Origin of the sequence: Flavobacterium sp. 270, from assembly GCF_004368785.1 — a bacterium.
Lineage (GTDB): Bacteria > Bacteroidota > Bacteroidia > Flavobacteriales > Flavobacteriaceae > Flavobacterium.
Window position 1 is genome coordinate 115,344 of the sequence record NZ_SODM01000007.1, and the last position, 57,671, is coordinate 173,014.

Genomic DNA, 57,671 nt, shown 5'->3' on the forward strand with positions numbered 1-57,671 from the left:
TTTAGAAATAATCAGTTCATCGCGCTTAATGACGGTTCTACCATTAATAATATACAATGTGTTGTTGATTTTGAAAATACACCTGAAGAAACTTTAAAAAGAATCACTACGGGAGCTGCGGTTTCTGTAATTGGAACTTTGGTTGAAAGTAAAGGTGCGGGTCAGAAATACGAAATTCAGGTTTCTAAAATTGAAATTCTTGGAGATTCTGATGCGGAGAAATTCCCAATGCAGCCTAAAAAACACTCTTTAGAATTTTTACGTGAAAATGCTCACTTACGTGTTCGTACAAATGCTTTTGGTGCAATTATGCGTGTGCGTTCGGTATTGTCTTTTGCGGTTCATAAATATTTTCAGGATAAAGGTTTTGTGTATGTAAACACACCAATCATTACCGGAGCTGATGCTGAAGGTGCCGGAGAAATGTTTCAGGTAACTTCTTTACCGCTTGACAATTTGCCAAAAAATGAAGAAGGAAACATCGATTTCAAAAAAGATTTCTTCGGAAAACACACGAACTTAACCGTTTCTGGACAATTAGAAGGTGAAACTTTTGCAATGGCTTTGGGTCAGATTTATACTTTTGGACCAACGTTTAGAGCAGAAAATTCAAATACTTCACGTCACTTGGCAGAATTCTGGATGATTGAGCCAGAAGTTGCTTTTAATGACTTGGACGACAACATGGATTTGGCTGAAGATTTTATTCAGTACGTAATTAAATATGCTTTAGAAAACTGTAAGGATGATTTGAAATTCTTAGAAGGAAGACTTCTTGAAGAAGAAAAATCAAAACCACAGGCTGACAGAAGCGAAATGAGTTTGTTAGAAAAACTAAACTTTGTTTTAGAGAATAACTTCAAACGTGTTTCTTATACAGAAGCTATTGATATTTTAAGAGATTCAACTCCAAATAAAAAGAAAAAATTCAGCTACCTGATCAACGAATGGGGAGCAGATTTACAATCGGAACACGAACGTTATTTAGTGGAGAAACACTTTAAATGTCCAGTAATTTTATACGATTACCCAGCAAACATCAAAGCGTTTTACATGCGTTTGAACGATAACACTGAACCAGGAAGAGAAACAGTTCGTGCAATGGATATCCTTTTCCCTGGAATCGGAGAAATCGTTGGTGGTTCTGAAAGAGAAGAGCGTTACGATGTTTTGGTTGAAAAAATGAAAGCTTTAGAAATCGATGAAGAAGAATTATACTGGTATTTAGATACCAGAAGATTTGGTTCTGCAACACATGCAGGTTTCGGTTTAGGATTTGAGCGTCTGGTATTGTTTGTTACTGGTATGACGAATATTAGAGACGTAATTCCTTTCCCAAGAACTCCTGGTAGTGCGGAGTTCTAAGAAGTTAGAAAGTTTCACGTTTCGAGTTTCAGGTTATGGAACTTGAACTAAAAATTATAAAATTTGTTTCAAGTTTCAGGTTTTAGGTCTGCCGGTTCAGTTTGGCAACTTGAAACTTGAAACTTGAAACTTTTAACAAAAACAAATGCTCAAGCAATTTTTAAATTTAAAATTATCACAAAAATTATCTCCACAGCAAATCCAGCTGATGAAGTTAATTCAATTGCCTACGCAAGCTTTTGAACAGCGTTTATTAGAAGAAATGAACGAAAACCCGGCGCTTGAAGCTGGAAAAGAAGACGAATACGAAGCCGACGAATTTGCTAATGAAGACTACGACGATTATGACGATGCAGAATCAGACAGAATCGAAGCAGACGACATTAACATCGACGAATATCTAAGCGACGACGACACACCGGATTACAAAACTCAGGTGAATAATTACGGTGACGAAGAAGAGCGCGAAACGCCTTTTGCTTCTCCGATTAGTTTTCATCAGGATTTGATCAATCAGCTGAATACTTTTATTTTGAACGATCAGGAACGCGAAATCGCTGAATTCCTGGTTGGAAGTATTGACGATATGGGATATATCCGCAGAAGCGTTCCGGACATTGTAGACGACATGGCTTTTACTCAGGGAATTTATACTGATGAAGCAATGGTCGAAAAAATGCTGCACGTAATCCATGAACTTGAACCTTCGGGAGTTGGAGCGCGCGATTTGCAGGAATGTTTATTATTGCAATTAAAGCACAAAACGCCAACCGAATATGTTGATTTAGCAATTGATATTATCGAAAATCAGTTTGATGCTTTTACCAAAAAACATTACGACAAATTATTGCAGAAATACAGCGTTTCCAACGAACAGCTTAAAAAAGCGATTCACGAAATAGAAAGATTAAACCCAAAACCGGGCGGATCTTTTACCGGAAATAATAAAGTCACAGAAAATGTAGTTCCAGATTTTGCTATCAGAATTGTTGACGGCGAATTGGAATTGACTTTAAACGGAAGAAATGCCCCTTCCCTGCACGTTTCTAAGGATTATCAGGAAATGATGCAGACGTATAAAGATTCTCGTGATAAATCGACTGCGCAAAAAGATGCAGTTCAATTTATCAAACAGAAACTGGATTCGGCTAAATGGTTTATTGATGCGATTAGACAACGTCAGGAGACTTTATTTGTAACAATGAATGCAATTATGCATTATCAGGAAGAATATTTCTTAGACGGCGACGAAACCAAACTAAAACCAATGATCTTAAAAGACATTGCCGATATGGTTGGTTTGGATATTTCGACAATTTCGCGTGTAGCAAATAGTAAATACGTTGAAACGCCATACGGAACAAAACTGATCAAAGAGTTTTTCTCTGAAGCTATGAAAAATGATCAGGGAGAAGATGTTTCGACTTTAGAAATCAAAAAGATTCTTAAGAATACAATTGAAGAAGAAGACAAAAGAAAACCGCTTCCAGACGATCAATTGGCAGATATCTTAAAAGAAAAAGGATATCCGATTGCGAGAAGAACTATTGCAAAATACCGCGAACAACTTGATATTCCGGTTGCAAGAATGAGGAAGAAAATTTAGATTTTCTTTTTTACCATTAAGAAATTAAGAAAAATTAAGTTCTCAAAACAAATATCAAACCCGACAGGCTTTTGAAACCTGTCGGGTTTATTTATGTCAGGCTGAGCGGAGTCGAAGCCCGATTCCAATTGGAGCGCCCTTCGACTCCGCTCAGGGTGACATTTATATTTATAAAAAACAAACCCGACAAATTTCGAATTTGTCGGGTTTGTTTTTTAATAGCATTTTGATTTATTTATATTGATCTGGCTGCGCTTTTACATCAAACATAAAAACCTTGTTTTTGTCACTATATTTGTAAATCAAAGTATAATCATTGTCTCTAAAAACTTCGAGACCCGGATTTGCTTTTGCTGTATTTATTATGCTTTTTCCAATTTCTTTTGCAATTAAATTCAGTTCTGCAGTCTTTTTTTCTACATTAATTAATGTCAAATTATATTGAACGACATTTTTTTCAGGTAGATTTACACTATCTAAACGCATGCCTGGCTGAATTGTTAAAGGACAGTTTTTATTGTATTTACCAACTAACTGTGCTACTTCAATGTTTACATCTTCTGTACTTTTATAAAAATAAAACTGAACAGAACCCGCTAAAACCAATGCAAGACCTATTGCAATCAATAACCAAATATTTTGTTTTCTTTTAGTGTTTTTTTCCTGCATTGTAGATTTCAATTTAAAGATTTTAAAAAATTAGAGTGAAATTTATTTTTCCTGATTCTTTTTCATGGCATTATAATACGCTGCACGGCTCAACGGCTCATACTCTTCTGTTTCGCCAAGCATAACCAATTTATCGTTATCTGTTTTTCTAAAACTATAGTTGGCCAAATTTCCGGTTCTGGTGCAGACAGCGTGAACTTTGGTAACATATTCGGCAGTTGCCATAAGTGCCGGCATTGGTCCGAAAGGATTTCCTTTAAAATCCATATCGAGTCCGGCAACGATTACGCGGATTCCCTGATTGGCCAAATCATTACAAACCGTAACAATTTCGTCATCAAAAAACTGCGCTTCATCAATACCTATAACATCGCACCCTTGAGCCAAAATTGCAATATTTGCAGCGGCAGGAACTGGTGTTGAACGGATTTCGTTGGCGTCGTGTGATACTACCATTTCGTCATGATAGCGGGTATCAATAGCAGGTTTAAAGATTTCGACTCTTTGTTTGGCAAATTGGGCACGTTTTAATCTGCGGATTAACTCCTCGGTTTTACCCGAAAACATTGATCCACAAATAACTTCAATCCAACCAAATTGTTCTTTGTGATTTACTGTATTTTCGAGAAACATTTTGTATTTTTCTACCTTTAAAGATGAATAGTTTTTATTACTTTGTACTGGTAATAATTTTACGCAAAAAATTGCTGTTTTTACGTTTTTTCAAAAGTAGAAAAATTTTATCAAATCGAAGATTCGCAAACGCTTATTAACAGAAATAAAAAAAGAATTAGGCGAATTTACTTCAACAATTAAAATTCAAAAGTTACAAAATATACTAAAGTACCGTATTCACTATAATTTCAACAGTTATGAAAAAAAAATTGGAAGCAGATTTAATCAGCATTGCTCATCGAATTTTAAAACTTAAAAATAAATCCGATATCAATCAATTGTATCTTGAAACACAGAAATTATATGAAAAACTTACTGTTTTAAAATTTATTGATGAAAATTTCGACAATCTAAAACCTACAATCGGGCGCCACGAAATAGAAACGGAAGTAGAAAGTATTTTCGAGAAAGAAGATTTGGCATCAGTTCCAGTTCAAACAGAAGAAAAAACTCCAGTTGTTGCTGAAGAAATTGTAGAAACTAAAATTGAAACACCTGCATCGCCAGAAATAACTCAAGAAGCCGAGATAGAACCGGAACCTGTAATTGAAATTCCCGAAGAGATTATTGCAGCGCCAACAGAACCAATTGTATCTGAGCCGGCAGCAATTGTTGAAGAATCGATTGAAGATAAAATCAAAAAAATTGAAGAAACTAATTTTGAGGAAAAGAAAGAAGTTGAAGCAAAAGATGAATTTTCTTTTACCACAAAAAGCAATTTAAATCCAATTCCGGATTTTATTCCTGCTTTTGAATTAACAGAAGAACCAAAGGAGGAAGTAAAAGAAGAAATTGAAGCAAAACCAAGTCCGATTCAAATTATGTTTGAAGATTTAGGCCTTAATTATGCCGATGCTCAATTTGTAAAAGTTGATAGTTTTGAAGCTGTTTCACCAACCTCATCAATTCCTGAATTTAAAGAAACTAAAACTGTTGAAACTGCTATTGCACAAAAAACAGAACCAAAAGCCACAACTTTAAACGAAAAATTGGCAAAAGGCTTTCATATTGATTTGAATGACCGAATTGCTTTCACCAAAAATCTTTTCGCCAACAGCACCGAAGATTACAGCCGTGTTTTAAACCAATTGCTAACTTTTGATTCTTATAGTGAAGCTTTCGATTTTATCGAAAATATGGTAAAACCAGATTACAACAATTGGGAAGGAAAAGAAGATTATGCAGAGCGTTTTCTGGGAATTATTGAGAAGAAATTTTCTTAAAACAAACACAGATTTCACGAATTATCACGAATTCTTGCTTTGTGAAATTTTTTAAAAGCACTTACAATCTGTGTAAATTTGTGAAATTCGTGTTATAATATAAAAACTATGTCTAAATTATATATCGTTCCAACGCCAATCGGCAATCTTGAAGACATGACTTTTCGTGCCATCAGGATTCTCAAAGAAGTCGATTTGATTTTGGCCGAAGACACCCGAACGAGTGGTAAACTCTTGAAGCATTTTGAAATTGGCACGCACATGCACAGCCATCATATGCACAACGAGCACAAAACAACCGAAAATCTTATCGCGAGATTAAAAGCCGGCGAAACGATTGCTTTAATTTCTGATGCAGGAACTCCGGCAATCTCAGATCCTGGTTTTCTTTTGACTCGCGCCTGCGTAGAAAATAAAATCGAAGTTGAATGTCTGCCCGGCGCAACAGCTTTTGTTCCCGCATTAGTAAACAGCGCACTTCCAAATGATCGTTTTATTTTTGAAGGTTTCCTTCCGGAGAAAAAAGGACGACAAACCCGATTTTTGGCTTTAGCCGAAGAAACCCGAACGATGATCTTATATGTTTCTCCACATAAATTGGTTAAAACTTTAGCTGAATTTATTCAATATTTCGGCGAAGACAGACAAGTTTGCGTTTCGCGTGAATTATCAAAATTGCACGAGGAAAATGTACGCGGAACTGCAAAAGAGGTTTTAGCACATTTTGAGAAAACAGCTCCACGCGGTGAAATTGTCGTTGTTGTTGCTGGAAAAACAATAGAAAAAGAAGCTAAGAAAAGTAAATATTCGAAAGACGAAGAAGAATAAAATTAAAAATATTTAGCCACGAATTGCACAAATTAGCACGAATCCAAATTAGTGGAAATTCGTGCAATTCGTGGCTAAAAAACAATTAAAAAATCATGAGCATTCAAGCCTTTTTAGAAAAACTAAGACAAAACCCAACCCAAAATACTTTCCCAGAAACTATTGCAGTAATCGAAGAAAACTACAATTTTACTCCTACTGCTTTTCAAAACGGAACACAACATAATGCAACCGGAGAAAATTCTGGTTCTTGTAAACTTTTTTCTTTTGCAAAACTGCAAAACCTTTCTAAAGAAGAAACTTTAGCTTGTTTTGGTGCATTTTATTTTGAAGAAGTTTTGGGCGATTCAAACGGAACGAATCATCAAAATATTAGAAATTTCATCAACTTAGGCTGGGACGGAATTCAGTTTGAGGGAAATGCTTTAGAAGCAAAAAAATAATTTTAGATTTCAGATTGTAGATTTTAGATTTCTGCATTCTGGAAACTTATCGCAAAATATTCAGTCATGAATTACTCAAATTAAATTAGTGAAATTTGTGTAATTCGTGGCAAAAAAGACACAGATTAGAAAATCATTTTAATCCCAATAATCTGTGGCAAAAAAAAAATTACATTCCTGATTAAACGATTTCAGAAATCTGAGATCTAAAATCAAAAATCTACAATTAAAAAATGCGTTGGACATTAAAACCAAAACCTTCTGAAGATAAAGTCAAACATTTGGCACAAGCTTTAAATGTAGAAGATTTTGTAGCAACACTTTTGATTCAGCGCGGCATTGAAACTTTTGACGATGCCAAAAATTTCTTTCGCCCTTCGCTGGAGCATCTTTATGATCCTTTTTTAATGAAGGACATGGACAAAGCCGTTGCCAGAATTGAATTGGCAATAGAAAACGAAGAAAACATAATGGTTTTTGGTGATTACGATGTCGACGGAACAACTGCGGTTTCATTGGTTTCTTCGTATCTTAAATCGTATTATTCAAACATTGCGACTTACATTCCAGATCGTTATGACGAAGGTTATGGAATTTCATACAAAGGAATTGATTACGCAGATGATAATGGAATTTCATTAATTATAGCACTCGACTGTGGAATAAAATCGATTGACCATATCGCCTACGCGAAAGAAAAAAACATTGACTTTATTATCTGCGATCACCACAGGCCGGGAGAATTTCTTCCCGATGCTGTTGCCATTTTAGATCCAAAAAGAGAAGATTGTTCGTATCCGTATGATGAATTATGCGGTTGTGGCGTGGGTTTTAAACTGATTCAGGCTTTAGGAAAAAACCGAAATGAAACGACAGAAGATCTAATTTCTTATCTGGATTTGGTTGCTACGGCAATCGCTGCAGATATTGTACCGATTACAGGCGAAAACAGAGTTTTAGCTTATTTTGGATTGCAGGTTATTAATTCTGATCCAAGACCCGGAATTAAAGCTTTGGTGCATCAGGTAAAGAAAAAAGTTTTAGATATTACTGATGTAGTTTTTATTATTTCGCCAAGAATAAATGCAGCCGGAAGAATCAAACACGGCAATCACGCTGTCGAATTATTGACTGAATTTGATTTTGATCAGGCACAGCAATTTGCATCAGAAATTGAGCAATATAATGCCGATCGTAAAGATTTAGATAAAAAAATTACGAAAGAAGCTTTTCAGCAAATTCTGGAAAATAACGAAGAAGAACGTTTTTCGACCGTCGTTTTTCAGGAAGACTGGCACAAAGGTGTTATCGGAATTGTGGCTTCAAGATTAATAGAAACGTATTATCGTCCGACTTTGGTTTTTACCAAAAGCGGTGACAAATATGCAGCTTCGGCAAGATCGGTAAAAGGTTTTGACGTTTATAATGCGCTTGATGCCTGCGCCGAACATTTGGAACAATTTGGTGGTCACATGTATGCGGCAGGAATGACTTTAAAAGCAGAAAATTACGAAGCTTTTAAAAACGCTTTTGAAAAATGTGTCGAAAAAACCATTTTGCCAGAAATGCGAACTCCCGAAATTGAAATTGATGCCGAAATAAATTTTGCCGATATAACACCAAAACTGATCCGCATTTTAAAACAATTCGAACCTTTTGGTCCACAAAATATGACGCCGGTTTTTATGACTTCAGACGTAAAAGACACTGGTTATGCAAAAACTTTAGGCGTCGACGATGAACATTTAAGGCTTTTTGCAAAACAATCTAATTCTGATGGAATCGCCGCAATTGGCTTTGGATTAGGAAAAAAAATAGATATTACTAAAAATCAAAATTCTTTTCAGCTTGCGTATTGCATCGCTGAAAACGAGTGGAACAATACCGTTTCGACTCAACTTATGCTAAAAGATATTAGAACTAATGACAGATAAAGTAAAAAAAGCCGATCCTTATCAGGCGTTGCGTTACAGAGAATTTAATGTGTTTTTATTATTGCGTTTTTGCATGGTTTTTGCCTGGGCCATGCAGTTTATCGTAATAGAATGGGAAGTTTACAGTTTAACTAAAAACCCTCTTTCGCTTGGGATTATTGGTTTAATGGAAGTTATTCCAGCCGTTTCGATGGCATTGTTTGCAGGACATATTGTCGACCAAAAAGAAAAGAAAGGATTATTGGTAAAGTGTATTCTGGGATTTTCGGTAATAAGTTTTGGATTGTTTTTATTAACATGGCCAAAAGTTGTTGGTGATTTATCTCCAACTGTTATTTTGTATTCCATTTATGCTTTGGTCTTTTTGGGCGGATTGGTTAGAGCCTTTCTTGGCCCGACTATTTTCTCTCTTCTATCGCTGATTATTCCTAAAAAAGCGTATCCAAATGCCGCGACATGGAGCAGTTCTGTCTGGCAGATTGGCGCTGTTATGGGACCGGCGCTGGCTGGGTTCTCCATTAACTGGATTGGCGTTCACTGGTCAATGTGTATGGTTTTCGGATTCTCGCTTCTTTCATTAGCTGCTTTATCACAAATCAGTGCTAAACCGATCATAAATCCAAAGATTGGAGAATCAATAAAAGACAGTCTTACAGAAGGTTTAACTTTTGTATTTAAAAACCAAATTGTTTTAGGCGCTTTATCCCTTGACATGATTGCTGTACTTTTTGGAGGTGCAGTAGCCTTATTACCTGTTTTTGCTCAGGACATCCTAAAAGTGGGAGCCGAAGGTTTTGGAATATTAAGAGCTGCTCCTGCAGTAGGCGCTTTCATTACAATGCTTGTTTCTGCTTATGTGCCTTTATATAAAGATGCAGGAAAGAAACTTTTAGTCGCCATATTTGTTTTTGGATTATCTATCATCTTATTTGGACTTTCTACCTCTTTCTGGCTTTCTGTTTTCGCCTTATTTTTAAGTGGACTTGCTGACGGAATTTCTGTGGTTATCCGCCAAACTATTTTACAGCTTAAAACTCCCGATCATATGCGCGGACGTGTTGGTGCCGTGAATTCAATTTTTGTTGGATCTTCTAATGAATTAGGTGCTTTTGAAAGCGGTGCAACTGCTAAATTGATGGGAACGGTAACCTCTGTTGTTTTTGGAGGAAGTGTTACGCTTTTAACTGTTATTGTCACAGCATTAAAATCACCGACTTTTAGAAAATTAGATCTTAAGAGAGATATGGAAGATCATCAGAATATGGAGTAATGCAAAAGTTAAAAAAGATACTTATAAATATTCACTTCGGGACATTAATTATATTACTGACAAATTTTGTATTCAATACAATTTGTGATATTAGCTTAATTTCAAACTTAAGATTTGTTCTTAAAATTTTGTTTTACGTATCGGCTTGTATGCTTTTCTTTTATTATATAAAACCTTTTAAAAAGAAAGCAATATATTTTTCACTTTATATAATTTCTCCCATTTTTATTTTTGTAAGCTGGCTTATCGATGGAATTATGGGAGCAATTTTATCTTCTTTTTTTCTATTTTTCTTCTTACCAAATGACATACGATTTGAAAATGATCAGATTCAGATAAAAACTAAATTTGAAGGTTTGCTAGGAATGTGCTGCAAATATGAAGTAATCGAAAAAAAGTTTTTCTTATTCGAAACTAAAATAGGTGAATTTCAAAATGAAGAAAGTCTTTATTTTAAACAGAATGATATTGAAATTCAAAAAAATAAACTTGTAATACATTTAAAGCTGAAAGACTACGATGTAAAAGAAGATCATTATATATTGAAAAACAGTACTCTTGAAATTCCTTTGCGAAATTAGTAACTCCTTTATTATCACTTTCAAACTAATCCTATTTTCCAAATGAAGAAACTGTTTTTTCTTTTCTTTCTAACTATTTCTGTCTTCGCAAATGGACAAAATCTTTATATTAAAACCTACGGAAACGAAAAAGACAAAGCCATAATTTTCATTCACGGAGGTCCAAGCGGCAATTCTACTTTATTTGAAAGCACAACTGCTAAAAAATTAGCCAACAAAGGATTTTACGTAATTGTTTATGACCGAAGAGGCGAAGGAAGATCTGCAGACCCAACTGCTAAATTTACTTATGAAGAAGCTTTTCAGGATTTAAATTCAATTTATAAAAAATACGATTTAAAGAAAGCGGTTCTTCTTTGTCATAGTTTTGGTGGTTTGGTTGGAACACTTTATACATACAAATATCCTAAAAATGTAAGCGCTTTGGTTTTGGCTGGCGCTTTATTTTCCCAACAGGAAACTTATGATCATATTTTAAACTCTGTTAAGAAAACACATTATGGTGATTCTAAAACACTTAACAAAATTGCTTATGTAGAAAAATTGGATAAAAATTCTGCTGGATATCGAAAACATTGTTTTGATCTTGCGAGCGACGATAATTATTTTAAAATGCCACATCCGACCAAAGCTTCAAAGAAATTATATGCTGATTACGAAGCTAGTCTTTTTTATAAAACCAATATTCGAAACAAAAATGCTCCGATACTTTTTTATCAAAATGAAAAACAGAATAACATTGACAGCAGACCTTTTTTAAAGAAAATTAAAGCTGATGGTATTCCCATTTTTGCAATTTACGGGAAAGATGATGGTATTTTTTCATCGGCACAAATTACTTCTATAAAAACCTTAGTCGGAAAAAATCATTTTGCCATTATCGAAAATTGTTCTCACTATCTTTTTGTAGATCAGCAAAAACAATTTCTTTCTAAAATAACTGCGTGGATTAAATGAACTTAAATCGCTTAAATGGGCTAAAAAAAATTTAACTTCTTTTATGAGTTTTTTATTTAGAATTAATATAAATAATATTTATATTTGTCTTTATAAAAGCATTTACGATGAGAGAAATCGAGCAGATATACCATAATAATTTTGGCATCGCCTTTTACTGGAAAGACGATACAAAAACCATTTCAGACAAAGTACAATTGGTTTTTAAAGAAACAGGCTTCTATTTGACAGTAGAAGAACTCAATAAGTTCTGTGATTTAATCGAAGACAGTCTTATAGAAAATGCCTGTTGTGAAGCTTGCGAAATGAAATATTCCTGCCATAAATTTTTGCTTAAAACGCCTTGCAATGCTATTGATCTTGCTGTTTCTATGACCGAATTAAAATCGATTAAAGATTTGGTTGAAGGCTCTCTGTTTAGAATTGAACTTGACGAATATGTTTACGGAGCCGGGCTAAACTAGAAACATTCTAAATATTTTAACAGCATTTTTTCATTATTGAAATATATTTTGATTCAATTCAAAAAAAAGTATATTTACAACAATGAAAAAAACTGTACTCCTACTTTTACTTGCGGTATTTTTAACCAACTGCACAAATAAATCTGACGAATATATTGATCCGCGCGGCACCGATTACGCAGGTTCAGAAAGCTGTATTCAATGCCATAAAGCGGAATATGACATGGCTTCAAAAAGTTCTCATTTTAAAGCTACAGCTCCTGCAACTTTAGAAAATATATTAGGCGATTTTGATAGCGGCAATCACACTTTTATCTATGATAAAGACACTAAAATGGTCATGGAAAAACGTGGAGACAGTCTGTATCAGGTTTTGTACAAAAAAGAAAAGGAAGTAGAATCACATTCTTATGATCTTGTTTTTGGAATAAAACATGCTCAAACCAGCGCATATTGGAAAAACTATCATACTTACGAATTACCAATTTCTTACTATAAATCTTTACACAACTGGGCTACAAGTCCTGGATATCCTGCCGACAAACCCAATTTTACCAGAGAAATTCCAAAGGAATGTTACGGCTGCCACAGCTCTAATATTTCAAGTCAGTTTGTAACTACAAGCTCTGACAAAATTAACATGATGAGGATGGATGCAGAAATTTTTGTGGATAAAAGGACTTTAGTATATGGAATTGATTGCGAACGCTGCCACGGTCCATCAAAGGAACATGTGACAAAGCATCTAAAATTTCCAGACTTAAAGAAAGCACAAAATATAATTTCTATTAAAGGATTAACCAGACAGCAAAGACTTGATGAATGCGCTATCTGTCATTCTGGAAATGATCAAATGAAAATGAAATCTCGTTTTCTATATAAACCGGGAGAAAATCTTAACGATTATTTTAGAGCCACACATTCATCAAGTGATAGTCTTCATTTTGATGTTCACGGCAATCAAATGGGATTATTGGCGCAAAGTAAATGTTTTCAGAAAAGTGAAACTATGGATTGCATGACCTGTCATAATCCGCACCAGAATTCGCCATCGAATTTAGCTTATTATTCAAAAATCTGTATGAGTTGTCATCAGGATTTAAAACATAATGCGACAACATTAAAAACAATGTCAGCAAGTTTATTGGCCAATAATTGTGTAGAATGTCATATGCCTAAAAAACAATCTAATGCCATTAGTTTTTATCCTTCAAATAGTAAACAACCGTCAAATTATATCTTAAGAACGCACAAAATTGGAATTTATCCAACGAATAAAAAGTAATATATTATTTTTCGAATTTCTGCAATTCAAAAGTTTCGCCGTCAAAAACCCCATACGTAAAATAGCCGATCCAGTCGCCTAGATTTACATAATTTGAATTTTCTCCAACCGGAATAATCATTGGCAAATGACGATGTCCGAAGATAAAGTAATTATAGTGTTTGGTTTCGAGTTTACGTTTGGCATACAGCACCAGCCATTCGTTTTCTTCGCCTAAGAATTTTACATCTTCGTCGCCAGAAATCAATTTGTTTTTGACTGATAAATATTGGGCTAAACTTACGCCAACATCGGGATGAAGCCAACGGAAAAGCCATTTAGAAAACGGATTCGTAAATACCTTTTTCATTCGTTTATAGCCTTTATCGCCTGGGCCTTTTCCGTCGCCGTGACCGATTAAGAATGTTTTTCCGTTAAAAGTAAATTCTTTGTTATCATGATAAACCGGAATATTTAATTCAGTTTCAAAATAATCTGACATCCATAAATCGTGATTTCCAACAAAGAAATAGATCGGAATACCGCTGTCGCGAATTTCGGCCAATTTGCCTAAAACCCGTACAAAACCTTTTGGTACAACTGTTTTATATTCGAACCAAAAATCAAATAAATCACCTAACAAAAAAATAGCTTCGGCATCTTGTTTTACCTCATCAAGCCAGGCTACAAATTTTTTCTCGCGCGGAAAACTCAACTCAGGACTTGGAGCACCAAAATGTTGATCTGAAGCGAAATATACTTTTTTCATGAGGAATTATTAGAATTTTAGATTGTAGAGTTTAGATTCTAAACGTTACGCAAAACTGCAATTGGAATTTGGAATTTAAAAAATTGAATTTTATTTTTAAATATTATCACTTGCATACCATTCTGCAAACGAAGATTCTGTTTCCTGAAGTTTTAGCGAGAATAAAGAAATTCCATTTGGAAGACGCGCTACAATTCTATTAGCAAAATCAACCACCATATTTTCGCTTGTTGGCTGATAATCAACTAAAATTACGTGATGTCCGCGGTTTTTTAATTCATTTGCCAATTCGATATGCGGTGTAGTTTCGTTAAAAACAGTAGCGTGATCAAACTGATCGACAATTTCTTCTTTTACAATTTTCTTTAGATCCGAAAAATCAATTACCATTCCGAATTTTACATTCGTTCGATCTGTAATTGGCGAACCAATAACCGTTACTGATAATTTATAACTGTGTCCGTGAACATTTTTACATTTTCCGTCGTAACCGTATAATGCATGACCGGTTTCGAAACTAAATTGTTTTGTAATTCTGATATTACTCATCGATTTGAATTTTAGGTTGCAAATTTACAAATTAATAACCGTTATCCCGTTTTTTAATGACTAAAGGTTTTGCCACAGATTAAAATGATTTTTTGGTTTATTATTGGGTAGTACATGCATTCTATTAGATGCACTGCCCCGCGTCTTTACTGCTTCAATCATTGACAAAAACAAATTTGTGCAATTTGTGTAATTCGTGGCAAAAAATTAATCCGAGAAAATCCTTTTAATCCGTAAAATCTGTGTCCAAAAAAATCAACAAGCAGAAAAAATCTACTTCTTGAACTGCGTCAAAGCATTCTTAGCAAAACCAGACAAAACCAATCTTCCCGTAATTGCTGCACGCTCAATCAATAAAGATTCCCAAGTTTCAGTTCCTTCCCAGATTATTTTTTTCATTTCAATCAAGGCTTCAGGATTGTACGAACTTAGTTTTTGAACAAAATTATGAACCGCGCCATCCAATTTATCTGTTTCGTGAATTTCAGCATACAATTTATTAGCCAGCGCCCATTCTGCCGATTTCCATTCCTCAGCAGAAAGGGTCATTTCTGACATTGCTGCTTTACCAATTTTTCTGGAAACTGCAGGTTCAATCACAAACGGACCAATTCCGATTGCCAATTCAGAAAGTTTTATTGCGCTTTCTGGTGTGGCGAAAGCATAATCGCAGGCCGCAATAATTCCGACACCGCCACCAACTGCTTTGCCCTGAACTCTTCCGATAATTATTTTAGAACAATTTCGCATTGCGTTAAGTAAATGTGCAAATCCCGAGAAAAATTCTGTTCCTTGTTCTTCATTTGTTACTGCTAAAAGTTCATCAAACGAAGCGCCGGAACAAAAAGCTCTTGTTCCTTCACTTTTTAAAACAATAACCGTAACTTCTTCGTTTCGACTTAAGGAATTGATTTCTGTTGTAAGACGATCTAATAATTGACGTGGAAAAGAATTACTCGCCGGATGTCCAAATTGTACGGTTGCAACAGTATTTTGAATAGTAGTTTCTAAAGAACCACTTTGATTTTCTAAACTCATAAAAATAGATTTGAATCGTAAAGTTACGGTTTTGGAAAATATTTTCGGTGCAAGCCTTTTGAAATTTGTTTTTTGAGAATTAATTGACTTTATTTGTTAACGCTTTGGGGGATTAGCTCATTTGGCTAGAGTATCCCGATGAAAAATCGGGAGGGTGATAGTTTGAATACGGTATTCTCCACAACAATAAATCTACGGGGGATTAGCTCATTTGGCTAGAGTGCTTGCCTGGCAGGCAAGAGGTGACCGGTTCGAATCCGGTATTCTCCACTAATATTAAAAAAAAATACCCAAACAGATGTTTGGGTATTTTGCGTTTATAAAAGATATGTTTTACGCTTACATTATATATTCAAAAATACTGAACAAGTACTATACAGGCTCCTGCTAAAATATTGAGCAACGTCTTGACGATCATCTCAACAGTAGAAGCAAATTCACAAAATCAGCCAAAGACTGGGAAATTAAATATTTTGAAACCTTTTCATCCAGAAGCGAAGCTTGTAAAAGAGAACTGCAAATCAAAAAAATGAAAAGCAGAAAATATATTGAAAACTTAATAGAAACAAAAGGCTAGAGTATCCCGATGCATCGGGAAGGTGACGGGTTCGAATCCGGTATTCTCCACAAAACAAAAGTCATTGTAAATCTTATTTACAAGGACTTTATATTTATTAGTAATAACTAATTATTTTTCGTTTGCTGCATCTTCAGCATTAACTTCATCTTCGTCAGTTTTTTTAAAATCGTTATTTAATAAATCCGTCAATTTTTCTTTTTCTTTCTGATTTTTTCTAATTGTGATTATAACAATAATTAAAACAATCACAGCTACAACCGCTAATATTACCCAATTGATTTCCATAACTTTAATTTTAAATTAAATATAAAGCTTTCTGACTTTTTACACATTATCAAATAGTTAAGGCTTACATTTTAAATAAAAAACAGAAGAAAGAAAATCATTAATATTTAAGTTGGATTAAAAATTTATGGGCGTTTATGAAAATCTTTCTTACATTTAAATTTTAAAAACATATATCATATAAATAAACTATGAGTATAAAATCACAAACACTATTTGTTGCAATGATGCTTTTAATGCTGGCATGTAATAAAAAGGAATCCGTAAAAAATGATAATCGAACTTTAGCTAACGATAGTATAGTTGAAAATGATACTTTACAAAACGAAAATTTACCCAGAAAAGAAAGTATAAATTTATTTACTCTTACCACAAGAGACAGCAGTGATATTGCGTTTGTTTCGCTTTCGGATATTTATCATTCTAATGAAGAAGGCGCCGACACGCTTATTATGCCGAATATAAAAAAGATGAAAAAAGAAGATGCTGTATATTTTACCTTAGAAAATAAATACCGAAAAAGGTTTCTGTCTCAAACCAATATTTCAGAAACGGATTCTGTATTTGTCTATGATTTTTCTAAAAATAAACTGGCTTCATTTGCTGTTAAAAACCTAAAAACAGCTGCTTTGCTAAACGGTTATACTTCTGAAGAAGAATGGCCTTATGAACCTTACGATTATATGATTGGTTTTGAATTAAGCAAACAATCACTGAAGGGCTTGAGTGATTATTATGCTGACGTATTTGTATATGTAGGCAAAGAAAATCCGTTTACGGGAGAACAATTAACTCCAATTGCCTGGAAAAAAACTACAGCCAACGAATATCCTTCTAAGGCTCTGAAAAAAGAAGATCAAAAAATCTTAAAAAACAAAATCGCCGGAAATGTGTATTCGTTTAAAACAAACGGTTTTGAGTATTTTATTAGGGACTATTTTTCAGACGACAGAAGAGAACCTTTTGCGCACCGTTTGATTGTTCTTGATGCTAAGACAAAAGAGGTAATTATAGAAAAATTATTCAGCGAAAGCGAAGGCACCACTCCTACTCCATTAAACAATGTAAATCCCGACAATATTGTTGAACAATATACGGGCAGGCTTTTTAAAAACAAACCGCCTGTTGTTTTTGGTTTTCTATACGAATCTTTTGGATGTCCGAGCATTGAGCTTATTGATAAATCAAACGAATCTATTTATCTGCAATGTGATAATCGTCATTGATTTTGGTAATTTAAAAAACAAAGCCATTCTAGAACGGAATGGCTTTGTTGTATAATAATAACTTAAAAAGCATTAATAAATAAGTTAAAAAAATCTACTTCAACAAATACCCCAATCGAATAGATCCAAAAAAGTAGCCACTATTCGTATCATGAATTGGATCTTTTAATTCCCTTCCTCGATAAATAAAAGAATAAGATAAATTAAAATTATTGTGTCGGTATTTTAAACCAAATTCGGCATTGAAACGAAGCGGTTCTAAATCAAAAGTTAGCGGACTAGTATCCTTAAACATACTACCTTCTATCGTGGCATCATAAAATTGATAGTTGACACTTGGCATTGCATAAAAGTAAAATTCGCGGACATTAGATTGTGGCTGCGCACTTACCGAAGCGTCATGCAAGTTGGAATCGTAAATTGGCAATAATTTCTTGAAACCTATTCGGGCTAAAAGTCCTGTAGATACGCCTGTAAAAATGGTTCCAAGATTGGCTTCAGACTGAAAGTGAAAATCTATAAAATCATGATGATTGTTTGGAAACAATTTCTTCGAATACATAACATGAGCCTGAACGGCAAATGCGTTATGAATCTGGTTGTCCCAGCCAAAAACTTTTTTATATCCAATTATATGATGGAAACTTTCCTGCGTTTCTCGTCCCAATGCATTTGGGCCAAGAAATCCTAACTGAAAATCAGTTTTTAAAACCGATTCGCTTTGGTAAAAAAAACTTCTGCCGGCTTCGGCAAAAAGATAACCTGCAAAAGGACGGTCGTTTATATCTACAGCCGTTTCGTTTATAAATCTGGGATTGTAAATATATTGTCCGATTCGGAATTCGGTAATTTTTTTGTTGATTTTTTCGTTTTCGTTTTTAGACAAAAACCGATAAAAAAGCTCTAATCCGTTGGTGTAATACATATCGTTTTTAGACGATGTGTATAAATCATTATCAGAAATAAATCCAATTTCTGTGGTTCTTTGTCCAAAAGCAAAAGTCGATATCAAGATCAACACTATTGCAAAGGCGTTTTTATTTTCCTTCATAATTAATTTTTCCAACTGCACGCATTTCACGAACAATTCTTTCTTTGCGTCTGTTGATATAACTTGAAGATCCGGTTGCTTTAAATTTTCTGGGATTTGGCAGAATCGCCGCAATTCCGGCCGCCTGCATTGGGGTTAAACTCGACGCATCTCGCCTGTACCAATGTTGCGTTGCTGCATAAGCGCCGTAAACGCCGTCTCCCATTTCTATGCTGTTTAGGTAAACTTCCATAATTCGTTTTTTACCCCAAATCATTTCGATTAAAACGGTAAAATAAGCTTCTAAACCTTTTCTAAAATAACTTTTTCCCTGCCACAGAAAAACGTTTTTGGCCGTCTGTTGCGAAATTGTACTTCCACCACGAATTCTGCGTCCGCGTTCGTTGCTTTTGTAGGCTTTTTGAAGCGCTTTAAAATCAAAACCATTGTGAGTTAAAAAAGTTCCGTCTTCACTGGCGATAACGGCTTTTTGCAGATTCATCGAAATCTTTTCTATCGGTTCCCAATCGTGATCAAAAAAGACTTCTTTATCACTTGTTTTATTCTCAATGACGCGAATAATCATAAGCGGCGTAAATGGCACCGGAATAAATTTAAAAAGGATTACCGAACCAATCGACAGTCCGAAAAACCATAAAAGACATTTTATTAAAAACCATTTTACTTTTTCTCCAAAAGTTTTATTAGACTTTTTTGGAGCCGTTTTTGGTTTGCTCGCGGCTGGTTTTTTTGGTGCTGGTTTTTTTACTGCCATTATATTAAATCTGCTAATTCTGTTCCTATTAAACTTCCAATTGCTACACCCATTCCGCCCAAACGCACTCCACAAAACACGTTTTCAGACAGTTGAGTTACAACTGGGTTTTTACTATTTCCAACTCCCATAATACCGCTCCAACGATGAGCGATTTGAAATTCTTGGTTTGGTAAAATTACATTTTTAAGTAAATCTTCCAATTTATTTTGCACAATTTTCGTCTGCCCAAATTCTGTTGTAGTTTCGGTTTCAAAATCCAGATTTCGGCCTCCGCCAAGTAAAATTCGGTCGCCTATATTTCTAAAATAATAATAACCGCGATCGAGATGAAAAGTACCTTTTATATCTAAATTTTGGATTGGTTCTGTAATTAAAACCTGCGCTCTTGCAGGCTTTACTGCACCGTTTGTCAAAGTTCCGGCAAATCCGTTTGTCGCAAAGAGTATTTTTTTTGATTTAAAACTAAAATCATTCAAAACAATTTCTACTTCATTTCCTTTATCTAGATAAGAAGTTACGGTTTGCTGGTTCAAAATTAAAATATCTGCGGCAACAGCTTGTTTCAATAATTCCTGCATCATATTTCCGGTATCGATCTGCGCTTCAAACGGATTAAAAATTAAATAATCCTGAATGTTTCCAAAACCAAATCGGTCGGTTTCTTTGGTAAAAACATCGGCTTTAAAAAGTGGTTTTAGAATTTCGTTTATAAATGGAAGTTTAGCCACACATTCGTTAAAACCAAATTCATCTTCTTTCAGAAACAATTCGTAACCGCCGTGAGGTTTAAAATCTATGGCTTGATCGCCCAATCTTTTTCGTAAAAGCTGTAAACCTTTCCAACGTTTTTCTATTAATTGAATTACCTCTTCTTCTGAATGTGTTTTTAGGTCTTCCATAATTTCAGAAATACTTCCGAAACAGGCAAAACCTGCATTTTTGGTACTGGCACCTTGTGGAAGCATTCCCTTTTCTAAAACCAGAATTTTTGCAGCTGGAAATCTTTCGCGTAAGCGTAATCCGGCGTGCAGACCAACAATTCCGCTTCCGACAATGGTATAATCTACATTGCTAAACCAATTTTTGAGTTCCCAGTAACTTAGTTCCATCTTTCGACTTTTTATAAAAATAATGATTTTTTTTAACCATATAAGAAATATAAGTTCATTTAAAAAAAGATTTTTATTCTCTTAAATTTAATATCATGTCGACTCTAATTAAATGAACTTATATTTCTTATATGGTTTAACATTTTGTTGCAAAAATATATTTGTACTTTAGACGCCACAAAAAACAGAATTATAATATGAAAAAAGTAGTAGTAACAACATTAATAATGATGAGTTTAAATGCTATCGGACAGAATCTAATGTCACCCGAATTATTATGGAAATTAGGACGAGTAACGCCACTTGGACTTTCTAAAGATGAAAAAAATGTTGTTTTTAAAGTTTCTACGCCTTCTGTAGCTGAAAACAAATCGAATTCTAAGTTTTATGTTTTGCCGATAACTGGCGGAAATGCAACGGAAGTTAAGGACACTAAAGATTTATTGAAGGACAAAAATGTTTCGCCAGACGGAAAATTTTTAGTTTACAATGAAGAAGTAAAACTTGATAAAGTTTTAGGTAAAGATTTTTACCCAAGTCTTGATAAATCTGACGCACAGATTTATGATGGTTTAGATTACCGTCATTGGGATACTTGGAATGAAGGTAAATTTAACCACGTTTTTTATAAAGAAAACAAAGATGGCGCTGCCGGAATTGATATTTTAAAAGGTGAAATTTTTGATTCTCCGCAGAAACCTTTTGGCGGCGACGAAGATTATATCTGGTCTCCAGACAGCAAAAGTATTTTGTATGTGTGCAAGAAAAAAGCGGGAACGGCTTATGCAGTTTCTACCAACACCAATATTTATGAGTACAATCTTGAGACTCAAAAAACGATAAACAGAACCGAAGATAATTTGGGTTACGATACGGCTCCGCAATTTTCTCCGACAGGAAATCTGACTTGGTTACAAATGAAACGTGACGGTTATGAGGCTGATAAAAACGATCTTATTGTTGAGTTTAAGGGAATGAAAATGAACTTGACTGCAAATTGGGACGGAACTGTAGATCATTTTATCTGGAGTAAAGATGGTAAAAAAGTATATTTTGTAGCCGCAACTGATGGTACAAAACAACTTTTTGAAGTAAATTTTCCGGGATTGACAAAAATCGCGGTTAACGTTCATCAAATAACAAATGGTGATTTTGATGTAAATGATTTGGTTGGTTTTGCTGGTGATGATATTATCGTGACAAGAACAGACATGAACCATGCTGCAGAGATTTTTTCTTATAATTTGAAGAAAAACACTTGGAAACAATTGTCTAATGTAAATACAGAAACTTATAAAACATTAGCATTAGGTAAAATCGAAAAACGTTACGTTACAACTACAGACGGTAAAAAAATGTTGGTTTGGGTAGCTTTACCTCCAAATTTTGATGCTTCAAAAAAATATCCAACTTTATTATTTTGTCAAGGTGGGCCACAAAGTCCACTAACGCAAGCGTATTCTTTCCGTTGGAATTTCTCTTTAATGGCTGCAAAAGGTTATGTAGTTGTTGCGCCAAACCGTCGCGGTATGCCGGGTCATGGTGTTGAATGGAACGAACAAATTAGTAAAGACTGGGGCGGACAAGTTATGGATGACTACCTTTCTGCGATTGATGATGTTGCTAAAGAAAACTACGTTGATAAAAGCCGTTTAGGTTGTGTTGGTGCAAGTTACGGTGGATATTCTGTATTTTATTTAGCTGGAATTCACAAAAACCGTTTCAAAACTTTTATTGCTCACGACGGCGTTTTCAATACAGTAAGTATGTTGGGAACTACAGAAGAAGTTTTCTTTAACAACTGGGATTTTGGTGGCCCTTATTGGGAAAAAGATAATGTTGCGGCTCAAAAAGCATACACCACTTTTAATCCTGCAACTTTGGTTCAGAATTGGAATAAACCAATCTTAATTTTTCAAGGAGGAAAAGATTACCGTGTGCCAATCGGACAAGGACAAGAAGCTTTTCAAGCTGCACAGTTAAGAGGAATCAAAAGCAGATTTGTTTATTTTCCAGATGAAAATCACTGGGTTTTACATCCGCAGAATGCACAAGTTTGGCAAGGTGAATTTTTTAAATGGCTAGACGAAACGTTATAATTTATTTCAGACAAACATAGCAAAACGTAGATTTATTATATAATCTACGGTTTTTTTATGATCTAAAAAGTTGGAATTATGTAAAACTTTGAGTTCTAAATTTGTTAACTAAAGAGATTTTTTAGATAAATTGCGGTTGTTTACAGCAAATAAAAACTTCCAAATTATCACTGCAATTTATGGAAAGCAAAAAAAGTTATACGCCAATTAAAGTACTTATCAGTTATGTTGCCTTACTAGCTTTGGTGGTTACTGTTGGATGGTTTTTATATTCGGAAAATCAGGTTTATAAAAAACTGGAAGATAAGATTGCTTTCGAAAAAACCAAAATTCTTAGAGTAAGTAAATTATTTTCTAATGTTTATAAAACCGAAAGTTTAGCCAGACAAACCATTCAAAATAATTCTGATAAAGATTTCAAGAATTATATTATTGAGTCGGATTCTTTGCGTCTGCGTATTGATACCTTAAAACGAATTGTTACGACACAATATCAGAAGACTTTATTAGACAGTGTTACGTTTTTGCTATCTGAAAAAACCAAAAACATTAAGCAATTAAAAGAAATAAAAAATAAAGCAGATGATGAAGTTTCTGTAAATACGGCGATTGACGAGATTACAAAAATGGAGTTTAATCTGAGAAAATTAGAACTTCAGGATTTTAATAAAAATCCAAATCAACTTGGAGCTTATCAGCGTAATGTTTTACAGAAATATGTAGATTATCTCAACCAAAATATTCCAGATGACAGTACGAATACGTTAAGTAAACGAGCTTCGGATTCTATTTTGGCGAATTCTAAAAAACTGCTGAGTAATGTAAAACTCCGTGCCGAAAAGAAAAAAGAATCGCTGAATTTTGAAGAAAATAAATTACTGCAAAACGAAATGGCAATTTCAGATCAGCTCCGAAAAGTGCTTCGAATAATTGAGCGGGAAATTATCATTAATTCCATCAAAAATAATTCACTTAAAGAAAAATCATTAAAAAGAGTCAACGATATTGTTACTGCATCGGCGATGATTGGCTTATTGCTTACGGTATTTTTCTCTATTTTAATTGTGGTAGATTCTTCCAAATCTCAGTTGTATAAAAAGCAGCTCGAAATTGCGAATTTTAAAACTAAAAATCTGCTAAAAAGCCGTGAACAGTTAATTTCTACAGTCAGTCATGATTTAAAAACGCCGTTGAGCACGATTGTGGGGTATTCTGAACTTTTGGGCAATTCTGATGTTAATACGAAGCAGTCTTATTTTATTAAAAACATCAAAAATTCGTCTGAATATATTACGCAGCTTGTTCAGGATCTATTGGATTTTTCTCAAATAGAAGCCGGGAAAATTTCGATAGAAAAAGTTCCTTTTTTACTTCCCGAAATTATTGAAACTGTTGCTACAAACATTCAAACGGTTTACAAACAAAAAGATATTAAGCTGATTATTAATATTGAAAAAAGACTGAATTCGAGAATTGTTGGCGATCCGTTTCGCTTAAAACAGATTCTTACCAATATTATCGGAAATGCCTATAAATTTACCGAAAGCGGTCATATTAAAATTGAAGCTTTTATTTCTGATGATCCTCGTTTTTTTGCTATAACTATTGAAGATACTGGAATTGGTATTGAAAAAGGAAATCAGAAATTGGTTTTTGAAGAATTTGCGCAAGCGAATGAAAATATAGAAAAACAATATGGTGGCACAGGTTTAGGTTTATCTATCTGCCAGAAAATAATTTCTATTTTAGGTGGTACTTTAAGCCTGGAAAGTACTTTTGGAAAAGGAAGTACTTTTGAGATTGAGCTTCCGTTACTTTTTGACAACAGCAAAAGTGTTGTTGAAGAAGTAAAAAAACCAACTTTTACAAACACCAAAAAACAGACTTTTATTGTTGTTGATGACGACATTAATCTTTTGAATCTGACGAGTGGGGTTTTACGACAAGAAAATCATCAGGTATTGTCTTTTAATAGTGCTCAAAAAGCTTTAGAAGCTGCACAGACTACTCCATTTGATTTTGTTATTACTGATATTCAAATGCCGGAAATAGACGGTTTTCTGTTTTTAGAAAAATTAAAAAATGCACCAAACGGGGTTTATAAAAATCAGCCTGTAATTGCCTTGACGGGGCGTACAGATTTAGATTTTTCTGTTTATTCTAATGCTGGATTTACAACGGTCGTAAAAAAACCATATTCGCCAAAAATATTGTTAGAAACAATTCATCATATTTTAGACAATGATGAAATTCCAAATATTGAAATCAAAGAATTTGAAGACACTAATTCTTCGCAATTGTATTCTTTAGGGACTTTAAATGAGTTTTTAGGAAATGACAACGATGCTGTAAAAGAAGTTTTAAAATCTTTTATTGACAGCAGTATAGAAAGTTTAGGTTTTTTAGAAACCGCTATTGCCGAAAAAAATACGGAAGAAATTAAATCTATTGCACATCGAATTGCGCCAATGTTTAAACAAATTCAGGCGCGCGAAATTGGTGAAATTTTTAAGAAACTTGAAAAAGATGAATATGAAGTTTCTGAAATGCCCAGCGCTTTTTCAACTTTAAAAACCAAAACCGATGCGCTTTTTGCAGCTTTAAAACAGGAATTGGTTTAATCGATATTGTATTGTTTCAATTTATTGTAAAGTGTTTTTCTCGTGATCTTAAGCAATTTTGCCGCTTCTGATTTATTATTCTGTGCTTTAGATAAAGCATGAATAATGGCTTCTTTTTCATTTTCAGATAATGAAAAAGTAGTTCCCGAATTTTGCTGTTTTTGTATCTGGAAAAATTCTGCCGGCAATACATCGCTTTCGATAAAATCTCCTTGCGATAAAAGCGTGGCACGTTTTACGCAGTTTTGTAATTCACGTAAATTTCCCGGCCAATTGTAATTCTGAAAAATAGAAATTACTTCTGGAGAAAATCCGATGATGTCTTTATTTAGTTGCTGATTTGCTTTTTCGAGGAAATAATCGGCAAAAAGCATTAAATCTTCGTCACGATCTTTTAATGACGGAGACTGAATAGAGAATTCGTTGATTCTATGATATAAATCTTCTCTAAAATCGCCGTTTTTTACTGCTTCGCGCAAATCTTCGTTTGTTGCGGTAATGATCCTTATATCGACGTTTATTTCTTTATTGCTTCCTACGGGTTTAATTTTTCGTTCCTGAAGTGCACGCAATAACTGAATTTGGTTTTCGTACGAAAGATTTCCAATTTCATCCAAAAATAAAGTACCGCCGTTTGCAGCTTCAAAATAACCCATTTTGTCGCTGATGGCTCCCGTGAAAGATCCTTTTAAATGTCCAAAAAATTCACTTGCTGCCAATTCTTTTGGAATCGCACCACAATCTACCGCAATGAAATTGTTGTTTTTTCTATTGCTTTGCTGATGAATACTTTTGGCGATAATCTCTTTTCCCGTTCCACTTTCACCAATAATCAAAACTGACATATCGGTTGGGCTAACCAAATGAATGTGATCTAGTAATTTTTTTGAAGCGGTAGAAATTCCTTTTACAAATTCGTTTTCGGCTGTGACTTGTTTTTTCACAGCTTTCTTTTGCTTAACGGGTGCTTCCTCTTCTTCTTTTGGAAGTTGCAACGCATTGGTAATTACCAATAAAACTTCATCTGGATTAAATGGTTTTGAAATGTAATCTGCTGCGCCATTTTTGATTGCTTTTACAGCAGTATTCACATCAGAATATCCAGTCATTAAAACAACAGGGATTTCCGGGTGAGACTCTTTAAATTCAGACATAAGTCCGATACCGTCAGAATCAGGCAAACGAAGATCTGTCAAAATCAAATCAAACGATTCATTTTTGATTGCTGTTCTTGCTTCTGCAGCGGAGAAAGCTATGGTTACTTCGTATGCTTTTTTTATTAGAAATTTCTCTAATAATTTGCAAAACGCAATGTCATCTTCTATCAGTAATATCTTAGGCATCTGCTTTTAGGGTCTTTTTTGCTAAAATAATACTAATAAAATTGTCTTTTCACAAAATTATGCAAAAAAAAAAGGGATTGCTATGAGCAATCCCTTTTTCACCAAAAACATAAATCTAAATTCACCTAATTATATTTTCAACCAGTTTCCATTGACATCTGAGTAAACAGTAGCTTTTTGGTCTTTGACTGATATTTCGAGTTTATACTCTTTTTTTTCGTTTACGTATGCTTTATCTAGTTTTGCTCCAGGATAAGCAGTCTGCAAAGCTGTTTTTACAGCTGCAGGAACAGCATCAGCACTAACTTCTGTGTATTCATTTTGTACAGAAACAGTTACTTCTGTTTTTTCAGGAGTTGTCGTTGTACTTGCGTAAATAGACAAACTTCCCAAAACAATTGCTGTCGATAAGATTAACTTTTTCATAATGCTGATTTTTTATAATTATTTTTTAATGATGTTTCCTGAAGCGTCAGTATATACAACATACTTTTTATCTCCATTAGAAATTTCTAACTTATACTGATTGCTTGCATTTTTATATGCTTTTTCCAACTTTGTATTTGGAAAAGATTTTTCAATTGTTGATTTTACAGCTGCCGGTATAGCATCTGCACCAACTTCAGTAAATTCATCCTGAATAGTTACCGATTGCGTCATCATAGTGACTGCTGGAGTTGTTGCTGCTTGCACTGACAAACCTCCTAAAACAATTGCTGCTGATAAGATTAGCTTTTTCATAATAGTTATAGTTTAATTAGTTAAATTATTTTTTAATAATTTTACCTGAAGCGTCTGTGTATACAATAGATTTCTCTCCACGAACAGTTACTTCAATTTTGTACTCTTTTTTATCGTTTACCCAAGCTTTTTCTAATTTTACACCTGGATATTCATTATCTAGAGATGTTTTAATTGCTGCCGGAACGGCATCAATTTCTTTATATTCGTCTTGTACGTTTACTGATTGAACCGCTTGACTATTTACAACAACATTCTCTGCCTGCATCGACAATGTTCCTAGAACAATTGCTGCCGATAAGATTAACTTTTTCATAATAATAGTTTTTAAGGTTTGTCTTTTTTATTTTTTAATCCAAGTTCCGTCTGCGTTTGCAAAAAGACTTCCTACTTTGTCACCAACAGTCACATCTAATTTGTACTCTGATTTTGCATTTTTGTATGCTTTAGAAAGAACTGCATCCGGGTATGCTTTTTTAAGAGCATCTGTAACTGCTGCAGGAACTTCTTCTACTTTAATTTCAGTGTATTCATCTTGAATTGAAACTGTTTTAACGATTGTATTTGTAATTGGAGAAGTTGAAGCAAATGATGTTAAACCTCCCAAAACGATTGCGGCTGATAGAAATAAATTTTTCATGATAATTATATTTTAATGTAGTTAATTTAATTTTAGTATTCTTTATCTGGATTTTCACAGGAATACTAATTATTATTTTTTAATCCAGGTTCCATCTGCATTAGCAAAAAGATTACCTACTTTGTCACCAACGGTAACGTCTAATTTGTATTCTGATTTCTCGTTTTTATATGCTTTAGTAATTACCGCTTCTGGATATGCTTTTTTCAAAGACTCAGAGATTGCAGCTGGTAATTCTTCGATCTTAATTTCTGTGTATTCGTCTTCAATAGAAATAACTTTTACTACAGTATTTTTAACTGGAGTAGTTGAAGCGAATGAAGTTAAACTTCCTAAAACAATTGCGGCTGATAAAAATAGATTTTTCATAATGTGTATATTTTAATTATTTAATAGTTGTTTTACGCTTTAGGTAATGAAATTATTATGCCGTAATCAAAAACAACTGTGCCAAACTCTCTAAACCCTTATTATAAAAGGCTTAAAGCAAAATACACTGAAAAATCAAAAATGTAGAAAAGTGTTTACTTAAACGAAATAGTGTGTAAAAAGTATACACAAATAGTGTTTACTTGCTAAAAAAATTAGATTTACAAACTCGGTGGTTTTTAAAAACCTGTCGGGTTAACATAAAATATATAAACCAAAAAAGGCTGTCGAAATCGACAGCCTTTATAATTATTCTATTGGATTCATTTTGAAAGTATCCATAAATGCAGTTGTGTAATCTCCTGCAATATATCTTGGATCATCCATTAATTGTCTATGGAAAGGTATTGTAGTTTTTACGCCTTCGATAACAAATTCATCTAAAGCTCTTCGCATTTTGCTGATCGCTTCTTCTCTCGATTGTGCAGTTGTAATTAACTTAGCAATCATCGAATCGTAATTTGGTGGAATTGTATACCCTGAATAAACGTGAGTATCTAAACGTACTCCGTGTCCTCCTGGCATATGAAGCGTAGTAATTTTTCCTGGTGAAGGACGAAAATCATTATATGGATCTTCTGCATTAATACGACATTCTATAGCGTGTAATTCTGGTAAGTAGTTTTTTCCTGAAATCGGAATTCCTGCTGCAACCATAATCTGCTCACGGATCAAGTCATAATCAATAACTTGTTCTGTAATTGGATGCTCTACCTGAATACGTGTATTCATTTCCATGAAATAGAAATTTCTGTGTTTGTCAACCAAAAATTCTACTGTTCCAGCTCCTTCGTATTTAATGAATTCAGCCGCTTTTACAGCCGCTGCTCCCATTGCAGTACGCAATTCGTCTGTCATAAAAGGAGAAGGTGTTTCTTCAGTTAGTTTTTGGTGACGACGTTGTACAGAACAATCTCTTTCAGAAAGGTGACATGCTTTTCCGTAAGAATCTCCAACTACCTGAATTTCGATATGACGTGGTTCTTCAATAAGTTTCTCCATGTACATTCCGTCATTTCCAAAAGCAGCAGCAGCTTCCTGACGTGCACTTTCCCACGCTTTCAAAAGCTCTTCTTCTTTCCAGACAGCACGCATTCCTTTTCCACCACCACCAGCGGTAGCTTTAAGCATAACTGGATAACCAAATTCTTTGGCTAATTTTTGTGTTTGTTCAAAAGATTCTAATAATCCTTCAGAACCTGGTACACAAGGAACTCCTGCAGCTTTCATTGTAGCTTTAGCAGAAGCTTTATCTCCCATTCTATCGATCATTTCAGGAGCAGCACCAATAAATTTGATTCCGTGCTCTTGACAAATTTTTGAGAATTTAGCATTCTCAGAAAGAAAACCGTATCCAGGGTGAATTGCGTCTGCATTTGTAATTTCTGCAGCAGCAATAATATTTGACATTTTCAAATACGATAAGTTACTCGGAGGAGGTCCGATACAAACCGCTTCGTCTGCAAACTTAACATGTAAGCTTTCTGCATCTGCTGTAGAGTAAACTGCTACAGTTTTGATTCCCATTTCTTTACATGTACGAATTACACGAAGTGCAATTTCTCCTCTATTCGCAATTAATATTTTTTTAAACATCTTTTTTTAATTAGATAATTAGACAATTTGATAATTAGATAATTTTAGATGGTTAACAAAACTTAGATGCGAACCATTCTAAAATCTAAAATCTAAAATCTAAATTTATTTATGATGGATCTACTAAGAATAAAGGTTGATCAAATTCTACTGGAGACATATCGTCTACAAGAATTTTTACAATTTTACCTGAAACTTCCGATTCGATTTCGTTGAATAATTTCATTGCTTCAATTACACAAAGAACATCACCTTTTGCAATAGTGCTTCCTACTTCTGTAAATACAGGTTTGTCTGGAGATGGTTTTCTATAAAAAGTTCCAATGATTGGAGATTTTATAGTAATATATTTAGAATCGTTAGCAGCTGGTGCTTCTGGCGTTACATTTACAACTGTTGGAGCAGTAACTTGCGGCACCGCCTGAGGTAATGCTTGCTGAGCAGGCAATTGCTGTACATAAGTTGCTTCTGTTACATTTGTTTCCAAAGTTGTTCTAATCGTGATTTTTACATCATCCATTTCTAACTTAACCTCTGCAACTCCCGAATTTGCAACAAATTTGATTAGGTTTTGAATTTCTTTTAAATCCATAATGATTCGTTTTTAGTTTTAATTTATTTCTTATCGTAAGCCCATTTTAGGTAAATAGATCCCCAAGTGAATCCACCACCAAAAGCGGCAAAAATAACATTATCTCCCTTTTTAAGTAAGTGTTCAAAATCAGCTAATACTAATGGTAAAGTTCCCGAAGTAGTATTACCGTATCTTTCGATATTTACCAATACTTTAGATTCATCAAGATCTAATCTTCCGGCAGTAGCATCAATAATACGTTTGTTTGCCTGATGCGGTACTAACCAGCTTACATCTTCTTTAGTTAAATTATTTCTTTGTAAAATCAATTCGCTTGCATCTGCCATATTGGTAACTGCGTATTTAAATACTGTTTTACCATCTTGCATAATGTTATGCTGTCTGTTTTTTACGGTCTCTTCAGAAACAGGAATTAGAGAACCACCGGCAGGAATTTTAAGAAAATCGCGTCCTACACCATCGCTTCTTAGATATTCATCTTGTAAGCCTAAGCCTTCATAATTTGGTTCGAATAAAACGGCACCCGCTCCATCTCCAAAAATAATACAAGTTGCTCTATCTGTATAATCTACAATTGATGACATTTTATCTGCACCAATTAATAATACTTTTTTATAACGGCCAGACTGCACGTATGCAGCAGCAGTAGACATTCCATACAAGAAACTTGAGCATGCAGCCTGCAAATCGTATGCGAATGCATTTACAGCTCCAATTTCTGTAGCAACGTAAACTCCTGTAGCAGCCACCATCATATCTGGTGTTGCTGTTGCCATTATTACCATATCAATCTCTAAAGGATCAATGTTGGCTTTTGCTATCAAATCTTGTGCAGCTTTTATAGCAAGATAAGATGTTCCTTTATCAGCATCTTTAAGAATTCTTCTTTCTTTAATACCGGTACGAGTGGTAATCCATTCGTCATTGGTATCAACCATTGTTTCTAATACTTTGTTTGAAAGTACGAAGTCAGGAACGTATCCTCCAACAGCGGTAATTGCGGCTGTGATTGTATTCATTATATTCTATTATTTCCTTTCGAATACGGCGTATCCGAAAAATTTTTAAAAGACTTGAAAATTACAAAAAAAAACGAAGCGAATTTGTCTATATTTTCCTAAAAAACAAAAATTATTACCAACAAAAAAAACTCTCACTATGTGAGAGTTCCAGTATAATTTACAAAAACGTATTAAGCAACCGCTTCAGATTTATCGATAACAACTTGCCCTCTGTAATACATTTTACCTTCATGCCAGTAAGCTCTGTGGTATAAATGTGCTTCTCCAGTGATTGGACATGTAGCGATTTGAGCTACAGTAGCTTTATAATGTGTTCTTCTCTTATCTCTTCTTGTTTTCGAGATTTTTCTCTTAGGATGTGCCATTTTACTATATTATTTATCCGTTAATAGTTTCTTTAATTTTTCCCAACGCGGGTCAATATCTTCTTCTTCTTTATTCTCAACTTTCTCTTCTTTGACTCTTAATTCATTTAGCTTTGTTAAAGCTTCTGTCTGCAGAGTCCCATCTTTAACTCCAGGATGAACTCTTTTTTGCGGTACAGAAAGAGCAATCATTTCGTAGATGTATTGTGCTACATCTATCTCAAACTCTCCGTGAGGCAAGATCAGCAGTTCTTCATTATCATTGTTAAATTCGTCTCCAAAACGAACAATCAATTTCATTTTGCCTTTTAACGGAAGATCAAAATCTTCTCCAGTTAGATCACAAGGTACATTTACTGTTCCTTTATGTTTAAAATCTAACTCCAGCATTGTGCTTTTCTTATCTAAAACTAAGTTTACTTTGATATCCGAACTTTGAAATTCGTCATACTCAAAGTTCTCAAAGAACTTATTATTTACCTGATACTCAAAATGGTGTTTTCCTAGTTTTAACCCTACGAAAGGAATTAAAAATTCTTTTGTTTTGCTCATTTCAACATCAATTTGATCCATCCAGATCTGAAAACAGATATCTGAATTGGGGTGCAAAGATATAAAATTATTATAAAACTAATAATCTTATTCACCTTTTTTTGTTTATAACTGTTTTTCTTTTATTTTAAGAGGTTTTTGGCTAATCTCCTCATACTGATTACGCGAACGATAAATATCAATCGCAAGATAAACTGCCTCTGTAAACGAGTTAAAATCCGCCATATCTTTTCCAGCAATATCGTATGCTGTACCATGATCCGGAGAAGTTCTTACTCTATCCAAGCCTGCTGTATAATTAACTCCTTTTCCAAATGACAGGGTCTTAAACGGAATCAATCCTTGATCATGATATGTTGCGACAATAGCATCATATTTTTCGTATTGGCCGCTTCCGAAGAAACCATCTGCAGGAAATGGTCCGAAAACCATAGTTCCACTTTCAAATATCTTTTTTAAAGCCGGTTTTAATATTAAATCTTCTTCTTTACCAATTACGCCTCCATCTCCACTATGCGGATTTAATCCTAAAACAGCAATTTTTGGCTTTACAATACTAAAATCCTGAATTAAAGACTTTCTAATTGTTTCAATTTTTCTACTAATTAATTCTTCTGTCAAATGTGAAGAAACTTCACTTAACGGAACATGATCTGTCAGCAGACCAACTCTCAAATTATCCTGCACCATCATCATAAGTGCATTTCCTTCTAACTCCTGATCTAAATAATCTGTATGTCCGGGAAATTTGAATTCTTCTGACTGAATGTTGTACTTATTAATTGGAGCTGTAACTAAAACATCTATTTCTCCATTCTTTAATGCTTTGGTTGCAGCCACAAATGACTTTATAGCATACTCGCCTATTTTTTCGTCGTTTACTCCAAAATTAATATCAACACCTTCTTTCCAAAGATTCAGTACATTTACTTTTCCAGGTAAAACCTGATCTAATTTATCAACTCCATGAAATTGCACTGTTGATGTAAAACTTTTTTTAACGAATGAAAGTATTTTAGCATTTGCAAAGATAACCGGCGTACACATCTCTAACATACGAGAATCTTCGAATGTTTTAAGTATAACTTCGCTTCCAATACCGTTTAAATCTCCTACTGAAATTCCAACTATTATATTTTCTGCTTTTTTATTCATGACCTGAGGTTATTTATTACTAATTTTGATGTGCAAATTTAGTAAAATAAAACTACAATGTTTACAGGAATTATAGAAACCCTCGGAAGGATTCACGAAATACGAAAAGACCAAAACAATCTTCACATAACTGTTGATGCTTCAATAACTAATGAATTAAAAATAGATCAAAGCGTTTCGCACAACGGAATCTGCCTTACTGTTGTTGCTATAAACGATTCTTTTTATACCGTAACGGCTATTGATGAAACGATTTTAAAAACTAATATTGGAGACTGGAAAACCAATGACATTGTAAATCTGGAACGCGGTATGAAACTTGGTGATCGCCTTGACGGGCATATTGTACAGGGTCACGTAGATCAAATCGGAACTTGTATTGCTATTGAAGAAGCAAACGGAAGCTGGAATTACACTTTTGAATATGATAAAAACCTCAACAATATTACAATCGAAAAAGGTTCTATTACCGTAAACGGAGTTAGTCTTACGGTTGTAAACTCTAAAACAAATCAATTTGGAGTTTCAATTATTCCGTATACTTATGAGCACACTAACTTTAAGGATTTTAAAGTAGGAACCAAAATAAATTTAGAATTTGATGTTGTTGGAAAATATATTTCTCGTTTATATTCGATAAACAAATAAGAACGGAATACTATTTCATAAAAAAAGCTTCAATTTACATTGAAGCTTTTTTTATTTTATTTTTATATAGAACTGTAATTCCTAAAGCTAATCCTGCGACCGCTAGAAAAACAATATTCTGATCAATCGGAAATCCAGGATTAGGTGGAGTACTATTTGTACTTGCTCCTTTTGCTGTTGGCGGAGGCATTGACTGACTCGGTGTTGTTCCTGCTGTTATACTATTCACATTTAACAGAGTCAAAACAAATACGAAAAAAAGAGTTTTTATTGCCTTCATAATTCAATCTGTTAAAAAACAGTATGATATATTATTAGTAATTTTTTCTTCAAATGAAATTTCGCACAAAAACAATATTCGTTATGAAATTCTTTGACAAAAGTATAAGATTTTTGCACAAATCCAACTTTTAAAACAAAAAAGCTTTCTCCAAAAAGTTAGAATTTTATTCAAAAACAAAACGCATATTTTAAGAAATCGATATCGTAAATTACAATTTCAAATCTTTTAAACCCAAATTTAACTTATATAAACTCTATATCTCTATTTTTAGTAAATATTCTAAACTTAGAATCTATTTTCAATCCAATTCAATTTTATGATTAAAAAAATTGAATCGGATATTTCAAAATAAGATTTAAAAGAAACTTCTCACGTTTTCATTTACGTAAAAAATCTCAATTCAGATTTTATAAATATTATGAGGATATAAATTTTTTAAATTAGGAAGCATCAAAACAATGTTTATGAATTAATATATTTGCATAATAAAATGAAATAAGATTTTTTAAGGTTTTAAATTGAGTCTTAAAAATTTATTAGATCAAAAAAAACAAAACAAGTAGATGAAAAATAAATATACAGTAGGAAGTTTATATGCAGGTGTTGGCGGTATTTGTTTGGGTTTTGAAAAAGCTGGTTTTACACTGGAATGGGCTAATGAGTTTGATAAAAATGCTTGTATTACCTATAAAAATAATTTCGAACATAACCTTATCGAAGGCGATGTAATGGCACTAGATGTAAATGCACTTAAGAAAGTTGATATTTTAACTGCTGGATTCCCTTGCCAGCCATTTTCTGTTGCAGGATATAGAAAAGGTTTTGAAGACAGCAGAGGAAACCACTTTTTTAAGATTTTAGATTTTATTGATGAAATGAGACCTAAAGTCGTGTTTCTTGAAAATGTAAAAAATTTAAAAGGGCATGATAAAGGAAATACAATGAAAGTTATAGAAAGTGAAATAAGAAAACGCAACTATACTTTTGACAGTTCTGTATTAAACACAAAAGATTTCGGAAATATTCCGCATAATAGAGAGCGTATCTTTATGATTGCTTTTGATAAAGATTTTATCAAAGATGATAAATTTGAATTTCATTTTCCTGAGAAAGAAAATTTGACCAAATCGATTAAGGATCTTATTACCAAAGAAAAAGTCGACGAGAAGTTTTACTATCACGAAGATAAATACATGTACAACATGCTGAAAGAAGCTGTCGTAAGCAAAGAACGCATTTATCAGTTTAGAAGACAGTATGTAAGAGAAAACAAATCGAGCGTATGTCCTACTCTAACAGCAAATATGGGAACTGGTGGTCATAACGTACCACTTATTACAACCGATTACGGTTTTAGAAAACTAACTCCGAGAGAGTGTTTTAGATTTCAGGGATTTCCTGATAGTTTTAAATTACCTGCAATTTCAAATTCGCATTTGTACAAACAAGCTGGTAATTCAGTAAGTATGCCGGTTATCGAAAGATTGGCTTCTGAAATTGCGAAATACATTGAGATTGTTGAAGCAAAAGACAAAAAGAAAACGAAAGAAAAAGTACAATCGCTATAAGATCAGTTTATATTGAGAATTATTGTCCTCAATATTTTTTTCAATAAAAGCTTCGTATTCATTTAGTTTCGTAAAATCGATATAATATTCTGTATCACTCGATTTTGTGATTTTCACGCTGTCATATCCAACAGCTTTCAATTTATCGTAAGTTAAAAGATCATTTTCCGGAAGCATTAATACTTTTCTCAACATCCAGTCGGCTAATGCTTTATTCGGATTTGTCATTAAAGCTTTGCTTCCGTCCTGACATACTTTTGCAGATAAAATTTCTCCGCTTGGAATTCTCAGATTAAAAACAACATCTTTTTCTGGAAAGAAATCAACCGCAATGTTTCTAACTTTAGATGGAATCGAAATATAAACTTCGCCCGGATCTCTTTTTCGTCCGCTTGCGTTCCATTGATTCAACTGGCTTTTTAACGGAACGATTGGCTCTTTTAACTTCTTTTTTGCTTCTGGAGAATAAAGCGGTAATATTACATAATCCTTAAATGGGATTAATTCTTCCTGAGTAAATAAACCGATTTTATAATCAGCTTCTTTTTTATTGATGACTTTTGAATCTGGTCTTATCAAATTCATCAGTTCATTAATTGGTTCTTCCAGAATTTCAACATTGATTTCCGTATAATCTTCAGGAACCACAAAGCGTTTCATTAAAACACTTTTCGAAAAATTAAAATTATATTCATTCAAAGCATCTTTAAATTTTAAAGAACTTTTACTTTCCTCTATAATTTCAATCGAAGCTTTATCTATTAAATCATAACCTACTTCAAAAACTTTTAGAACAAATTTATCACGACCAATAATATGATAAACTCTTTTATCTATTTTATAAATTCGATCTGCAAATTCAATTCTTTGATTTCTAAAATCGGCTAATTTTTCTGCTAATTCAATACCTTTTAACGTTCTTAATTCGGAACTAAGCGAATTAAACTCGGCTACTTTTTCTATTTTAGAATTTCCAGTTAACACAAAAGTTTTAATACCAATGCCGCATCCGTTTATAACAGCATCATAAGCGACATCTGCTCTCGCAAGGTTTTCAGCACTAAAAGCCTTGCAAAAAAGATTTTCTGCAGCGCGGTACTGTATAAAAGGTTTTTCTGAAGAACTAAACAAATTGGAAAAAGCACCGATCACTTTTAATGCGTCGCAATACTTATCAATATTTTGCTTAGATTGTGTTTGTAGAAACATTAGTATTTTTTGAAAGTGCTATTTCCTGCTCAATTTTTTCCAGACATTTATCCAATTCTTTCTGAATTTCTTTGCTCCAGAATCGAAGAACTGTCCAGTTTTCTGAAAGCAAAAAAGTATTTACTTCAATATCTCTTTTCCTGTTTCTCTCGATTTTCGGAATCCAATATTCACGATTAGATTTGATTCTTAATTGCTGCGTTTCCCAATCTTTGCCATGAAAAAATTCACTGTCGATAAAAATAGCTATTTTGTATTTTGCAAAAGTAATATCCGGTTTCCCAAATATCTTTTTATTGTTTTTTCGATATCTGTAACCTAAATTCCACAGTGCTTTTGCCAGTCTGACTTCATCTTTGGTCGCTGTACTTTTTATGGCCTGCATATTTTTCCTCCTTTGTTCTGGAGTTAAATTATCCATTTGTGGTATTTTAGATTAATTTGTCCTGAAAGATAAAATTAATCTATTTTTTCTTTAAAACTAAATAAGCCCGCAAGTCTAAATAATCTTAATCGATATTTTTTTTAATTCAAAAAATAAAATTACTCTATTTTTCTTTTAATGCTGAGAACAAACTATCTAAATCCCTCAAATCTCCCGATTGCACATAATAATTTTCCGCATCCATTTTAGTCTTACCATTCAGCAAAGCATTTTTAGGAATAACATATTGTTTCTCAATTATATGCTGAATTGTTTTTATGGAACAACAACCCGGAATATCATAAATCCAAGTTGCTTTTTCAATTTCGTGCCATAAGTTTTCTTTAGCTTCAACAACTCCTTTTAAAATATTTTTTATATCAGGTTTAATTCGAACCAAAACAAAAAAATCGTAAACCGCAGTTTTTGAAATGTCATGATTTGGAATATACATTCCTTCGGAATTCCAATCTTTGGTTTCTAAAAGAAAAAGATTAGAGAAAAAAGCAGTCGACTTTACACAAATAAATTTTCCGTTTGCTTTTAAATCAGTTTCATCCCAAACGCCTTTTCCATGAATACTGAAATCCGGTTCTTCAACTTCAATGTCTTGAAGTTTTAGATTTCTATACAAAACCATTTCTGCTAATTTTCCCTGAAAAGTATTTTGAAAAATCTCTAGTGGAGTTCGATTTAATTGTCCGCCTGATCTTTTAATTCTATGAAATCCTTCTCCATAAACCATTTCATAAGCAAAATCAAAAGCTGGTTTTATAAAAGCCGGATCAATAGGAGTTGCCTGAAATTCCTTTTTCTTTTTGACGAAATAGCTATTATTCTTTTTCTCTAATTTCATGTTATCCCCTTTTGCTATTTTCTTTTTATTATTTAAAAAAAATAATACATTTAAAAAATTTACAGCAGAATAATATTACAAAAATAACCAATTAATAAAATGTTTTAAAGTAGAATGCAAACTTTGTTTGTATATTTGAAACATCAGTAATTAAAATGATGTTTTTTTTTTAGAATTAGCTTAAGAAATTTATAAGACCAAAATGGAACTAAACTTTCACGAACAAATCAAATCAATAGAAAAATGTCCTTTAGATAATCATGAAGGAGAAAAAACGCTTTTCAGATGCGTTGAAAATCCAATTAGCACAAACTCTTTCATACCACAAGCGGTCTTGCTTAAACCAAAATTTCAAGATTACTGTATAGCATGGGGTTTATCCGTATTTACCAATTATGAACATGCTAATCAAATTCTAAATAATTTATCCAAAAGTAAAAAAGTAAAATATTCAGCTATTGCAAAAAGTACAATTACCGACGAGGACGGCATCAAGCATTGCTTAACTGACAAAAATCACTATACGTTTTTCCCAAAAAAAGATTTAGACTTATTAACTAAATTCACTATCGTAAATGAAGACTAATATCACGAACAACATATTTGATTTAAGTAAATTCAAAAAGATTGAAGATATTATTTTTTTAGATGAGCCAATTTTGACACATTTGAAACGCAATGACAAACATTTTTTTCAATATTTAGTTGATACAATTGACGAATCTGATATTTATTTATTTTTAGAAGTTGATGAAGAAGAAATATTTCAATACTTAACTGCACAGAAATCTCTTCGAAGTATCATAATTGGAAATGACAATATAATTTATTTAGTAGAACAAGATTTTAATGGTGAAATTAAAAATATTACTTTAACTCAAAGCAATCATGTAAGTGATAATTACTTGCCAAATGATGATTCTTTTCTTGAGTATATCCCAACGGAAGCGTCATATTATTATTCACTTATAAATGAGTATAAATCTAATACATATTTAAATAGTTTAAGAGAAAAAGCTTTTTATGTAAAGTTCGCACCATTAAATGATAAATATTCAGATACAATTGGTTTAAATGAATTATCAAATACATTATTATCAAATCTATCATCGTCATTTAAAAATTTCTTAAAAGCTGACTTTTTCAACACTTTCAAGTACACTAAAACCAATAAAACAAAGCTAAATTCTATTTTCAATAAAATCTTGCCTGATTTGGATTTTAGAATGGTTGATTTAAAATATGGCAGCTTTGAAGTTGGGTTGGCTGTTGACAAAATCATGAAAGCTTCAATAAATGACCCATCAATAAAGGATTGGGCGATTAATGTAGGTGACAAGTATAAAGAATTGGTATTAGATGAAGATTATGATAGCGAAGTAGTAGATACTATACTTACAAATTATAGCGAAGAGGATAGAAAAAAAATCTTCAATCCTATTTTTAAAATTACGGAAAACCCGAATTTTAGTCTACAAATAAAAGAATCTAAAAATTCTAATTATTCAACGATTAAAATAAAAGATAAGTCAGTGATTAATAAAATAGCTCCTATAGAATATGAAACAATCCAAACATTGTCCAATAATAATAAAGATTATCAAATTATTCAAGTAACAACCGTTATAGACAAGAACAACTCGAGCAAAACTTTTAAACTAGAAGATTCTTTATTTAGTTCTACTGATCATTCAGCTTATGTATTAACAAATAAAGATTTTGAAAAATACAAGTATAATTTAGATTTTAATATTAGTATTCCACTAGATATCACTACAGATAAAGACAAAATTATATTGTTAGCTAAATACGATGGAATAGATTTCAATGATATTAATTATTCTGGGAAAATTGAAGATAGTATCATAAAAATAACGCAAAAAATTTATGAATATATTCTCAATAAGGAATAAAAACTAAGACAACATTCAATGTATTACTTAAACCTCTATCTAGAGGTTTTTTTATTTAATTTAACAACTAATCTAAATTGTATTTAAATTTTAAATAATATTCGTCTCCCACAAAAAATAAAGCCTTACAAACGCAATGTTTATAAGGCTTTTTTAGTATTCTCTGTGGTCCCACCTGGGCTCGAACCAGGGACCACCTGATTATGAGTCAGGTGCTCTAACCAGCTGAGCTATAGGACCGGTTTGAGGATGCAATATTACTACTATTTTCGGTTCACTCCAAATATTTTAAGAGTAGATTTTTATTTAATACAAAACTTTATTGCTTCTCTTTTATAACGCAATTGATTTTCAGCAGATTATTTCCGAATAAAAATTGTATTTTTTTATTTAATTTCCTGACAAAGCTCAACCAAAACACCATTTGTATTCTTCGGATGCAGGAAAACCACCAGTTTATTGTCGGCACCTTTCTTCGGAACGTCGTTTATCAATACAAAACCTTCACTTTTTAGGCGTTCTATTTCCGCTTGAATATCTTCGACATCAAAAGCGATATGATGAATTCCTTCGCCTTTCTTTTCTAAAAACTTCGCAATTGGGCTTTCTGGATTCGTCGCCGTTAAAAGTTCGATTTTATTAACTCCCGTTTGAAAAAAAGAAGTCAAAACGCCTTCGCTTTCTACAGATTCCATTTTGTATGACGGAACGCCAAGTAATTTTTCGAATAACACATTAGCGTCATCCATATCTTTTACAGCAATCCCGATATGTTCTATTTTATTTACCATTTCAAATTATAATTATTGATTGATATATGTATTAAAATAACCGCATTCTGCAATTACATCCTGATAGTATTTAGTGTCTGAATAGTCTTTTTTTAATGCTTTAAATCCTTCCCATGCAATAAAATTAATCTTGTCATCCTGTCTATCCCAATAATCAACATTTTTATATTTTTTATTATAATAATCATTTCGATCACATTTGGCTATCAAATAAACACATTTCGCCTTTTGTTCTTTGGTTGTTGCCGCTTCAAATGCTTTCTGATAATACATTTTAGAAAGATCACAAGAATAAACACCTGAGTCGTAAGTAGAAATGGTAATTTCATAGAAAGTTCTGCCGTTTCCAAAATAGGTAATATTATAAAATGCATTTCCCAACAATAAATTATTGGTATAAACATCTTCATTTTTAGCAACTTTATCCTGCATCGCTTTTATCGTGGTTAAAAATTCGATCTGCGAATATTTCTTTTTCTGATATGCAGCATGTTCGCAATCGTGGCAGTCTTTTATATTTCCATTAAACGGATTTCCCAAAAAAGTATAATATTGTACAGAATCTGTCTGTTGTAAAAAAGCAATAGCTTCTGGGATTTTATTTTTATAAGTTGCCTGAACTGCCTGAAAATTATTAATATCCTTCAATTTCAAACTATAAATTCCAGCACCAATTTTCTCCATTTCGGTTTTATTTGGCTTAGCCAAAAAAGCTTTCATGTCTAACAAATCTTTTTCGTTATTGTAAAAATTATTATCCGAAGCGCTCCAATAACCATAACGTGAAGAACCAAAAAGTTCTGCCATTACCGGATTTGCTTTTGCTTTATACAGTACCGCTAAATAATTCTTGCTCCATTGCGCCGCATTTTCATAACGAAACTCTCCGCCTTTATACGTTTTAGGAAGTTCCTGATGAAGCCAAATTAAATCGGCTAGAATTGTTTTTTCGTTTTTATCCGTCAGTTTATCAATCTTGCTCATATTATTTACAAAACGCAATAATCTTAATTGATAACCAGCCAATTCTGTTTTTGGAAGCGTTTTTTCTGCTTTATCTAAATTCTTGTCGGCATTTGCAAAATCACCTTTTAAAGTTTGCAGATATCCAAGTGCAATATCCCATAAATAAGGTCTTTCTGTATTTCCTGCAGCCGAGATTTTAGCAATCAAATCAAAACCGGCTTTATCAAATTTAGCCAGATTTTCGGCTTTATTTTCTGCAACAGTCTGCGATTTCATAGGAAGATTATCGCCGCCACTTTGCTGAAACGAATTATTTATAGCTTCTTCTTGTTTATTGACCAATCGCGTTACCAAATAATTTAAATGCTCGCTTTTTGGATCCAATCCGTAGATTTTTTCAATCGCTTGTTTCTCATCTTTATAATAACCGTGTACCGCCCAAAGCGCGGCTTTTTCTTTATTGTTTTTAGCCAACAATAATGATTTAGTCCAGTCGGATTCATTTTTTGGATGAAAACTATAAGCGGTCACAATTCTCATTTCCGGACATTTATCAAAAACTTGCGCATATAAATAATTAGAAACTGCATATTTTTTCTGCTGATAATTGATTCCCGCTACATAAGAAAGTGCACGATAATACAACACATTTTTAGGCACAGAAGCTTCGGTTTTATTAAAAAACAAAATCGCTTTTTGTTTATCGGTGCTGTAAAAACGCGCTTTCATCGTCAGGAACCAATATCTGTTTTTTAAGAAGGAATCCGAAGTCGTATTATAAACATTCTCGATTGACTGAATCATTTTTAAATCCTTGAAAGTCTTTGCCACAACCGGATCATAACTCCAATAATCATCTCCAATAGAAACCGTTTCTATCTTTTGTGCCAAATACAAGAACTCAATAAAATCTTTGATTTTATCGTCTTTCAGATTGATTTTTTTACCCCATTTCAGCGAAGTTTTATTCTCTTTCTTGGTTTTATAAAAAACATGAAGCTGTTCGATTTCAACTTTATTTTCCAAAGGTTTGTTTCGATCTTCGTATGATCTTTCTTTATCAGAACCAATTAGAAAATAACTTACGGTTGCTACATCGGCTTTTCCTTTTAGATAGGCTTCCCAATCTGATTTTATATTGTCATTAAAACGAGAATTATGCTGCGTATCAAAATTAATTCCGTAAAAAATTGCGCCCGACAAGAAAAGAGGCGTATACGATTTGTCTGCAAAAGTTTCTGGCGTAAAATTAGAATTGTAACCAAAGTAATCCCAGTCGTCACCGCCGCCACACGCAAAAATTATTCCGTAAACAAAAAGTAAAGAGGCGCTAGAAACCAGAAATAACTTGTTTAAAAATATTCTTTTCATAGTTTTTTAAATTGAATTCGTCTAAATCGTAAAATATAATTTCTTTTGGCTTTTGTGCTGTATTTTCGTCCAGTTCTTCTGCCATTTGTTTTAAATCTTCTTCAGTAATTGCTTCTATTTTCAGCAGATCATTCTCTTCATAAAAGATGCCATTTTTATAGTTCGAATGTTTCACTTTAAAAAAAACAGCACTTGTCTGCTCGAAGTTACTATCTTTTTTAAGTTCACTTAAATTTAGTTTTGATCGTAAACCAATCACTTTTTGATTTCTAATATGAACTGCCCAGGAATATATCGGAAGTGCAAAATCGAGATGCAACGGATACTTTTTTAAACTTTGAAGATATTTTGATGCAATTTTTTGATCGTAAATAGAATTTAAGGAATCCGGAGCAATTGATCCCATATTATAATACATTAAAACGCCGGAATCGACATTTGGTATTTTTGTTTTTTTGAAATACTTGACTTGATGTAACCGAATTGTTGCCGAAAGTTTTTTCTGCGAAAGTTTCTTAAATCGTTCAATAAATTTAAGATAATTGTCCTTACTATTTAAAGTCCAGTCACAGTCAATTTGAATTTCCTGAAAAGTAATTTTGTTGGATGCGCTGACTTCATTTACAAAACGAATCGATTTTTGCGCTAAATCTTCAATATCCAGATTGGGTTGCAGCATGACTTTGTTTTGAATAAAAATCACGGGAACAATTGTAAAACTGCTGGTGTTTTCCTGAAATCGTATCGGACTTACGGGAATTGGTTCTTTTGTATTTGGCTCTAAACCAATATCAAAATACCGAATATAAAGTTTACTTACCTGATTTTCTTTTAGGACTTCTTTCTCAATTGGAGATAATTTGAAAATGGTTTTCCAATAATAAAAAGCAATTATTGGCTCTTCTTTTTTACTACAGGCAAAAAGTAAAAAAACCATTAAACCTAAAAAAACTCTTTTTGTCAAAACCCGGGAAATTACATTTGAACTCAAAAGTAAGAAATTATAACAAATTATTCTTTTTAAAGTCCAAAAATACACGCGCAGTAAAAGCTGTAAATCCTAATAAATGGATAAAAAATTTCAATTAAAGCAAATATAATCGTTATTTTGTGCAATCAAATTCAAAAACTGTTATGTTGAAAAACACACTTAGATATATTTCATTTTTATTAGTGCTATTAATGATGAGCTGCGCCAAAAGAGGCAGTATTACTGGTGGATTAAAAGATACAATTCCTCCGGTTTTAATATCAAGTACACCAAAAAATTACAGCACCAATTTTACAGGAAATGAAATTACGCTGGTTTTTGATGAATATATAAAACTTAAAAACACAAATAAACAGCTGATTATTTCGCCACCCATGAAAAATGAGCCGTTGATTACACCAACCAATGTCAGCAAGTTTATAACCTTACATATTAGAGACACTTTACAGCCCAATACTACTTATAGCTTCAATTTTGGGCAGAGTATTGCAGACAATAACGAAGGAAATTCATTAAATCAATTTAAATATGTTTTTTCTACCGGACCGCATATCGATTCTCTTACCCTTAACGGAAGAATAAAAGATGCGTACGAGAAAAATGTAGACAATTTTGTTTCGGTAATGCTTTATGAAGTAAATGATAAGTTTAAAGATTCTGTGATTTACAAGGATTTTCCGAGATATATTACGAATACTTTGGACAGTTTAAGGACTTTTAAATTTGAAAATTTAAAAGCCGGAAAATATCTTTTGGTGGCATTAAAAGACAAAGGTTCTAATAATAAATTTAATCCGAAAGACGATAAAATTGGATATCTTAAAAATTATATTACTGTTCCCAGCGATACGATTTATGAATTAGAGTTGTTTAAAGAAACGCTTCCGCTAAAGACTTTTAAACCGATACAAGCTTCTGGAAACAGACTTTTGCTTCCGTACGAAGGAAAACAAAATTTTAAAAATTCTAAACCAAAAATTGTTCTAAAACACAATACAGAGATTTTGGAAACAATTATAACGCAGTTTCCTAAAAAAGATTCCCTGCAGGTTTGGTACAAACCTTTTTCAAATTTAAAAGTCGATTCGTTATCCTTAGAAGTCGATAAAGACAAGTATAATAAAAAGTTTGCCTTTAAAATTAAAGATCTGAAAAAAGACACCTTAGCTATTAAGCCGGTACAAAGCGGACTTATTAATTTTAGAGATCGATTTACATTAGAAACAGAAACACCGCTCGTAAAATTTGATAAATCTAAAATTAGATTGATTAACAAAGATTCTACCGCTGTAGAATTTACAACGGAATACGACGAGTTTGATCAAAAGTTGTATGTAGATTTTAAGAAAGAACCTTCAGAAAAATATAAAATCACATTTTTCCCCGGGGCTTTGACGGATTTTTACGAAAAGCCAAATGATACTTTATCTTATAAATTAACGACTAAAGAACTTTCTGATTACGGAAATTTAATTCTGAATCTTAAAAATGTAAAACGTTTTCCGATTATTGTTGAGCTAACGAATAAAAAAGGCGATAATGTTCTGGCTTCTGCTTATTCTGAAAAAGAAACCAGAATTGCTTTTGACTTAGTTGCTCCAGAAGTTTTTACAATACGCGTTATTTATGATGATAATAAAAATAAATTGTACGATACCGGAAGCTTTTTAAACAAAACATATTCCGAAGAAGTATATTATTATCAGCAGGAATTTGATGTTCGTGCCAATTGGGATCGGGACGAAACTATCGATCTAAGCATTCCGTTTAGTCCTGAAGTAGAGAAAAAACAGGATGAGAAAAAGAAAAAAGAAGCAGAAAAGAAACGAAAGGCTTTCTAAATCTTAATTTCAAATTGATCTTTATCGCTTAAAAAATCTAATTTTTTTCGCATTTCTAACATTATATTTTTATCCAGTTCGACCACAAAAACACTTGCTGTTTCTTGTGGTTCGAGGATAAAATTTCCTAAAAAATCTACAACCTGAGAATGTCCGATATGTTCATAATTATGAGCATCAAGACCAATTCTGTTTACTCCAACAACATAACTTAAGTTTTCGATTGCGCGTGCTTTTAGCAGAGCGTCCCATGCATTTGTACGTACTTTTGGCCAATTGGCAACGTACAAAAGCAAGTCGTAATTTTCGACATTTCTGGCAAAAACCGGAAACCTCAAATCATAACAGATTTGCAGACAGATCTTCCAGTCTAAATATTCTACAATAACTTTTTGAGTGCCGCGGGTATAAAATTTATCTTCTTCGGCAAGCGAAAACAAATGTCGTTTATCATAAAATTCAATTTCGCCTGACGGAAAAACAAAAAGCATTCGATTATAATATTGTTCGTTTTCTACAATAATCAAACTTCCGGTTATGGCAGCATTTTTTTGCTTTGCCATAGACTGCATCCACAAAACAGTTTCGCCTTGCATTGTTTCTGCCACTGCAGGAGCATTCATAGTAAATCCTGTAGAAAACATTTCGGGAAGAACAATCAAATTAACCTCAGAATCAATCTGTTGTATTTTGTTTTCAAAGTTACTTCTGTTTTTAGAAGCGTTTTCCCAAGTAAGATCCGATTGAATAAGTGCGATTTTCATATCTCAAATTTACACAAATTAAGCTAATTCTTATATTTTTCGAAAAAGTACTTTCTGCAATTTTTTCTCAATTTTCATTCTGATACCGCATTTCTTTTGGGATTAAAAATTACTTCCAGAAAAAATATTGCAAAAATTATGCATTCTTTGCAAAAATTATGCAAATATGAAAAATTAATATATATATTTGAATCGCCAACAAAACCAAAAAAAACATGAAAACCAGAAAATTATGAAAACAAAGCTTATTTCATTAGTATTTATCGGGGGAATCATCTTCTCTTTAAATGCAAAAGAGACTGCAATTAAAAAGCATCTTTTTGAACAAAAAAGCAGTCAGGTTGAAATTTCGGGCCAAGTAATTGGTCAGGATGACGGAATGCCAATTGCTGGAGCAACAATTTATGCAAAGAGCAATAATAAAATAGCGACTATAACCGACGAAACTGGAAAATTCAAACTAAATGTTCCAGAAAACGAGACGCAAATCGTGGTAAGTTATATGGGTTACGGAACATTAGAATTTAATTTAAACCAAACTAAAGATTTAATCATAAGCCTAAAACCAGCAGAAAATGTTTTAGATCAGGTTTTGGTAACGGCGCTGGGAGTTAAAAAAAGCAGTAAAGCCATTTCGTATGCGGTAACAGAACTTAAAGGGACTGAATTTACAAAAGCGAAAGAAACCAATATCGCAAATGCTTTGGTTGGAAAAATTGCCGGTGTAAACGTAAGCAGTACTTCTACAGGACCAAACGGATCTACGAGAGTTGTAATTCGTGGAAATGGTTCGTTAAACGGAAATAACCAGCCGATGTATGTTGTAAATGATTTACCAATAGACAATACGCAGCTTAATTTACCGGGAATTGGCAACGGAGTTGGTTCTACAAGAATCAATGTGGACCGAGGCGACGGAACTTCTGTTATAAATCCGGATGATATTAAAAGTATTACGGTTTTAAAAGGAGGAACAGCAGCGGCTTTGTACGGCGCAAATGCGGCAAACGGTGTAATCTTGATTCAGACCAAAAGAGGCGCTGCTCAAAAAGGAATTGGCGTAGAATACAATACTTCTTTTACTTTTGAAACGCCATCTATTACGCCTGACTGGCAATACGAATACGGTTCTGGAGCACTTGGCAAAAAACCAACAAATCAGGCTGAAGCTATTGCAGACGGTCGCTGGTCGTGGGGTGCAAAAATGGACGGAACAGATGTTATTCAGTTTGACGGTGTTGCAAGACCTTATTCTCCTCAAAAAAATAATATTAAAAACTTTTACGAAACAGGAACGACTTTTATCAATTCAATCGCTTTGTCTGGCGGAACTGAAAAAGCAACCGGACGTCTTTCGTTTATGAATATGGACAATCAAGGTGTTGTTCCAAACTCTGATTTTAATCGCAAAAGTGTAAATATTGCGAGCAATGTAAACTTAACGAATTGGTTGAAATTTGATGTTGTAGCACAATACAATGTAGACAAATCCAACAATAGAGTTACGGTTTCTGATGCAGAAGCAAACCCAAACTGGGGAACGTACATGATTGCGAACACAGTTGACATTAGGAATCTTGCCCCAGGTTATGATGCAAACGGTATTGAACAAGCCTGGAATCCTGTTGCGGTTGCCACGAACCCGTATTTTGTTGTAAACAAAATAAAAAACAGCGATACCAAAAACCGTTTCATCGGAATGCTGAATGTAAAATTAAACTTTACGCCAGAATTATTTCTTCAGGGTAGAATTGGACAGGATTTTACCAATTATGATTTCTTCGGATATATCCCAAAAACAACTTTGAACAATCCTGTTGGTTACGCACAAGGTTCTAAAACAAAATTACAGAACTTAAATTCTGAAGCAATTTTAAATTATACAAAGAAAAACATCTACAAAAATTTCTCTTTGAATGCTTTAGTCGGAGTAAATTCCCGCACGACTTTAAGAGACGAAACCAGAGTTGAAGGATCCAATTTTGTTTTGGATGATTTTTATGCTTTGAGTAATTTATCAACTTTGGCCTATAGCTATCCTTACGGAAAAACGAAAACAAATTCTGTTTACGGCGCTGCAGATTTAGATTATAAAAATGTAGTTTTCTTAAACTTTACAGGTCGTCAGGATTGGTTTTCTACATTATCAAAAGAGAACAATACAGTATTTTATCCATCGGTAGGAACAAGTGTTATTCTTTCGGATATTATAAAAATGCCAGAATGGGTTTCGTTTACCAAACTAAGAACTTCATGGGCAGAAGTTGGGGGCGCAACTCCTGATCCGTATGCATTAAATCAATCGTACTCGATGATTCAGGGCGGACACAACGGACAGCAATTACAAGGTCCAACAAGTACCAGAGTTCCAAATTCAACTTTAAGTCCGCTTACTTCAACCACATTTGAAATTGGTACCGATTTAGGATTTTTCAACAATCGTTTAAATCTTGATTTTGCGTGGTACAATCGTGCAACAACAAACGACATTGTTGAAACTACAATTTCTAATGCTTCTGGAGCAAGTACTGCTTTATTGAATCTTGGAAAAATGAGAAACAAAGGAGTTGAAGTTTTATTGAGCAGTAAAATCATTAATACAGATAATTTTTCTTGGGAAGCAAGTTTCAACGGATCTTATAACGAAAACACTGTTGAAGCACTTACAGATCAGTTAAATTCTATCACAATGGCAACTTCTGTAAACGGATATGTAACTATCACAAGTGATGTTGGTCGTCCGTACAGCATTATAAAAGGATACAAACCACGCGTAGATGCCAACGGAAATACAGTTTATAATGTAAGCGGTGGTTCGGCTACAATTGCGCAAGGTCCGCTGCAGGAATTAGGACAAGGTGTTCATCCTTGGTCAGCAGGTATTAGCAATGAATTTAAATACAAATCTTTCTCATTCAGCTTTTTGATTGATGGTAAATTTGGCGGAAGCTTATATTCGGGAACAGATTTATACGGAACTCGTATGGGATTGACCAAACTTACTCTGGAAGGACGTGAAAATGGTTTACCAATAAAAGGTGTTGATACTAACGGAAATCCGGTTGATATGGTAATTTCTCCAGAAAACCTGAGAACGTATTATGACGGTTTAAGAAACATTTCATCAACATTTATTTACGATGCCAGTTTTGTAAAATTAAGACAAGTAATTTTTGGCTACCAATTGCCGGTTGACAAAATTCCGGGTTTATCTAAACTGCAAAGTGCTTCGGTTTCCTTTGTTGCAAGAAACTTATTCATTCTTTATAAGAAAACACCAAACGTAGACCCAGAATCTGTATTCAGCGCAGGAAACGCTCAAGGTGTAGAACAATTTGGAGTGCCAAAAACAAGAAGTTTTGGTTTAAGTTTAAACGTTAAATTTTAAATTACAAAGACATGAAAAAGTTAACCATTTTATATATATCAGGCATACTTTTAGGAAGTATGACAGCCTGTACCAAGGATTTTGAAGAAATAAACACGAACCCGAATGTGGTAGAAAAACCGAATCCGAACTTTATTTTCAGCAAATCACAGCTCGACGGTTTAAACAATAATTATTTTGCTACCAATATTTTAGAATGCGGTGGTATGCTTCAACATTATGCTACTTATAAAGAAGCGTCTGGCGTGGGAGATAAATATTTAAGTAACGAAGTTTATTTTTCGGCTTATTTTAATCAAGTTTATCCAACCGCAATAAATGAAATCGAAATTGTAATTGATGCCGTAAAAGCAAATCCAGCTGACAGCAATAAATTGAATATTGCCCGAATCTGGAAAGCATATATGTACCATAGAATTACAGATTTGTACGGCGATATTCCGTATTCTGAAGCTGCAAAAGCAAACAGTACACAAGTATTTCTTCCAAAATATGATACTCAGGAATTTATTTATAAAGATCTGCTGAAAGAATTGGATGAAGCCGCAACAGCATTAGATGTTTCTAAAGGAAGTTTTGGTCAAGCCGATTTTATCTACAACGGAGATGTAGCAAAATGGAAAAAATTCTCCTATTCATTAATGCTTCGTTTGGGTTTAAGATTAACAAAAATAGACCCGACTTTGGCTAAAACCTGGGTTACAAAAGCAATTGCCGGTGGTGTAATTTTAAACGGAACCGACAATGCGATTATGAAATATACTGATGGGCCAAATGATTTTAATAGAAATCCTGTTGGTTTTGATTCCAGAAAACAAGATTTCACACAAGGATCATTCGGACAGAAAAATGTAGAAGGCGGAAAACTAGCGAAGACTTTTATTGATTTACTAAAAGCAACGGCAGATCCTAGAATCAGTGTTTATTCTGGTGTTTGGCAGGGAACAACTCAAAATACAGCTTTAGCCGTACAAAAAGGTTTCCCTAACGGATTAAAAAATGCTCCAACCGCTGCAGAACAAGGCACGTATTCGGAGCCGAATCAAAGTACGGTTTTTAAAAATGATGCGCCATTAGTAATCTTAAGCAATGCCGAAACGAATCTTTATTTAGCGGAAGCTGCCACAAGAGGATGGTACACTACAGAAACCGATAAAGATTTATACGAAAAAGGCGTAAAAGCTTCTTTCCTGAATATGGGAATTTATGGCGCTGGCTATACCATTGCAGATGCGACTCCGTATTTGACATTAAATCCTTTTAATGCTGCCGGATCTTTAGAACAAAAAATGAATCAGATCCATACTCAAATCTGGGTTGCTTTATTTGTAGATGAACAAGAAGTTTATGCTAATTGGAGAAGAACAGGTTATCCGGTTTTAGTTCCGGTAAATTTCCCTGGAAACGTTACAAACGGCACAATTCCAAGACGTTTCAAATATCCAACAAGCGAATATTCAGTGAATTCTGCTAACTTAGCAGAAGCGGTCAAACGCCAGGGCGAAGACACTTTTACAACAAAAATCTGGTGGGATAAATAAAACACAAAAGATAAATGAGCATTTTAATTCTTACTGCATGCATTGCGTTTTTGATCCTGCAAATAGCGTGGTTTAAAATCAATCCTTTTATTGCATTCATTATAACAGCTTTATTAGCAGGTCTATTTTTAGGCCTGCCGATAGATACTGTATCGCAAACGGTACAAAAAGGTTTAGGCGAAATGCTGGGTTCAATAACGTTGATTATCGTTTTCGGAACCTGCATTGGTAAACTTACCGTTTCGTCTGGCGCCGCCAATGTGATTGCAAAAACGGTTATGGGATGGACGGGCAAAAAATACGTTCGATTGGGATTAATGATTACCGGATTTATTGTTGGGATTCCGCTTTTTTATAGTGTTGGATTTGTCTTGTTAGTACCTTTGATTTTCTCTGTAGCCCATCAATTTAAATTATCAAAAGTATATTTGGGAATCCCAATGCTGGCGTCGCTTTCTGTAGCGCATGGTTTTTTGCCTCCTCACCCATCACCAATGGCATTAAGCAGTATTTTGAATGCTGATATCGGACTTGTTTTAGTTTACGGAATTATTATCGCTGTTCCGACTATTTTTATCGCGGGTTTATTGTTTTCGAATTTGCTGAAAAACATTAAAACAGAATCTAATCATGAAATTTTAAATGTAGAAGAAATTGCTAATGAAGGTAAACTTCCGAGTTTTGCTATTAGTTTATTTTCTGCCTTATTTCCGGTTTTCGGTCTAACGCTGACTTCATTACTGCCTTTAATTTCATCAAACGAAACCTTAATCAATATTTGCAAAACAGTTGGCGAGCCAAGTATGATTATGTTGATTTCTTTATTGATCTGTACGTACACTTTAGGAATCAGAATGAACAGAAGCATTACAGTAATAATGGATGATTATGCAATTGCAATCAAAGATGTTGCTTTAATTGTTTTGATTGTCGGCGGAGCCGGAGGCCTAAAAGAAGTAATGATTGTAAGCGGTGTAAACGAAATTATTGTTTCGACTTTAACGCAAACCAACATTCATCCTTATTTATTGGCGTGGATAATGGCGGCAATAATTCGCATTTGTGTGGGTTCTGCAACCGCCGCAGGTTTAATGACTGCCAGCGTTTTATTACCTTTACTAAAATCTAACGGACTCGACCCCAATTTGTTAGTTCTGGCCGTTGGCGCCGGAAGCTTAATGTGCTCACATGTAAACGATCCGGGTTTTTGGATGTTTAAGGAATATTTTAATATCAGCCTAAAAGATACTTTTAAATCATGGACGGTCATGGAATCTCTAGTATCGGTTTTAGGAATTGTTTTCGTTTTTATTTTAAACTCAATTATACATTAATATCATGAATTTATTACCACAAGAAAAATTTGAAACTTTAGGTTTATCATTGCCGCCGGCTCCACAGCCACTTGGCATTTACAAACCTTATTTAGTTGATGGTAAATATTTATACCTGTCTGGACACGGGCCTGTTAACGATGACAAATCTTTAATTATTGGCAGAATTGGCGACGATATGGATATCGAAGAAGGTAAACTCGCCGCAAGACAAGTCGGCTTGACGATGCTTTCTACAATTGTAACCAATTTTGAAAGTTTGAACAAAGTCAAAAGAGTCATAAAAGTCCTTGGAATGGTAAATTGCAACGGCGACTTTTTAAGACATCCTTATGTAATCAACGGTTGCAGTGAATTGTTTGCTGAAGTCTGGGGACAAGAAAACGGAATCGGAGTAAGAAGCGCCGTAGGAATGGGTTCTTTACCGGACAACATCCCCGTAGAAGTCGAAGCTATTTTTGAATTATGGTAAAAAAGGTTGCCACGAATTGCACGAATTACACGAATTTTTAGTTATGCCACAGATTACACAGATTAAAAGGATTTCTCTAACGAATTCATTAAAAAAATTCGTGCAATTCGTGTAATTCGTGGCAAAAAAAAAAACAATTTCGTGGCAACAAAACAACAAAATATGAATACAAATACACCACAAACAAGAATCGCAACTTTTGGAGAATTATTACTTCGAATGAGCGTTAATGGCGGTTACCGATTTACACAGGCGAATGAAATGCAAGTGCATGTTGGCGGTGCCGAAGCCAATGTTTGTGTTTTACTTTCGCAATTAGGAATTCAAACCGATTATATTACCCGTTTGCCTCAAAATGATTTGGCACAACTGGCAATAAACGAACTTCAAAAACACAAAGTAAACACTTCAAACTGTGTTTATGGCGGAGAACGTTTAGGATTATATTTTGTAGAATCCGGAAATCAAATTAGACAATCTCAGGTTATTTACGACCGTAGCAATTCTTCTTTTGCCACTATGAAAAAAAATGAAATCGATTGGAATATTGTACTAAAAGAAGCAACCCATTTTCATTGGTCTGGAATAAGTCCGGGAGTTTCTTATGAAGCCAGTTTGGTTTGCAAAGAAGCCATTTTAGCAGCGCACAAAAAAGGAATTTCCATTTCTTCCGATTTTAATTTCAGATCCAAATTATGGCAATACGGAAAACATCCGTCAGAAATAATGCCCGATTTATTGCAGCACAGTACCATAACAGTTGCAGATTTAGATGCCGTAGAAATTTATTTCGGAATAAAAACGGATAAAAAAGATTCAGATGCAGATCGTTTTCAGAGAACATTCGAATTATTAAAAACAAAAATGCCTTTTCTAAAAACCCTAGCGATGAGTTTTAGAAAATCAGATGGGCCGGCGCATTTATACAAAGGTCTGCTTATGCATGAAGGCAGTTTTTATGAAACCCAGGAAAACAAAATACATTTAGTAACCGACCAAATTGGTTCCGGCGATGCTTTTACAGCAGGTTTACTTTATGGACTTTCTAATACATTTTCTGGTCAGGATTGTATCAATTGGGCAACCGCCTGCGGTGTAATCAAACAAAGTATTCCCGGAGATTTTGCCATTAGCAATCCAGCCGAAATCAGTCATTTTATTCAAAACGGCTCAAGCAATAGAATTAATAGATAAATTATCCCCAAATAATTATGTACAGCATTTTAAAAACCCAAGGCGTACTTCCGTTAGTAACTCAAATCAACATTCAAACTGCCGAAATCGTATTGAAATCAGCTGCAGCAACTGGCATTAAAATAATTGAATTTGCAGCACGCGCAGACGATGCAAAGGAAGTTTTTAGCCAAATGATTGCGTTTAGAAATGCTAATAATTTGAATATAAAAATAGCCGTTGGATCTATTTTAACGGTAAACGATGCTGAAGTCTACCATCAATTAGGTGCAGACTGCATTATTTGTCCGCATACCGATTTAGAAATTGGTAATTATTGCTTTAAAAATAATATTTACTGGATTCCCGGCGCCGCAACTTTAAATGAAATATTACACGCCAACAAACTAGGTGCAGAAATCGTTAAATTATTTCCTGCTGATAAAATTGGCGGGCCAGGATATGTAAAAGCCTTAAAAGCTCCTTTTCCGAATTTAAAATTAATGCCAACCGGCGGTGTAACTTTAGAAGAAAGCAATTTAAAATCCTGGTTTAAATCTGGGGTTGTCTGCGTAGGAGTTGGGTCTAATTTATTTTCGAAAGAAATGCTGGCACAATTAACGTATGAAGAATCTATTGCTGCTTTTCAGCATTTAATTGAAGCGGTGGAAAAAACAAGAAACTAAATTATGGAAAAAAATTGGTGGGAAATTAATCCCGAAACTCTTGTCGACACTCCTTTTTTAGCGGTTTACGAAGATCGTTTGCAATACAATATCGAACATCTTATTGTTTCTGTAAAAGGTAACGTTGAAAAATTACGCCCACATATTAAGACACATAAAATTGGCGAAATATTGGAGTTGTTTAAAGTTTACAACATCAATAAAGTAAAATGCGCGACAATCGCAGAGGCAGAACTCAGCGCAATGCATCAAATCCCAGATATTCTTTTGGCGTATCAGCCAATTGGTTTTAAAAAAGAAAGATGGATTTCGCTGATTCAACAATACCCGAATTGTAGTTTTTCGACAATCGTTGATAATGTAGAAGCGGTTAAATCTTTAAATGAAACTGCAAAAAGAAATGATTTGACACTTTCAGTTTTTCTCGATTTAAATACGGGAATGGACAGAACAGGAATCTCAATTTCTGAAGATTGGACAACTTTAGGGGAAGCTATAATAGAATTAGAAAACATTCATTTTGCCGGAATTCATATTTACGACGGACATTTAAAAGGTGATGTTGAAACACGAAAAGCAAAAGCTTCTGAAGCTTTTTCAATCATCAATCAAAAATTAAAAAGCATCCAGCCAAAATTAAATTACGAATTAAAAATCGTTGCTGGCGGTTCCAACACCTTTCCGTTTTATGCAGAACAGGAAAATGTGGAATGCAGTCCGGGAACTTTTGTCTTTTGGGATGGCAATTACGGAGCAAATTTACCCGAACAAAAATTTAAACCTGCAGCTGTACTTGTCGGCACAGTAATTTCTAAACCAACAAGATCAACTTTTTGTATTGATATTGGTTATAAAGCCGTTGCTTCAGAAAACCCAATCGATAAAAGATTAGTGATTTTGAATGATGAAAATCTGATTCCGATTTCGCATTCAGAAGAACATTTAATTATAGAAAATCGGGGCGAAAATCAATATCAAATTGGCGATACTATTTATGCGCTTCCCTATCACGTCTGCCCTACCTGCGCACTTTACGATGCGGTTCAGGTTGTAAATGCAGCGCACCAAATCTGCGATCAATGGAATGTTGCGGCACGAAGCAGAAAAATTAATATTTAAAATTTAAGTCCACTATGTTTATAATAGACGCCCATTTAGACCTGAGCATGAATGCGATGGAATGGAACCGAGATTTAAGAAATGATGTAAAAACGTTACGCCATTTAGAAAAAGGAATGACCGACAAACCAGATCGCGAACGCGCTACGGTTTCGTTTCCTGATTTAAGAAAAGGTAATATTGGCATTGTGGTTGCCACACAGATTGCACGTTTTGTAAAACCGGGCAGTATAATTCCGGGTTGGAATTCTCCAGAACAAGCCTGGGCGCAAACGCAAGGCCAACTTACTTGGTATAAAACGATGGAAGAGGCCGGGGAAATGTTTCAGATTACAGATAAAAAATCGCTTCAAAAGCAAATTGATTTATGGAATGACGGAACGCCAAATGATAAAAAACCGATTGGTTATATTTTAAGTTTAGAAGGCGCCGATTCTATTATTGATATCTCATATCTGGAAAAAGCATACAATTATGGTTTACGAGCGATTGGCCCTGCACATTACGGCCCCGGACGTTACGCAAACGGAAC

Annotated in this window: 57 protein-coding genes and 2 tRNA genes (2 of these 59 cut by a window edge); 29 read left to right on the forward strand and 30 right to left on the reverse strand. The window is 33.7% G+C overall.

Going from position 1 to position 57,671, the window contains the following annotated elements; all coding sequences use genetic code 11:
• Nucleotides 1-1,365, forward strand: partial view of an asparagine--tRNA ligase gene (gene asnS, locus EV144_RS21780; RefSeq protein WP_134151253.1) — the 3' portion only. Its footprint begins 81 nt before the window's first position; only the last 1,365 of its 1,446 coding nucleotides appear in the window; its start codon lies off the left edge, out of view; its stop codon occupies nt 1,363-1,365.
• 145 nt (nt 1,366-1,510) lie between these two features.
• Nucleotides 1,511-2,971 (forward strand): RNA polymerase factor sigma-54, encoded by a 1,461-nt coding sequence (gene rpoN, locus EV144_RS21785; RefSeq protein WP_134151254.1) that lies wholly within the window; start codon nt 1,511-1,513, stop codon nt 2,969-2,971.
• A 231-nt stretch (nt 2,972-3,202) separates the two neighbouring features.
• On the opposite strand, the gene EV144_RS21790 is transcribed toward rpoN, so the two are convergent.
• Together EV144_RS21790 and EV144_RS21795 are read right to left on the reverse strand one after the other, a co-directional pair.
• Entirely contained in the window at nt 3,203-3,652 is a 450-nt protein-coding gene (locus EV144_RS21790; RefSeq protein WP_243854729.1) for a hypothetical protein, read from the reverse strand.
• Between the two features lie 30 nt (nt 3,653-3,682).
• On the reverse strand, nt 3,683-4,273 hold the full coding sequence (locus EV144_RS21795) for a thymidine kinase (RefSeq protein WP_078006879.1): 591 nt from the start codon (nt 4,271-4,273) through the stop codon (nt 3,683-3,685).
• 239 nt (nt 4,274-4,512) lie between these two features.
• On the opposite strand from EV144_RS21795, the gene EV144_RS21800 reads away from it, so the two are divergent.
• The 9 genes from EV144_RS21800 (at nt 4,513) to EV144_RS21840 (ending at nt 13,300) form a co-directional block, all read left to right on the forward strand.
• Entirely contained in the window at nt 4,513-5,538 is a 1,026-nt protein-coding gene (locus EV144_RS21800) for a hypothetical protein (RefSeq protein WP_134151255.1), read from the forward strand.
• Nucleotides 5,539-5,646: 108 nt separating this feature from the next.
• Nucleotides 5,647-6,366, forward strand: coding sequence for a 16S rRNA (cytidine(1402)-2'-O)-methyltransferase (rsmI, locus tag EV144_RS21805; protein ID WP_134151256.1), 720 nt, complete (start codon nt 5,647-5,649; stop codon nt 6,364-6,366).
• A gap of 95 nt (nt 6,367-6,461) precedes the next feature.
• Nucleotides 6,462-6,809 carry a HopJ type III effector protein gene (locus EV144_RS21810; protein WP_134151257.1) on the forward strand — a complete coding sequence of 116 codons (348 nt, stop codon included), beginning with the start codon at nt 6,462-6,464 and terminating at the stop codon, nt 6,807-6,809.
• Nucleotides 6,810-7,042: 233 nt separating this feature from the next.
• Nucleotides 7,043-8,743 carry a single-stranded-DNA-specific exonuclease RecJ gene (recJ, locus tag EV144_RS21815; RefSeq protein ID WP_134151258.1) on the forward strand — a complete coding sequence of 567 codons (1,701 nt, stop codon included), beginning with the start codon at nt 7,043-7,045 and terminating at the stop codon, nt 8,741-8,743.
• Nucleotides 8,733-10,013, forward strand: a complete 1,281-nt coding sequence (locus EV144_RS21820) for an MFS transporter (protein WP_134151259.1) — start codon at nt 8,733-8,735, stop codon at nt 10,011-10,013. The genes recJ and EV144_RS21820 overlap by 11 nt, the downstream gene beginning before the upstream one ends.
• A gap of 257 nt (nt 10,014-10,270) precedes the next feature.
• Complete coding sequence (locus tag EV144_RS21825) at nt 10,271-10,594, forward strand: hypothetical protein (protein ID WP_134151260.1); 324 nt, start codon at nt 10,271-10,273, stop codon at nt 10,592-10,594.
• A gap of 42 nt (nt 10,595-10,636) precedes the next feature.
• A complete protein-coding gene (locus tag EV144_RS21830) occupies nt 10,637-11,551 on the forward strand; it encodes an alpha/beta fold hydrolase (protein WP_134151261.1) in 915 nt (304 codons plus the stop codon).
• Nucleotides 11,552-11,658: 107 nt separating this feature from the next.
• The gene (locus EV144_RS21835; protein WP_134151262.1) at nt 11,659-12,015 is read left to right on the forward strand and encodes a hypothetical protein; all 357 of its coding nucleotides are present in this window, start codon (nt 11,659-11,661) and stop codon (nt 12,013-12,015) included.
• A gap of 82 nt (nt 12,016-12,097) precedes the next feature.
• A complete protein-coding gene (locus EV144_RS21840) occupies nt 12,098-13,300 on the forward strand; it encodes a cytochrome c3 family protein (protein WP_134151263.1) in 1,203 nt (400 codons plus the stop codon).
• A gap of 4 nt (nt 13,301-13,304) precedes the next feature.
• Here EV144_RS21840 and EV144_RS21845 read toward each other — a convergent pair whose 3' ends face one another.
• The 3 genes from EV144_RS21845 to EV144_RS21855 form a co-directional block, all read right to left on the reverse strand.
• Complete coding sequence (locus EV144_RS21845; protein WP_134151264.1) at nt 13,305-14,048, reverse strand: UDP-2,3-diacylglucosamine diphosphatase; 744 nt, start codon at nt 14,046-14,048, stop codon at nt 13,305-13,307.
• Between the two features lie 96 nt (nt 14,049-14,144).
• Nucleotides 14,145-14,597 (reverse strand): 6-pyruvoyl trahydropterin synthase family protein, encoded by a 453-nt coding sequence (locus EV144_RS21850; RefSeq protein ID WP_134151265.1) that lies wholly within the window; start codon nt 14,595-14,597, stop codon nt 14,145-14,147.
• A gap of 273 nt (nt 14,598-14,870) precedes the next feature.
• A complete protein-coding gene (locus tag EV144_RS21855) occupies nt 14,871-15,635 on the reverse strand; it encodes an enoyl-CoA hydratase/isomerase family protein (RefSeq protein ID WP_134151266.1) in 765 nt (254 codons plus the stop codon).
• Between the two features lie 196 nt (nt 15,636-15,831).
• On the opposite strand from EV144_RS21855, the gene EV144_RS21865 reads away from it, so the two are divergent.
• A tRNA-Ala gene (locus EV144_RS21865) sits at nt 15,832-15,905 on the forward strand.
• 124 nt (nt 15,906-16,029) lie between these two features.
• The gene (locus tag EV144_RS21870; protein ID WP_243854731.1) at nt 16,030-16,212 is read left to right on the forward strand and encodes a GIY-YIG nuclease family protein; all 183 of its coding nucleotides are present in this window, start codon (nt 16,030-16,032) and stop codon (nt 16,210-16,212) included.
• Between the two features lie 111 nt (nt 16,213-16,323).
• Here the strand turns inward: EV144_RS21870 and EV144_RS24240 are convergent, their stop codons facing one another.
• Nucleotides 16,324-16,500 (reverse strand): hypothetical protein, encoded by a 177-nt coding sequence (locus EV144_RS24240; RefSeq protein WP_166670618.1) that lies wholly within the window; start codon nt 16,498-16,500, stop codon nt 16,324-16,326.
• A gap of 191 nt (nt 16,501-16,691) precedes the next feature.
• Between EV144_RS24240 and EV144_RS21875 the strand changes: the two genes are divergently transcribed.
• Complete coding sequence (locus tag EV144_RS21875) at nt 16,692-17,726, forward strand: oxidoreductase (RefSeq protein WP_134151267.1); 1,035 nt, start codon at nt 16,692-16,694, stop codon at nt 17,724-17,726.
• A gap of 94 nt (nt 17,727-17,820) precedes the next feature.
• Here EV144_RS21875 and EV144_RS21880 read toward each other — a convergent pair whose 3' ends face one another.
• The 3 genes from EV144_RS21880 to EV144_RS21890 are packed head-to-tail and all read right to left on the reverse strand — an operon-like array spanning nt 17,821 to nt 20,643.
• A complete protein-coding gene (locus EV144_RS21880) occupies nt 17,821-18,777 on the reverse strand; it encodes a lipid A deacylase LpxR family protein (RefSeq protein WP_134151268.1) in 957 nt (318 codons plus the stop codon).
• Nucleotides 18,764-19,531 carry a monofunctional biosynthetic peptidoglycan transglycosylase gene (gene mtgA, locus EV144_RS21885; RefSeq protein WP_134151269.1) on the reverse strand — a complete coding sequence of 256 codons (768 nt, stop codon included), beginning with the start codon at nt 19,529-19,531 and terminating at the stop codon, nt 18,764-18,766. Before mtgA ends, EV144_RS21880 begins: the two co-directional genes overlap by 14 nt.
• Nucleotides 19,531-20,643, reverse strand: a complete 1,113-nt coding sequence (locus EV144_RS21890; protein ID WP_134151270.1) for an NAD(P)/FAD-dependent oxidoreductase — start codon at nt 20,641-20,643, stop codon at nt 19,531-19,533. Before EV144_RS21890 ends, mtgA begins: the two co-directional genes overlap by 1 nt.
• A gap of 197 nt (nt 20,644-20,840) precedes the next feature.
• On the opposite strand from EV144_RS21890, the gene EV144_RS21895 reads away from it, so the two are divergent.
• Together EV144_RS21895 and EV144_RS21900 are read left to right on the forward strand one after the other, a co-directional pair.
• Nucleotides 20,841-22,742 (forward strand): S9 family peptidase, encoded by a 1,902-nt coding sequence (locus EV144_RS21895; protein WP_134151271.1) that lies wholly within the window; start codon nt 20,841-20,843, stop codon nt 22,740-22,742.
• Nucleotides 22,743-22,921: 179 nt separating this feature from the next.
• Nucleotides 22,922-25,363 carry an ATP-binding protein gene (locus tag EV144_RS21900; RefSeq protein ID WP_134151272.1) on the forward strand — a complete coding sequence of 814 codons (2,442 nt, stop codon included), beginning with the start codon at nt 22,922-22,924 and terminating at the stop codon, nt 25,361-25,363.
• Here EV144_RS21900 and EV144_RS21905 read toward each other — a convergent pair.
• The 12 genes from EV144_RS21905 to pdxA form a co-directional block, all read right to left on the reverse strand.
• On the reverse strand, nt 25,360-26,706 hold the full coding sequence (locus tag EV144_RS21905) for a sigma-54-dependent transcriptional regulator (RefSeq protein WP_134151273.1): 1,347 nt from the start codon (nt 26,704-26,706) through the stop codon (nt 25,360-25,362). The genes EV144_RS21900 and EV144_RS21905 overlap by 4 nt on opposite strands.
• Nucleotides 26,707-26,835: 129 nt before the next feature.
• Entirely contained in the window at nt 26,836-27,132 is a 297-nt protein-coding gene (locus EV144_RS21910; RefSeq protein WP_134151274.1) for a hypothetical protein, read from the reverse strand.
• An 18-nt stretch (nt 27,133-27,150) separates the two neighbouring features.
• Entirely contained in the window at nt 27,151-27,447 is a 297-nt protein-coding gene (locus EV144_RS21915) for a PepSY-like domain-containing protein (protein WP_134151275.1), read from the reverse strand.
• Between the two features lie 25 nt (nt 27,448-27,472).
• Complete coding sequence (locus tag EV144_RS21920; RefSeq protein ID WP_134151276.1) at nt 27,473-27,763, reverse strand: hypothetical protein; 291 nt, start codon at nt 27,761-27,763, stop codon at nt 27,473-27,475.
• 27 nt (nt 27,764-27,790) lie between these two features.
• Nucleotides 27,791-28,087 (reverse strand): hypothetical protein, encoded by a 297-nt coding sequence (locus EV144_RS21925; RefSeq protein ID WP_134151277.1) that lies wholly within the window; start codon nt 28,085-28,087, stop codon nt 27,791-27,793.
• 72 nt (nt 28,088-28,159) lie between these two features.
• Nucleotides 28,160-28,456 carry a hypothetical protein gene (locus tag EV144_RS21930; protein ID WP_134151278.1) on the reverse strand — a complete coding sequence of 99 codons (297 nt, stop codon included), beginning with the start codon at nt 28,454-28,456 and terminating at the stop codon, nt 28,160-28,162.
• 309 nt (nt 28,457-28,765) lie between these two features.
• Nucleotides 28,766-30,112 carry an acetyl-CoA carboxylase biotin carboxylase subunit gene (accC, locus tag EV144_RS21935; protein WP_095384645.1) on the reverse strand — a complete coding sequence of 449 codons (1,347 nt, stop codon included), beginning with the start codon at nt 30,110-30,112 and terminating at the stop codon, nt 28,766-28,768.
• Between the two features lie 109 nt (nt 30,113-30,221).
• A complete protein-coding gene (gene accB, locus EV144_RS21940) occupies nt 30,222-30,704 on the reverse strand; it encodes an acetyl-CoA carboxylase biotin carboxyl carrier protein (protein WP_134151279.1) in 483 nt (160 codons plus the stop codon).
• Between the two features lie 23 nt (nt 30,705-30,727).
• Nucleotides 30,728-31,726, reverse strand: coding sequence for a beta-ketoacyl-ACP synthase III (locus EV144_RS21945; protein ID WP_134151280.1), 999 nt, complete (start codon nt 31,724-31,726; stop codon nt 30,728-30,730).
• A gap of 173 nt (nt 31,727-31,899) precedes the next feature.
• Entirely contained in the window at nt 31,900-32,094 is a 195-nt protein-coding gene (rpmF, locus tag EV144_RS21950) for a 50S ribosomal protein L32 (protein ID WP_031455170.1), read from the reverse strand.
• Between the two features lie 9 nt (nt 32,095-32,103).
• A complete protein-coding gene (locus tag EV144_RS21955) occupies nt 32,104-32,646 on the reverse strand; it encodes a YceD family protein (protein ID WP_134151281.1) in 543 nt (180 codons plus the stop codon).
• Between the two features lie 105 nt (nt 32,647-32,751).
• The gene (pdxA, locus tag EV144_RS21960; RefSeq protein WP_134151282.1) at nt 32,752-33,801 is read right to left on the reverse strand and encodes a 4-hydroxythreonine-4-phosphate dehydrogenase PdxA; all 1,050 of its coding nucleotides are present in this window, start codon (nt 33,799-33,801) and stop codon (nt 32,752-32,754) included.
• 57 nt (nt 33,802-33,858) lie between these two features.
• Here pdxA and EV144_RS21965 point away from each other — a divergent pair, with 57 nt between their 5' ends.
• The gene (locus tag EV144_RS21965; protein ID WP_134151283.1) at nt 33,859-34,449 is read left to right on the forward strand and encodes a riboflavin synthase; all 591 of its coding nucleotides are present in this window, start codon (nt 33,859-33,861) and stop codon (nt 34,447-34,449) included.
• Nucleotides 34,450-34,483: 34 nt separating this feature from the next.
• On the opposite strand, the gene EV144_RS21970 is transcribed toward EV144_RS21965, so the two are convergent.
• Nucleotides 34,484-34,678, reverse strand: coding sequence for a hypothetical protein (locus EV144_RS21970; RefSeq protein ID WP_134151284.1), 195 nt, complete (start codon nt 34,676-34,678; stop codon nt 34,484-34,486).
• A 617-nt stretch (nt 34,679-35,295) separates the two neighbouring features.
• Here EV144_RS21970 and dcm point away from each other — a divergent pair.
• Nucleotides 35,296-36,300, forward strand: a complete 1,005-nt coding sequence (gene dcm / locus EV144_RS21975) for a DNA (cytosine-5-)-methyltransferase (protein ID WP_134151285.1) — start codon at nt 35,296-35,298, stop codon at nt 36,298-36,300.
• Here the strand turns inward: dcm and EV144_RS21980 are convergent.
• From EV144_RS21980 to EV144_RS21990, 3 genes are all read right to left on the reverse strand, one after another.
• On the reverse strand, nt 36,295-37,509 hold the full coding sequence (locus EV144_RS21980) for a restriction endonuclease (protein ID WP_134151286.1): 1,215 nt from the start codon (nt 37,507-37,509) through the stop codon (nt 36,295-36,297). The genes dcm and EV144_RS21980 overlap by 6 nt on opposite strands.
• Complete coding sequence (locus EV144_RS21985) at nt 37,487-37,930, reverse strand: very short patch repair endonuclease (RefSeq protein WP_134151287.1); 444 nt, start codon at nt 37,928-37,930, stop codon at nt 37,487-37,489. The genes EV144_RS21980 and EV144_RS21985 overlap by 23 nt, the downstream gene beginning before the upstream one ends.
• 127 nt (nt 37,931-38,057) lie before the next feature.
• Complete coding sequence (locus EV144_RS21990) at nt 38,058-38,789, reverse strand: hypothetical protein (RefSeq protein ID WP_134151288.1); 732 nt, start codon at nt 38,787-38,789, stop codon at nt 38,058-38,060.
• A 202-nt stretch (nt 38,790-38,991) separates the two neighbouring features.
• On the opposite strand from EV144_RS21990, the gene EV144_RS21995 reads away from it, so the two are divergent.
• Together EV144_RS21995 and EV144_RS22000 are read left to right on the forward strand one after the other, a co-directional pair.
• Nucleotides 38,992-39,375: a hypothetical protein gene (locus tag EV144_RS21995; RefSeq protein WP_134151289.1), complete on the forward strand. Its 384-nt coding sequence runs from the start codon at nt 38,992-38,994 to the stop codon at nt 39,373-39,375.
• Complete coding sequence (locus EV144_RS22000) at nt 39,365-40,702, forward strand: hypothetical protein (protein ID WP_134151290.1); 1,338 nt, start codon at nt 39,365-39,367, stop codon at nt 40,700-40,702. The genes EV144_RS21995 and EV144_RS22000 overlap by 11 nt, the downstream gene beginning before the upstream one ends.
• Before the next feature lie 166 nt (nt 40,703-40,868).
• Here the strand turns inward: EV144_RS22000 and EV144_RS22005 are convergent.
• From EV144_RS22005 to EV144_RS22020, 4 genes are all read right to left on the reverse strand, one after another.
• Nucleotides 40,869-40,942, reverse strand: a tRNA-Ile gene (locus EV144_RS22005).
• A 146-nt stretch (nt 40,943-41,088) separates the two neighbouring features.
• The gene (gene mce / locus EV144_RS22010; protein ID WP_134151291.1) at nt 41,089-41,493 is read right to left on the reverse strand and encodes a methylmalonyl-CoA epimerase; all 405 of its coding nucleotides are present in this window, start codon (nt 41,491-41,493) and stop codon (nt 41,089-41,091) included.
• Nucleotides 41,494-41,505: 12 nt separating this feature from the next.
• Nucleotides 41,506-43,830, reverse strand: coding sequence for a hypothetical protein (locus EV144_RS22015; protein WP_134151292.1), 2,325 nt, complete (start codon nt 43,828-43,830; stop codon nt 41,506-41,508).
• Nucleotides 43,790-44,821: a hypothetical protein gene (locus EV144_RS22020; protein ID WP_243854730.1), complete on the reverse strand. Its 1,032-nt coding sequence runs from the start codon at nt 44,819-44,821 to the stop codon at nt 43,790-43,792. The genes EV144_RS22015 and EV144_RS22020 overlap by 41 nt, the downstream gene beginning before the upstream one ends.
• A gap of 143 nt (nt 44,822-44,964) precedes the next feature.
• On the opposite strand from EV144_RS22020, the gene EV144_RS22025 reads away from it, so the two are divergent.
• A complete protein-coding gene (locus EV144_RS22025) occupies nt 44,965-46,662 on the forward strand; it encodes an Ig-like domain-containing protein (protein ID WP_134151293.1) in 1,698 nt (565 codons plus the stop codon).
• Here EV144_RS22025 and EV144_RS22030 read toward each other — a convergent pair.
• Nucleotides 46,659-47,426 (reverse strand): amidohydrolase, encoded by a 768-nt coding sequence (locus tag EV144_RS22030; RefSeq protein WP_134151294.1) that lies wholly within the window; start codon nt 47,424-47,426, stop codon nt 46,659-46,661. The genes EV144_RS22025 and EV144_RS22030 overlap by 4 nt on opposite strands.
• 232 nt (nt 47,427-47,658) lie before the next feature.
• On the opposite strand from EV144_RS22030, the gene EV144_RS22035 reads away from it, so the two are divergent.
• The 8 genes from EV144_RS22035 to EV144_RS22070 all read left to right on the forward strand — a co-directional run.
• Nucleotides 47,659-50,814: a SusC/RagA family TonB-linked outer membrane protein gene (locus EV144_RS22035; protein ID WP_134151295.1), complete on the forward strand. Its 3,156-nt coding sequence runs from the start codon at nt 47,659-47,661 to the stop codon at nt 50,812-50,814.
• A gap of 11 nt (nt 50,815-50,825) precedes the next feature.
• A complete protein-coding gene (locus EV144_RS22040) occupies nt 50,826-52,355 on the forward strand; it encodes a SusD/RagB family nutrient-binding outer membrane lipoprotein (protein ID WP_134151296.1) in 1,530 nt (509 codons plus the stop codon).
• A 14-nt stretch (nt 52,356-52,369) separates the two neighbouring features.
• Nucleotides 52,370-53,689 (forward strand): GntP family permease, encoded by a 1,320-nt coding sequence (locus EV144_RS22045; RefSeq protein WP_134151297.1) that lies wholly within the window; start codon nt 52,370-52,372, stop codon nt 53,687-53,689.
• A gap of 4 nt (nt 53,690-53,693) precedes the next feature.
• On the forward strand, nt 53,694-54,161 hold the full coding sequence (locus EV144_RS22050) for a RidA family protein (protein WP_134151298.1): 468 nt from the start codon (nt 53,694-53,696) through the stop codon (nt 54,159-54,161).
• A gap of 162 nt (nt 54,162-54,323) precedes the next feature.
• Entirely contained in the window at nt 54,324-55,355 is a 1,032-nt protein-coding gene (locus tag EV144_RS22055; protein ID WP_134151299.1) for a sugar kinase, read from the forward strand.
• A 17-nt stretch (nt 55,356-55,372) separates the two neighbouring features.
• On the forward strand, nt 55,373-56,020 hold the full coding sequence (locus EV144_RS22060; RefSeq protein ID WP_134151300.1) for a bifunctional 4-hydroxy-2-oxoglutarate aldolase/2-dehydro-3-deoxy-phosphogluconate aldolase: 648 nt from the start codon (nt 55,373-55,375) through the stop codon (nt 56,018-56,020).
• A gap of 3 nt (nt 56,021-56,023) precedes the next feature.
• Nucleotides 56,024-57,139, forward strand: coding sequence for a D-TA family PLP-dependent enzyme (locus EV144_RS22065; RefSeq protein WP_134151301.1), 1,116 nt, complete (start codon nt 56,024-56,026; stop codon nt 57,137-57,139).
• Nucleotides 57,140-57,153: 14 nt separating this feature from the next.
• Nucleotides 57,154-57,671 carry the 5' portion of a dipeptidase gene (locus EV144_RS22070; RefSeq protein ID WP_134151302.1) on the forward strand. 553 nt of this gene lie beyond the right edge of the window, so only the first 518 of its 1,071 coding nucleotides appear in the window; it begins with the start codon at nt 57,154-57,156; the stop codon falls past the right edge of the window.

Bases quoted from the DNA above. Each gene is read 5' to 3' on its own strand.
- EV144_RS21850 (WP_134151265.1), bottom strand. From the start codon at position 14,597: ATGAGTAATATCAGAATTACAAAACAATTTAGTTTCGAAACCGGTCAT.
- accC (WP_095384645.1), bottom strand. From the start codon at position 30,112: ATGTTTAAAAAAATATTAATTGCGAATAGAGGAGAAATTGCACTTCGT.
- EV144_RS21855 (WP_134151266.1), bottom strand. From the start codon at position 15,635: ATGAGTTTAGAAAATCAAAGTGGTTCTTTAGAAACTACTATTCAAAAT.
- EV144_RS22035 (WP_134151295.1), top strand. From the start codon at position 47,659: ATGAAAACAAAGCTTATTTCATTAGTATTTATCGGGGGAATCATCTTC.
- EV144_RS24240 (WP_166670618.1), bottom strand. From the start codon at position 16,500: ATGGAAATCAATTGGGTAATATTAGCGGTTGTAGCTGTGATTGTTTTA.
- EV144_RS21820 (WP_134151259.1), top strand. From the start codon at position 8,733: ATGACAGATAAAGTAAAAAAAGCCGATCCTTATCAGGCGTTGCGTTAC.
- recJ (WP_134151258.1), top strand. From the start codon at position 7,043: ATGCGTTGGACATTAAAACCAAAACCTTCTGAAGATAAAGTCAAACAT.
- EV144_RS21825 (WP_134151260.1), top strand. From the start codon at position 10,271: ATGGGAGCAATTTTATCTTCTTTTTTTCTATTTTTCTTCTTACCAAAT.
- EV144_RS21830 (WP_134151261.1), top strand. From the start codon at position 10,637: ATGAAGAAACTGTTTTTTCTTTTCTTTCTAACTATTTCTGTCTTCGCA.
- EV144_RS21915 (WP_134151275.1), bottom strand. From the start codon at position 27,447: ATGAAAAAGCTAATCTTATCAGCAGCAATTGTTTTAGGAGGTTTGTCA.
- EV144_RS21990 (WP_134151288.1), bottom strand. From the start codon at position 38,789: ATGAAATTAGAGAAAAAGAATAATAGCTATTTCGTCAAAAAGAAAAAG.
- EV144_RS21800 (WP_134151255.1), top strand. From the start codon at position 4,513: ATGAAAAAAAAATTGGAAGCAGATTTAATCAGCATTGCTCATCGAATT.
- EV144_RS22015 (WP_134151292.1), bottom strand. From the start codon at position 43,830: ATGAAAAGAATATTTTTAAACAAGTTATTTCTGGTTTCTAGCGCCTCT.
- EV144_RS21905 (WP_134151273.1), bottom strand. From the start codon at position 26,706: ATGCCTAAGATATTACTGATAGAAGATGACATTGCGTTTTGCAAATTA.
- mce (WP_134151291.1), bottom strand. From the start codon at position 41,493: ATGGTAAATAAAATAGAACATATCGGGATTGCTGTAAAAGATATGGAT.
- EV144_RS21925 (WP_134151277.1), bottom strand. From the start codon at position 28,087: ATGAAAAATTTATTTCTATCAGCCGCAATCGTTTTGGGAGGTTTAACA.
- dcm (WP_134151285.1), top strand. From the start codon at position 35,296: ATGAAAAATAAATATACAGTAGGAAGTTTATATGCAGGTGTTGGCGGT.
- EV144_RS21980 (WP_134151286.1), bottom strand. From the start codon at position 37,509: ATGTTTCTACAAACACAATCTAAGCAAAATATTGATAAGTATTGCGAC.
- accB (WP_134151279.1), bottom strand. From the start codon at position 30,704: ATGGATTTAAAAGAAATTCAAAACCTAATCAAATTTGTTGCAAATTCG.
- EV144_RS21840 (WP_134151263.1), top strand. From the start codon at position 12,098: ATGAAAAAAACTGTACTCCTACTTTTACTTGCGGTATTTTTAACCAAC.
- EV144_RS21875 (WP_134151267.1), top strand. From the start codon at position 16,692: ATGAGTATAAAATCACAAACACTATTTGTTGCAATGATGCTTTTAATG.
- EV144_RS22065 (WP_134151301.1), top strand. From the start codon at position 56,024: ATGGAAAAAAATTGGTGGGAAATTAATCCCGAAACTCTTGTCGACACT.
- EV144_RS21920 (WP_134151276.1), bottom strand. From the start codon at position 27,763: ATGAAAAAGTTAATCTTATCGGCAGCAATTGTTCTAGGAACATTGTCG.
- EV144_RS22030 (WP_134151294.1), bottom strand. From the start codon at position 47,426: ATGAAAATCGCACTTATTCAATCGGATCTTACTTGGGAAAACGCTTCT.
- rpoN (WP_134151254.1), top strand. From the start codon at position 1,511: ATGCTCAAGCAATTTTTAAATTTAAAATTATCACAAAAATTATCTCCA.
- EV144_RS21955 (WP_134151281.1), bottom strand. From the start codon at position 32,646: ATGAGCAAAACAAAAGAATTTTTAATTCCTTTCGTAGGGTTAAAACTA.
- EV144_RS22060 (WP_134151300.1), top strand. From the start codon at position 55,373: ATGTACAGCATTTTAAAAACCCAAGGCGTACTTCCGTTAGTAACTCAA.
- EV144_RS22040 (WP_134151296.1), top strand. From the start codon at position 50,826: ATGAAAAAGTTAACCATTTTATATATATCAGGCATACTTTTAGGAAGT.
- EV144_RS21880 (WP_134151268.1), bottom strand. From the start codon at position 18,777: ATGAAGGAAAATAAAAACGCCTTTGCAATAGTGTTGATCTTGATATCG.
- rpmF (WP_031455170.1), bottom strand. From the start codon at position 32,094: ATGGCACATCCTAAGAGAAAAATCTCGAAAACAAGAAGAGATAAGAGA.
- EV144_RS21810 (WP_134151257.1), top strand. From the start codon at position 6,462: ATGAGCATTCAAGCCTTTTTAGAAAAACTAAGACAAAACCCAACCCAA.
- EV144_RS21845 (WP_134151264.1), bottom strand. From the start codon at position 14,048: ATGAAAAAAGTATATTTCGCTTCAGATCAACATTTTGGTGCTCCAAGT.
- EV144_RS22055 (WP_134151299.1), top strand. From the start codon at position 54,324: ATGAATACAAATACACCACAAACAAGAATCGCAACTTTTGGAGAATTA.
- EV144_RS21835 (WP_134151262.1), top strand. From the start codon at position 11,659: ATGAGAGAAATCGAGCAGATATACCATAATAATTTTGGCATCGCCTTT.
- pdxA (WP_134151282.1), bottom strand. From the start codon at position 33,801: ATGAATAAAAAAGCAGAAAATATAATAGTTGGAATTTCAGTAGGAGAT.
- EV144_RS21995 (WP_134151289.1), top strand. From the start codon at position 38,992: ATGGAACTAAACTTTCACGAACAAATCAAATCAATAGAAAAATGTCCT.
- EV144_RS21900 (WP_134151272.1), top strand. From the start codon at position 22,922: ATGGAAAGCAAAAAAAGTTATACGCCAATTAAAGTACTTATCAGTTAT.
- rsmI (WP_134151256.1), top strand. From the start codon at position 5,647: ATGTCTAAATTATATATCGTTCCAACGCCAATCGGCAATCTTGAAGAC.
- EV144_RS21930 (WP_134151278.1), bottom strand. From the start codon at position 28,456: ATGAAAAATCTATTTTTATCAGCCGCAATTGTTTTAGGAAGTTTAACT.
- EV144_RS21965 (WP_134151283.1), top strand. From the start codon at position 33,859: ATGTTTACAGGAATTATAGAAACCCTCGGAAGGATTCACGAAATACGA.
- EV144_RS21945 (WP_134151280.1), bottom strand. From the start codon at position 31,726: ATGAATACAATCACAGCCGCAATTACCGCTGTTGGAGGATACGTTCCT.
- mtgA (WP_134151269.1), bottom strand. From the start codon at position 19,531: ATGGCAGTAAAAAAACCAGCACCAAAAAAACCAGCCGCGAGCAAACCA.
- EV144_RS22045 (WP_134151297.1), top strand. From the start codon at position 52,370: ATGAGCATTTTAATTCTTACTGCATGCATTGCGTTTTTGATCCTGCAA.
- EV144_RS21985 (WP_134151287.1), bottom strand. From the start codon at position 37,930: ATGGATAATTTAACTCCAGAACAAAGGAGGAAAAATATGCAGGCCATA.
- EV144_RS22050 (WP_134151298.1), top strand. From the start codon at position 53,694: ATGAATTTATTACCACAAGAAAAATTTGAAACTTTAGGTTTATCATTG.
- EV144_RS21795 (WP_078006879.1), bottom strand. From the start codon at position 4,273: ATGTTTCTCGAAAATACAGTAAATCACAAAGAACAATTTGGTTGGATT.
- EV144_RS21895 (WP_134151271.1), top strand. From the start codon at position 20,841: ATGAAAAAAGTAGTAGTAACAACATTAATAATGATGAGTTTAAATGCT.
- EV144_RS21910 (WP_134151274.1), bottom strand. From the start codon at position 27,132: ATGAAAAAGTTAATCTTATCGACAGCAATTGTTTTGGGAAGTTTGTCT.
- EV144_RS22000 (WP_134151290.1), top strand. From the start codon at position 39,365: ATGAAGACTAATATCACGAACAACATATTTGATTTAAGTAAATTCAAA.
- EV144_RS22025 (WP_134151293.1), top strand. From the start codon at position 44,965: ATGTTGAAAAACACACTTAGATATATTTCATTTTTATTAGTGCTATTA.
- EV144_RS21890 (WP_134151270.1), bottom strand. From the start codon at position 20,643: ATGGAACTAAGTTACTGGGAACTCAAAAATTGGTTTAGCAATGTAGAT.